Raw genomic sequence first — 57,671 nt, forward strand, 5'->3', positions numbered from 1 at the left:
GAGCGGCCAAAGGGATCAGACTGTAAATCTGACGGCTCAGCCTTCGCTGGTTCGAATCCAGCTCCCTCCACCACTTTCTATTGCTTTATCTCACAATAAGCTTACATATATAAACGAGCTTAAAAACAACCCAAAGCCAAAAATCAAATGTGCTGCCATACTTTTTACCCTTGCCTTAGTCGGCTCTGGTAATTTAGATGCTGCGATCCCTGCACCAAAACAGGGTTGCATAATAAAAAATGGAAAAACACACGTTATGAAGCCAAAAACTAACGCAGTCAAAAGGCTAGGCTCAATCAACCAAGGCTTGCCCACGCTCAGTAGAAACACCAAGGCGAATACAATCCCAATGAAATAATGCATGGACCAGCCAATGACACGTTCACCAGATATTGGTTTACTACGCCCGATACCTTGATGCGTAAGTTGACCTTGACACAAGTGTCCAATCCACCTACCAACTAATGCATAATCTAAGCCCTTTATGGCAAACAAGCGACTGAGCATAAATGCCCACAAATCCATAACAAGCGTTGCACCTACGCCAATCACGACTGCTGGCATTAATATCGAATATAGGTTTTCCACTATTTTTACTCCTCTTTTTTACTGATAGCCGCTATCCTACTAGTTCAAGTTAACTTTAAGTCAAGGGCAAAAATGGATATCAGTGAAGTTGCAAAGAAGTCAGGTTTACCCGCATCCACGCTTAGATATTATGAAGAAAAAGGACTGATCCGATCGATTGGTCGACAAGGGCTCAAACGTGTTTTCCCCCCTTCGATACTTGAACGTCTAGCACTTATTACACTTGGCAGAAACGCAGGCTTTTCGTTAGATGAGATAGCGGACATGTTTACCCCCGAGGGTAAAGCGGATATTGATAGGGTGAAGTTACAATCCAAAGCGGATGAATTAAATGAAACCATTAAGCATTTAACTGCAATGCGAGATGGCCTCTATCACGCTGCAAAATGCCCTGCGCCAAGCCATTTTGAATGTCCGACATTTCAAAAGCTGTTAAAACGAGCGGCAAAGGTGAGGCCCGACAAATAATAGGCATAAACAGGACACTATGCTAATGCTCAATCATCAAGTCACGACCGTGGTCACGTAAGTAACGCCGAGCCATTTTATGGTCGTGGCCATAGTGCTTTGTTACCAAATGCCAAAATGCGCTATTGTGTGCCATGACATGAAAATGGCAAAGTTCGTGCACTACCACATAATCAATTACCCACTGAGGCGCACCAATCAAAAACGTATTAAACGCAAGCACGCCTTTAGATGAAAAACTGCCCCAGCGGCTTTTATAAACGCGTATTTTTAGGGTATCAAAGCGAGCTTGAATATCAGGTTGATAGCGCGCAATAACCATATCTACATAGTCATTTAGCGTTTCGCTTAACAGCGCAACTAATTCACACCATTCATTTTTGACAGCCTTAAGTAAAACCCTTTTGTTATCAAAATCAATTACAGAGGTCGTACTTTCGCCTCTTTGAATGGTAAAGGTCTCGCCGAATACTTGCACAATACCTGTTTCCAGTGGCCGAGGGCTCTTTGGTATGATTTTTAGAGCAAGCTTTGATTTTATCCAATCGGATTTGCTTTCCACCCAATTATGTAACCAGCGCTCGCAAATTTGCTCTGGCGCATACACAAATACTTGGCCAGCTTTTATTTTTATCGCAACGCTCTTACGCTTTCGGCTTTTCTTCAATTGATATTGCAAGATAACAAATTCTTAGTCCCTAAAGCATGCATTATAGTATGAGCAACTTATCAGAGTCACTGCAAACGCCATGTAAGATAATGAATTCGACCAATGATGACAATACACTCATCAATAGTGTGGTTTCTAACACTCTATAAATTAGAAAGATTTTTTCGTTAAATCCCCGTATTTATTATTTTTGCTGCTACGCTTAATGAAAAAGGCATTTTGATTTAGGCAAGCTATGGCTGATAAACCCATTTGCCAATATGTGTCACCTGAGGGAAAAAAATGCAGTGAAATCGATATGGGCTCAGGTTACTGCTTTTGGCATGACAATAAATTCGATAAAGGTGGCTTGGAGCTAAGCCAAAAGCTTGAGCGCTACGCCAAGCGCGGCGGTTTGCTACAAGGCTTAGAGTTGAAGCGAGCCAATTTAGAAGGGCTCAATCTTGTTAACTTTGAAAATCATCATGGTTATGATCTATCTTATAGCAACTTCTATCGTGCCAATTTAAAAGGGGCGCACCTATTTAATAATACCATTAAGCATGCGTCGCTAATGAAGGCTGATTTGAGAGAAGCAAGTCTGCACTGCTGTAATTTAGAAAGCACCAATTTGCTCGGCATAAAGCTGGAAAACACCCGTATCGATAATATGGAACTCGGCGAGCAATTACTGCAAGAGCAGCAAGCTTTTGAAGCTCGTAGAAACCGAGCCAAAGAAGACGCGGAAGACTTGTTCTTACAGTCCGAAGAGATCTATCGTTTACTACGTAAAGGCGCAGAAAACCAAGGACTATTTGAAATGGTTGGGCGCTTTACATACAAAGAGCTGCGCATGCGACATGCCCAGTATCCACGATTTTCAAAACGTCACCTTATTTCCAGCTTTGTCGACTTATTATGTGGGTATGGAGAAAAACCAGAAAATGTCATTCGTTTCAGTCTAGGTATGATAATTACCTGTGCATTTTGCTATTTTCTATTTGGTGTTTCGTTTCAAGATCAGATAATGCAACTGGACTTAGACAACAGTGTATCTGAAAACGTAATGGCGCTGCTGAACAGCTTTTATTTTAGTGTTGTTACCTTCACAACCTTGGGTTACGGGGATATTACGCCTGTGGGGATCTCCCGACTGATCGCAGCGGTAGAGGCTTTTACCGGCAGCTTTTCATTAGCGCTATTTGTGGTGGTCTTTGTGAAGCAAATGACGAGATGATACTCATCTCGTCATTTTTAATCCGCGATTTCTGATTTCAGTTGTTCTAAAAAATCCAGCATATATCGGGTGCGGGTTTGTGCCTGCTCACGGGCTGCGGTGGTATGCATGTTATCTTTAATATGCAGCAGCTTAATGAAGAAATGATCTAAGGTATATTTGGTATCGTCAGCTTTTCTGTGCTCACAAAAAGGGTCTTCTACATTGTAAAGATTACGCGCTATCGCCCCACCTACTTTCATACAGCGGCTAACACCTATCGCCCCTAACGCATCCATTCTGTCTGCATCTTGGACAATTTTGGCTTCTAATGTCGTGGGTGTGACACCGGCGCTAAAGCTGTGTGCAACAATGGCGTGGTGAATAGCCTCGAGTTTATCCGTGTCGTACTTCAACTCTGTTAGGAAGGCAACCGCCTTATCTGCTGCTAATTTCGACGCCAGCGGCCTATCTGGATGATTTTTTGCTACGGCAACACAATCATGTAACCAAGCGGCTGGGATCACCACAGCAGGATCCGCACCCTCAGCTTCGCAAAGTGACTTTGCGACTTTAACTACACGCTTGATATGAGACAAATCATGGGCGGTATCTGCACATGGAGTCGACAGCATAAACTCTTCACATGCTTTTTCTAATTCATGCATTTTTAACGTCATTAAGCTCAACTTTTATTAATATCTGACAAATAAACCCACACAAATTCAGCGGGAAAGGCATTACTGATTGTATGTTGCCACACCCTTCACTAAAATGGCAGCTATCAGGAAAGATTAGAGAAAATATATGACTTGCGCGCTATATCTGCAACCAGGCAGAGAAAAATCCCTTAACAGAAAACACCCTTGGGTGTTCTCAAAAGCCATCAAAAAAGTAAAAGGTAAGCCTGCCCTTGGCGATACCGTTAAGATTTACAGCAATGAGGGTAAATACCTCGCGACAGCCGCTTACAGTCCAGACTCTCAGATCAGAGCCAGAATTTGGACATTTGATGAATCACAACATATCGATCAAGCGTTCTTTGAGCAAAAACTCGCACGGGCACTAGCAGCCAGAGAATATGTTATCGCTGAAGGTGGTTTAACTGGCTTTAGATTGTGTGCCGCAGAGTCCGATGGTCTGCCAGGTGTAACAATTGATAAGTTTGATAATTACTTGGTTTGTCAGTTGCTAAGCGCTGGTGCCGAGCGCCACAAGGGTGAAATAGTAATGGCATTGCAATCACTATTTCCCGATTGTCATGTTTACGAGCGCTCAGATGTTGATGTGCGCAAAAAAGAAGGCCTTGATAAAATTACCGGACCGCTTGCAGGCGACGCACCAACCGCCCCCGTCCTTATAAGCGAAAATGGTTTAAAGATTGAAGTCGATATCATCGGCGGCCATAAAACCGGCTTTTATCTAGATCAACGCGACAGTAGAGCCGCGTTAGAACGCTTTGTAAAAGACAAAGAAGTGCTTAACTGCTTCTGCTACACCGGTACATTTGGTCTTTATGCACTGCGCGGTGGCTGTAGTAAAGTAATCAACGTTGACGTATCGCAGCCTGCACTCGACACAGCTAAACGCAATGTAGAACATAATGAACTAGACTTATCGAAAGCTGAGTTTGTTAAGCAAGACGTATTCAAACTACTTAGACAATATCGTGATGAGGGCCGTCAATTCGATACTATTGTGATGGATCCACCAAAGTTTGCAGAAAGTAAGGCGCAGCTTAATGGTGCCTGTCGTGGTTATAAAGATATCAATATGATTGCCATGCAAATATTAAAGCCTGGAGGCACATTACTCACCTTCTCGTGTTCTGGTCTTATGGAACAAAACCTATTCCAGAAAGTCGTTGCAGACGCTGCGCTCGATGCCGGTAAAGAATTGTTGATCATGGAAAGACTAAATCAAGCAGCCGATCACCCTATTGCGGGCAATTATCCAGAAGGTTTTTACCTGAAAGGCCTTATTTGTAAAGTTTATTGATTTAGCAATTTATAGTGGTATTGGAGGAAGCTTCAATACCACCTTTAGGGCTTAGGTAATCTAATTAAATTTGGTGATTTCAAGCCCTACAATCCACTGCTCATCCTGCTCTTGACTACAACGGATCACGGTTGCATGAGCACTAAGCGGCTGGATCATATCGCCACTGGAATCAATGAAAATGTCAACGGTTGAATTTGCTTCAATTGGGTCGCTCACTGTCACCGACAACCCTGTGGCGCTTAAATCGTGACAAACTCCTTGGTGCACTTTACCCGACTCAAGTTCGGTTAATTTTGCTACTGCATCCACCGACATACGCATAAAACGGCGTTTATCTTCATTGATCATATAATGCTCCTACACCATTGATTTTATTTTTTCTAATAGCGATTGCATTGAAAATGGCTTTACCACATAGGCATCGCAGCCGGCATCGAATCCCGCTTTTTGTTCTTTTTCGGACTCTAAACCAGATACCATTAATACAGGAATGTCCTTCGTCTCTGGTGTATTTTTCAACATTCGACAGGTGTCGTAACCGTCAAGGCCCGGCATACATACATCAAGCAAAATAGCATCTGGAGGATCAGCAATCGCATTAGACAAGCAACTCGTGCCCGAGTTTGCATAGCTCAGCTCAAACGCCCCTGACAGCGCCACTTCGAGCATTTCATAGTTAAAATACTCGTCGTCGACCACTAGCAGATGCGGTGCATTTTTCCTTTTCTCTCGTGTGGACATATTCAATGCCGCTTCCTTCTCACAATCCAAAACTTTACTTCCTCATATAATAAAGTAACTGTCGTACTCTAAAATGCAAGTTTATATTTCGCACTCTTTTATCGAATTCAGAACGCGTTTAGCCGAAATCGGATAAGCCGTTCCTAATGTTTGAGCAAACAAAGACACGCGAAGTTCCTGTTGCATCCAAAAAATATTTATAAGCGACTCTGGTACAGGTAATCCAGAAGGAATTTTTGCCAACTTGTCTTGATAGGCCGCAGCAACTTTTTCCAATTCGAGTACACACAGCCTATCTCTGTTTGGGTCTACCGCAAGTTTTTCAAGCCTTTTTTCAATCGCTTTCATGTAGCGTAAAATATCAGAGATTTTGTCAGCACCATGAGCGGTGACAAAGCCTTTAAAGATAAGACCGGATAACTGAGATTTTATGTCGCCGTGCGCGGTGATCATCGTGAGATCCACTCTGCCTTTCATACGCTTGTTAATACTGTGGGCAATACTAAGCACAGCCTCAACTTGCTTCGCAATTTCAACTACAGTGTCACCTAGCTCAGCTCGAATGTGCTCTTTGGCTTTTTCAAACGCGACGTCATCTCTGATCTCGCCAAATGAACGCAGCAGCTTATCAACCCCAGCTTGCGTACAGTCATCAACTAAATCATGCACTTTACCAAAGGGGTTAAAGTACAATCCTAACTTAGCCTTATTTGGTAAGTGTTGCTGCAGGTATTTAACAGGCGAAGGAACATTGAGTAGCACAAGACGGCGCAATCCTGCTTGATGCGCCGCTTGGGCTTTTATTTCGTTATCAAACAGTTCTATAGCCGCACTTTGTTTTTTATCGACTAATGCAGGGAAAGCCTTAATCTCATAATTTCCTTGCTTTTTAGTATATTGCTCAGGCAGCTCGCCAAAATCCCACTGCTGAATATCCGTTTGCTCTATTCCTTGCTCAGCCACTTGCGACAGCGTCTCGGTCACTTGCCCTTGCAACTTTGCTTTAAGTGCCAATAAATCAAAGCTATGGGCTATCACCTTGCCTTTGTCATCGACTACCTGAAATTGCATTTTTAAGTGCGGCTCAAGTGAACTAACATCCCAATCTGACTCGGCGACTTTGACACCTGTCATTCTGAGTAAACGGTTGGCCACCGCTTCGATAAATGAGCCTTGCATTACCTCAACGGCGGCAAGCACAGCATCGGCATAATTTGGTGCTGGCACAAAATTACGTCTCAAGGTCTTCGGCAGTGACTTAATAAGCCCACAAACCAGCTCATGTCTGAGCGCAGGGATATGCCAATCAAAACCTTCATCTTGAACTTGGTTTAACAATGCCAGAGGAATATTGACCACCACGCCGTCGAGTGCTTGGCCTGGGTCAAAGTGGTAACTGAGAGGCAAAATCAAATTCCCCTGCTGCCACGTATCAGGGTAATGGATATCCGTGATATGTTCAGCGTCATGCTTCATTAATAGATCGCGCGTCATATGCAAAAAGCGTTTGTCTTTTTGCTTTTGTGAACGCCACCATTTACTAAACGCAGCACGATTATTTACGTCTTGTGGAATTCGATCGTTATAAAACGCAACCACATCTTCTTCGTCGACTAGGATATCGCGACGCCTCGCTTTATCTTCAAGCGCTTGCACTTCTTCAACCAATTTTTGGTTTGCGCTTAAAAAACCTTCGCTCTGGCCAAGTTGACCATTTGCTAACGCTTCACGAATAAATATCTCTCGGCTAACCACAGGATCAATATCGCTATACACCGTGCGTTTGCGACCAACGATGATCAAGCCGTATAAGGTTTGTTGTTCAAATGCGATAACCGCTCCAGCCTTTTTCTCCCAATGCGGTTCACTATAGCTGCTATTAACTAAATGCTTGGCGAGCGGCGCAATCCAATTTACATCGATCTTGGCGTTAACCCGAGCATAAAGTTTACTGGTTTCCACAAGCTCTGCAGACATTAGCCACTTAGGGCTTTTCTTAAACAGTGTTGAACCGGGGAAAATATGAAATTGGCTGTTACGTGCGCCTTTAAAGACTTGCTTTTGCTTTTCGTCCTTCACACCAATATGGCTAAGCATACCGCTTAGCAATGATTGATGGACAGCTTCATCGCTTGCAGGACTGCTATTTATTTTAAAGCCAAGCTCCTCACATACCGTGGTCAACTGATATACAATATCTTGCCACTCACGTACGCGCATATAGGCCAAAAAGTCTTTTTGGCATTGCTTTCTAAACTGGTTACGCGTCAGTGCTTGCTGCTGCGCTTCAATATAGTTCCATAGATTTAGATATGCAACAAAGTCAGAGTGTTCGCACTCAAAGCGATTGTGTTTTTCGTCAGCGGCTGCACGTTTGTCTTGAGGACGCTCTCTTGGGTCTTGAATAGACAATGCCGCGGTGATCACTATCGCTTCCCAAAGCGCATTATTTTGTGCCCCTGACATCACCATTTTGGCAAGCCTTGGGTCTATGGGTAAGCGACTTAGTTTACGACCTGATTCTGTGAGCTTGGCCTTTTCTCTGCGCTGTGCAGGAACTATCGCCTCCAGCTCTTCAAGTAACGACATACCATCTTTGATATTACGGCTATCAGGCGCTTGTACAAATGGGAATTGACTTATATCACCAAGTCCAAGTGCAAGCATTTGCAAAATAACCGAAGCTAAATTGGTTCTTAGAATTTCAGGATCGGTAAACTCAGGGCGCCCTAAAAAGTCGTCTTCAGAATATAAACGAATACAAATACCGGATGCCACACGCCCACATCGACCTTTACGCTGGTTTGCACTGGCTTGTGATACCGCTTCAATCGGTAAGCGTTGCACTTTGGTTCGATAACTGTAGCGGCTTATTCTCGCAGTACCCGGGTCGATAACATAGCGAATACCTGGTACGGTCAATGACGTTTCCGCAACGTTTGTAGACAATACGATGCGCCGTTGGCTATGGGGCGCAAAAATGCGATTTTGTTCGGCATTAGACAGGCGCGCATACAAAGGTAAAATCTCAACGCCTTTTAAATTGCGTTTTGCCAGCGCGTCAGCGGTGTCACGAATTTCACGCTCACCGTTCATAAATACCAAAATATCCCCGGGTCCTTCGGCACAAAGCTCATCAACCGCATCAAAAATGCCCTGCAACTGGTCATTTTCTGCTTCGCCATTTTGTGAGTCTACATCTTCAACTGGACGATATCTCACTTCTACTGGATAAGTTCGTCCTGACACCTCAATAATAGGTGCGTCACTAAAATGTTTGGAAAAACGCTCAGGGTCAATGGTTGCTGAGGTAATAATCACTTTAAGATCTGGACGCTTCGGCAACAGCTGCTTTAAATAACCCAGAATAAAATCAATATTCAGGCTACGCTCGTGCGCTTCATCAATGATGATTGTGTCGTACTGGTTGAGGAATCTGTCTTGTTGAATTTCCGAGAGCAAAATACCGTCGGTCATCAGTTTTACGTATGTATTGTCAGAAACTTGATCTGAGAAGCGAATTTTAAATCCAACTTCTTGCCCCATCTCGCAGCCAATTTCCTCTGCGATACGGGTAGATACGCTTCTTGCCGCTAGTCTTCTAGGCTGTGTATGACCAATATAGCCATCCACGCCTCGACCAAGCTCTAAACAAATTTTAGGTAGCTGCGTGGTCTTCCCCGAGCCTGTTTCACCGGCAACAATGACCACTTGGTTATTCGCGATGGCTGCTTTGATGTCGTCTTTTTTCTGGCTGACGGGTAGTTGCTCAGGATACTCTACTGCTGGAATATTGGCACTTCTTGTTACCTTTAATTCTTGGCTTTTTGCAATCGCAGCCGCTACTTTTGCGACTACCTGCTTTTGCTTTTCTTGATCGGTAATTTTTTTCGCACCATGGAGGCGCTTTTTGAGGATGAAGTGATCCTTTTTAAGACATGAATTTAGCTCTTTGAACAGCGAGTCAACCTGCACTACACGACACCTTGTGATTACATAAAACGCCGTGTAGTTTATCAAATCAGATTAGACGAACCCAACTAAATTTGGTTAGGAATTGAGATTTTTGCTGTTATTCTCAAGGCAACTCCTCATGGGTTACCTTAACAGCTCGTAAATTTCATCGCTTTATACGTAACGGTGACCAGAGACATAAGCATCATGTAAATGCTTATCCAACGCTAATAGCACGTTTGCACGACTGATAACCCCAAGTAAGCGACCTTCATCGTCAACTACCGGGTACACTTTGGGCTTGTTGCAAATCATCAAATCTGCCATTTGCACTATGCTGTCTTCGCGTTTTACACACAGAGGCTCTTTTGTCATCACATCGGACACCACACTATGAGACTCATTTTGATAGGTCGCCTCTAGCATTTTTTTGAGGCAATCCTGCTCAGATAAAAACCCAATAACCCGCCTTGCTTCGTCTATAACCGGCCCGCCCGACTGGCCGCTTTGTAGCAGCTTTTCTACCGCTGATTCTACGCGCATGTCCTGTTTGAATGTTACGGGGCGATGATTTAAGTAGTCTGCGACTTTTATTGATTGCATTGCTCATCTCCATTAAAAACGCCAGCTATCATGATAATAATAGCTGGCATTTGAAGAACTTGCTTAGTCTCAACGAAATATTGTTTTACTCGCTATAAATACCAACATAGGTCTGTGTTGTTGACGACTTGCTCGCACGATACATCCCCGCGGTATTAAATGGCATGCTAATATTTCCTTTAGGGTCAACAATGATCACCCCACCCGTGCCACCAATTGGATAAAGCGTATCAAAAATCACTTCTTTTCCCGCTTTTTCAATCGACTTGTTTTGATAAGCGACACGAGCACAAATATCAGCTGCGACATTATATCGAATAAAATACTCACCATGTCCCGTTGCTGACACAGCACAAGAGCGGTTATCCGCAAATGTGCCCGCCCCAATCACTGGTGAGTCACCTATCCGTCCAAAGCGTTTAGCCGTCATCCCACCGGTTGACGTTCCAGCCGCTAAATTCCCCTGTTTATCAAGTGCGACAGCCCCCACAGTTCCCATCTTATATTGGCTCTCTAATTGTTGATGTGCCGCCTGATAGTCTTTGGTCGCCGCTTCTTTTATCTGCAATCGCTTTTTCGCCTTTAAGAGTGATTGATAGCGAGCATCGGTGTCAAAGTAGTTGTTTTCCACTAACGTAAAACCGCGTTTCTTAGCAAAGTCTTCTGCACCTTCACCACTTAGCATGACGTGTACTGAGTGCTGCATTACTTCTTTTGCCAGATCGATTGGGTTTTTAATGTGCTTCACCCCCGCCACAGCGCCCGCTTGGCGATTACGACCATCCATGATTGATGCATCTAGCTCATGCCCTTCATCATAAGTGTACACGGCACCCTTACCAGCATTAAAAAAAGGAGAATCTTCAAGAATGTTAATGGCTGCCGTTACCGCATCAAGGCTTTCTCCACCTTGTTCTAGTACCTTATAACCCGCTTCAACGGCTTCTTTTAGCTTAGCTTTGTATTGTTTTTCTTTTTCTGGTGTGAAGTTACTGCGCTCAATCGTACCAGCTCCTCCATGAATGGCGATCGCAAACGGGGTCGCTTTCTCGTCAGCGACGACAGCTGTCGTCGACAAGGCTAATAATGCTGCTAGCAAAGAGTTTTTTTTCATTTTTATACCTTGGTTCGTTATTAAACTTCAGCATGAGGTGAATTTTAGAACGATGCAAGCTTTCGCGTTAAAATACTCCTTTCAACTCAACAAGAAGAACGCCGAGTAGCGTATAACTGTCGTTGGGAAACACGCTCGGTTTGGATCCCTCGAGGCGGTTCATACTGTCCTATTCCAAACGCTAAGTAATACCAATTTGTCTTAATACTTGCTCAATTTGAAGGTGCAAATTGGTGTAGCACTTATAAAATAGCATCCACAAAAAAGCGCTTCCTCTGGAAGCGCTTCTATCGAATCATTCTATATCTAAACGCGATTAGCTCGCTTCGCGCTGTGCCTTCATTCGAGCAAGGCGCGCTACTTGATGTGTAGAAGTTAAGAATGCGAAGATTGGTGCTAAATAACCACGTTTACGTAGCTCTAGGAAATCTTCGTCACCTAATTCATTTAACTTACGCTCATCCACAAGGTAGATACCGTTGATGTCTTTTTTCTCACCACGGATTTCTACCGTTAGTGTTTGTTGAACTAGAAGCTCTTTGTCAGCAAGATACTGAGTAAACGCTTCAGTTACGCGAGCAAACTCAACATAGCTAACTAACGCTTCTTTACGACGACCTAGATATTCAGTTTCTTTACCGTCTTCGAAAAGCGCATTGCCTTCTTCTTCACTAACTAGCGGGCTTGCTTCATCAATAACAATACCAAACTGATCTTGCTCAGGGTGCTTAACCAAACCAAACGGGTAACGTGCAGCGGCCATTGGCACAAAGCTGCCAGTCCACTTGTCACCGTCTACAAATAAGTTTTCACCTGGCTGAAGACCAAACATAGCAACCGCTTGAAATTGACCTGACTCAGTGTTTTTAACAAACGCCATTGGGAATTCTGTCGCTACACGCGCAAACTCATGCGCCACTACAGGCATTAAGTGCTGAGTTTTAAGGAAATCAACGTTCACGCCATTTTTTACTTTGATGTTAGCGTGCTTTTCGTTGTGTAAAGGCTGCACTTGTTGTTCCGCCATAATACTGCTCCATTATTTTACGTATTTGTTACTTTATTTATTGCCCCTAAGGCTAGCGGTTTTCGGGGCAAATTGGAAGTTAAATATTTATTTAAGCATTACAGATCTTTCATACATTTGAATAGTCTGCTTTATCATTACGATGACATATATTGCCTCAATTGTTTAAGCCACTCTCCATGATCTAAAAGAGCTCCTTTAGCTCGCCTTAGTTGCTCATTGTTCTTATCTAATAATTTAAGCCCAATATCAAACTCTGCTTGAGACGTCGTTTGCGGGTGAGTGTTAAATTTCATTCCATACAGAACATATAAAAAGTTCTTTTCATTAAATAGCTCAAAGCGACTCCAAAAATCCATTTGTTGGGGCGAACGTAGCTTAAATTTTGCAAGCTTCCGCTCTAGAGAGTCTGAGAGCTTTACCTCGCTTCGATACTCTACCCAAAAGTCACTATCAACCCTGTCAGAAAGGATATAATGCAACTGGATGAAATCGATTGTACTTTCCCATGCGCAGTTCACTGCATCATTATAGTGGTCACTGAATACCGATATCTCAGCTCTAGAAAGTGGGAAATTCTTCGACAAGAATTCCGCAGAAAAGTCTGTTAGTAAAATAGATGTTGCTTCCAAAGGCTCGACAAACCCCTGCGCTAGTCCTAGCGCTACACAATTTTTACTCCAGCTTTGATTCCTATAGCCCACTCTCATTTCTATTTTTCTAGGATTCACAGAGTCAACATTCAGCATTCTTGCATACGTTTCTAAAGCCTCTTTATGTGACATATATTTAGACGCATAAACAAAACCAGTTCCAGTACGGGAAGTAAGGGGGATTTCCCACATCCAGCCAGCTTTATGTGCGGTTGCCGTTGTGTAAGGATTCAAGCTGCTTGGATCATCTCTTTCTATCTGCTGTACTAGCGCTGTATCTACCAACAACTGCTCACTTTTATCCTGAAAACTGTCATTAGAAACTGAGCTTATTAGCTTCGCTGAAAAACCAGTACAATCTACGTAAAAGTCAAAATGCAGTATGTCTCCATTTGTCATGCAAAGAGATTCAATATGTCCTGTTTGATCTAGTTTAGATTCATCAACTGTTCCATTTAAAACTCTGACATTAAATCTATCTAGGGCATTGCGTTTGAGTAATTTTGCGAATTTTGCTGCATCGAAATGATATGCGTATGGTAGCACACCTTGATAGTTGCCATCGGTTTTTAGTTTAGGTGCGAGCCCCGATTCACAGACCCTTGATTGTATCCCAACGTAATCAAACGGTATTTTTTTCCCTAAATTTAACCATATATTAGTTATATCCAGTCCTTCGGGATATGGCGCTTCAAATGGGTGATAATAAAAGTTATGTGCTCCATGAACTTTTTCATCAAGCCACGAAACAAATCTTATCCCCTGCTTGAAGGTAGCATCACAGCTCCCCAAAAGCTCCGCTTCAGAAATACCAAATTTTTTTAGGCTTTTAACTATGTAAGGAACTGTACCTTCTCCAACACCAATACTTGGTATATCTAAAGATTCAATTACTGTAATCTCGACATTGCTATTTGAAGAAAGCGCTAAGCCGAGATGATTAGCTGCTAGCCAACCAGCTGTGCCCCCACCAACAATTGCGATCTTGGTTATATTCATCTCGCCCTCTTGAAATAAAAAAGCCCAGTAAAAACTGGGCTATAGCTTACACAATTTATAATTAGAAGTTAAAATTAACACCTAATCTATAAGTTGCTTCGCCACGGAAAGACCATGTTGGGAAACCATCCTGAAGCGCAGGCTTAACATCAGCACCAACCTCTGCCGCACCATACTGAACATCATCTTCCTCGGTAACATTTACGACTTCAAATGTCAACGCTGCGTAGTCTGTAACTTGCCAACCGAAAGTTAAATCAAGTGTACCAAAGTCATCGTGCATACGGTTTCCGTAATAGTTACCGTATTCACGAATCATGTATTCAGATCTCCAGTTATACGCTGCTCTCGCCGAGAATTCATCATTTTCCCAATAGCCAACTAGATTTAGCATATGCTCTGATGACTCGGTAAAACGGGATAGATTATCAGTATAAACCTCTGCTGGTGCACCTGCATCTGTGTATGTGTAGTTAGCGTTTATACCAAACCCATTATCCCAAGCATGATTCCACTGGAATTCAACGCCATCAATCTCGCCGCCACCTGCATTTTTATAGCGATTTACGGTCCAATCATCAGCTGGTGTAGTAAGGTCATTATTAATTACACCAATTTGTTGATTAAAATCAGTCGTCGCAACAATAAAATTACTCACATCCTTTATAAAGTAAGTTACGGCAAATAGGCCATCTTCACCATAATAATACTCTAAACTAACATCGGCTTGAGATGATTTCATTGGTTTCAGGTCAGGATTACCGTAAGTAATCTCCTCATTACCAATACGGTCATCAGGATAACCAGTTACTTTTGAAAGTAGTAAGTTGTCGTAGTTTGGACGAGTAATAGCTTGACCAGCTGAAACGCGAAGAATTAAGTCTTCAGATAGGTCAAAGGTAATATTAGCACTTGGCAACACATCATTGTAATCACCATCAACACCTACTGGAGCTTCGCTCCAACCATTGTTATTTGCAAGAATATCAGCTGGGCTATTATCGATGATATGACCTTTTGAAGTCACATCTGTACTGACATATCTTAGCCCGAAGTTACCTCGGAAACCTTCGCCTTCAAAAGACGCCATAGCATACAATGACAGATTGTCTTCTTCTATTTTTCCGTAGCCCGAACGGTTATAAGCAAACTGATCGATTAGAGACAATGTAGCATTAATCATTGCATCTCGGTTTGCACGAGGAATAGTCCAACCATCATAGCCAATTGGCATTGTACCGCTATATAAATCCTGAACACTAAAATAGTTGGCAAAACCTCCTGCATTTTCACCATCTGCAGGGGCTGTTATTTTTGACTGGTCGTATACAGCCGTATATAGCTTTTTCTCAAATTCATGTTCAGTATATCTTACCCCAAACTCAAGTTTGTTGATCGCGCCAAAGTCAACGTAGTAATCAAAATCAACTTGACCATACACTTCCTCATCTTTATTTGGACCCTTTATACCTGTCCAAGTAGACGTTGTACCATATGCAGGTAGCTGTTCAACGGTAAAGCCAAGATCAGCACCATCAAGTTTTATTTGTTTACCAGTTGCATCTACGACTCCCCACCAGTTTACTTGGTCGAAGTTAGCATCGGACGTTTGCTTTAGTCCATTTCCATCAACATAAGCATTTCCCCACCAACCAAAACCAAAGTTAGCACTCATGTCTGTACCACCTTCCGCTTTCGAGTGACCAAGAACACCTGAGATTTCATAAGTATCAGACTGGTACTTCCAGTTAAATTCTAGAGTGTCTGAAGTCATTTCTCCTTGGCGAGCCCAATTTTGGAAAAATACGTTGCTTCCTCTATCTTTTGGCGTATCGCTATATGTACAGACGCCAGCAGCATTGTACGTTTTACATACTGATTCTTCCGGTGTCCAAGCGCCCCAGTTATTATCAGTACCAAAGTACATATTAGCACCAGTGCTGTCAGCGCCGAGCTCTAATGAAAGTGCGTGAATACCCAATTCAAGTTGTTCTGTTGGACGATATTGAAGCGTTACATCTATAGCTGTGCGCTCTTGATCTTGTAAAAAACTTGAAGGTTGTACTGATGAGTTTCCACCCCAATCAAGATCGGCTTCGGTGCCTTGACGAAGATATTCACGATCGATGTATGCAGCGGCTACAAGTACACCAAAAGTTTCATCTTTGTTTTTCCAACTGTATAGCCCAGAAACTTCAGGAGATATCTCCTCGTTTAGGGTACCATACTCGCCTTTTAGCGAAAGAAACGATGTATTAGATTCTAAGTCAAGAGGCTTGCGTGTTTTTACGATTACTGTACCACCGATACCACCTTCAACCAGGTTCGCCTGTGTCGCTTTATAAACTTCAATTCCGCCAATCAGCTGTGACGGTAACATAGAATAATTAAATGAACGGTCTAAATTCATTTGATCATACCAGCCGGTTGAAGCCACATTCTGGCCGTTTAACGTAGTCAACGTCATAGAAGGATCGGTACCCCTAATGGATACAGAACTACCTTGACCAAAAGCTCGTCCAACGCTAATACCTGGAATACGCCCTAACGCTTGACCTACGTCTGAGTCAGGAAACTTACCGATATCTTCAGCGCTCACTGCGTCAACAACTGCAGTCGCGAATCTTTTTGTATTAATATTTTCTTTGTTTGATGCTCGCAAGCCACGAACTTCAATGACTTCTACGTTTTCTTGTACTTGATTTTGGCTTTGACTTTCTTCTGCAACTACAACGCCTGAAAAGCCCGCACCTAGTGCGATGCTGACGTTAACTGCAAGTAAGCTTTTTTTGAAATTATTAGCTAACACAGGATTCCCCTTGAATCATTTTGTTGGTTTTTTAAATCACTTCTGCCCAGTGATGATGACAACGCTGTCATCTAATAACAAACCATACACCCTAAATTACATATTCGCTACAATTTTTTTGGCCTGTTATTCAAAAAATATTCATATAGATAGATATCTTATTGATAAATATAAACTTAAATATAGCCAAGATATGGTTTGTTACAAAAACGATTGGAGAATAGCACAAAAAATTTTGCTGCTGTAGGGTTTTAAGATGGAATTGTCTCAATAAAGGGACATTTTAATTATCTGAATACACACAAGGGGATGTGTATTCAATTCCCTCATCAAGCTTGGGCAGAAGCTAAAGATGAGAATCAATATCAATGACAACGCTGTCATTATAGATTTATCTGTAAGTACTGTCTAGTTCTTTTAAGAGAATTTTTTATGACAAAGGCTTATAAAATCTACGATCAGCGAGTTAGTTATCACTATCTTTTGCACAAATTTAAATACCCCATTACGGGACTTGTTGATTTTATAATGATCGTATCTTGAATCAGTAAAATTTATTGCTTTTATTCGTAAGAAGTAAGAAGTAAGAAGTAAGAAGTAAGAAGTAAGAAGTAAGAAGTAAGAAGTAAGAAGTAAGAAGTAAGAAGTAAGAAGTAAGAAGTAAGAAGTAAGAAGTAAGAAGTAAGAAGTAAGAAGTAAGAAGTAAGAAGTAAGAAGTAAGAAGTAAGAAGTGTTGTCGCTTCGAGCTTAATGTCCAGAGATATTCAATCAGTTGACTCAAATAATCGAGACAAGGCCAGCTATCACGCCAGCCTTACATTTTACTGTTTCTAGTACATGCACTCGGGTTACGGGCACCAAAATACGGTCAAATTAATATCAGGGTGATTTAATACAGCGCGCAGTGGTACTTCATACTCTGAGCCGGGTTGTTTTGCCGCTTCATACACCGCCTTTTTTTCATCACCAGAGATCAATAAAACAGCCGCCTTAGAGTTAGCTATTCCCGCCAAAGACAAACTCATGCGCTCGGTGATCTCACCTGTCACTTCGCTTTGATGAGCATTAATTGCGCATACGGTGTTTGTGGTCGTTAACGCGTGCTCTAGGCCCTTTGCATTTGGAAATAAACTGGCGGTATGACCATCCGGCCCCATTCCCAAAATAGTAACATCGAACGGTTTTTTCAACGCTGCATAAGCAGACTCACATAGAGCAGCGCCCTCTTCTGCTGACACTGCCGCATTCTTCATTGTTACAAATCGAGCATTTGCCGCTTTGTCTTGCAGTAATGTCGACTTGATAAATGCTTCGTTAGACTTTTCGTGTTCCGGTTCGACCCAACGTTCATCAACCATAGCAACCGTAATTTTGTCCCAGCCTAGTTCAACACCAGAAAGGTAACGATACGCTGGAGCCGGTGATGAACCACCAGATACTAACAGCACAGCTTCACCATCTTGTGCAATCCCTTGGCTAAGCCCTGATTGGAGTAGCTCTGCAAGCGCTGCTGTCATCTCGTCTTTGGAGCTGAAATTTCTTTCTGTTAACTGTGCCATTACGCTTGCTCTCCCGCGTTGAACCAAACATGTTTGTTTTCTTCTAGCAGTTCATCGGCGTCTTCAGGACCCCAAGAGCCAGCACGATAAAGTGACGGAGCCCCTTTACTCTGCCAACGCTCAATGATTGGATCAACCCACTGCCACGCTTGGCGCACTTCGTCACGGTGAATAAATAAAGCAGGGTTATTTGCAGCGGCGTCTAGCATTAAGCGCTTATATGCGTCTGAATGATAGCCATTGTTATACTTTTCACTCAATGAGATATTTAGCGTCACTGGCTCTAGTTGCATTTCAAGGTTATCTAGACGCTTAGACATTAGCGTTAACTGAATACTTTCTTCAGGCTGTAATCTTATCACCAAACGGTTTGGCTGAATTGGACCCGCCGCATCACCATAAACATTGTGAGAAACAGGCTTGTACTCAACCACAATTTCAGCACAACGCTTTTTCATACGCTTCCCTGTTCTTAAATAGAAAGGCACGCCAGACCAACGCCAGTTATCAATGTGAGCACGAATAGCAACAAATGTTTCTGTTTTACTCGACCCTTCACCCAACTCTTCTAGGTAGCCGGGTACCAGCTTACCTTCAAGGTCGCCTGGCACATATTGGCCACGCACAACATTATTATCTACATCTGTGTCAATTAGCGGCCTAAGCGCTTCTAATACTTTAAGCTTTTCAGTGCGAATGCTGTTGGCATTAAGTTTATGTGGTGACTCCATCGCAACCAAGCAAAGTAGTTGCAATAAGTGATTTTGCACCATATCACGAAGCGCACCTGCTTTGTCGTAAAAGCCTGCACGGCTTTCAAGACCGACTGTTTCAGAGATACTGATCTGAATATTATCTATGGCTTTAGCATCCCATAGATTCTCGAAAAGTGCGTTTGAGAATCTAAGCGCCATCAGGTTTTGAACCGTTTCTTTACCTAGATAATGATCGATACGGAATACTTGCTCTTCCGAGAAGAACTCACCGATTTTGGCATTGATTTCTTCTGCAGATTTGCCGCAATAACCAATAGGCTTTTCAACAACTACACGTGATTGCTCAGTGATTAGCCCTTTGATTGACAATAGCTCACAACAACGGCCATAAACCGCTGGAGGAAGTGACAAGTAGAATACACGAGACTTATCTTCCCCATCAGCCAACATATTCTTTAGCGTATCCCAGTGTTCATCTTCTTCAGTAACGTTGACTACCACAGGCACTAAAAACTGTTCAAATGCGGACCAATCTTTCTTGTTGTATTCGCCTTTGCCAAGGTGAGTTTGTAATGCGATATGTGCCGTTTCGATAAATTCTTGTTGTTTGTTTTGTTCACGAACGGTCGGTAAGATGCGAGTGCCTTCAGGTAAGTTACCTTCTTGATATGCACGATACAAGGCAGGTAGGAGTTTGCGAAGTGCTAAATCGCCTCCCCCACCAAAAATTACGATGTCAAAAGGATTAAGCATAATTCACTCTCATTAGGTTAGGCGTGCACTACAAGCACGCAGTGTTTATTCGATTTGGAGCCACTCCAAAGCCTACCAAACTCATTGTGTAACGGGTGATGATTTCGATTGCAATGCGCTAGTAATATCAATTTGACTTAAGACCTGCTCAATTTGAGGGATTAAGTAAGTTGGTATAAATGAGTCTTAGAAACCTGTATTTCCTCTCACAAAAATACAGGTTCTAAGTACTCCAGCGCTACCCGTTCAAAGGTATTCTGTTTACTTCAAGTTCCACTCGAAGTACTAATTTGTTCTCTTTTGCTTGTAATAAGCGATTAGACCCGCCGTTGAGCTATCATGAGGGTTAGAAACGCCTTCTTGTGTTAACTCGGCTTCAATATTTGATGCCAGTCCTTTACCAAGCTCAACACCCCACTGGTCAAATGAACACACATCCAAAATGATGCCTTGGCAGAAAATTTTGTGTTCATACAAGGCAATTAGTCGGCCCACAGCTTTTGCATCTACCTTATCTAAGATAAATGAAGAGGTTGGACGGTTACCTTGGTGTATTTTATGCGGGATCAACTTATCAATTTCCGCATCCGACTTACCTTTAGCCGTTAAATCTTCACGTACCTGCTGTGCATCTACACCCGTCATCATTGCTTCCGTTTGCGCGAAGAAGTTAGACAGTAAAATATCGTGATGCTGGCCTACTTTGTTTTGCGGTTCAATCGAAGCGATGAAATCGGCCGGTACAATCACATTACCTTGGTGTAAACACTGATAAAAAGCGTGCTGGCCATTTATCCCTGTCATGCCCCAAATAATTGGCACAGTCGTATAGTTTACCTGCTCTCCTGCAAAAGTAACATGCTTACCATTACTTTCCATTTCACCTTGTTGTAAATACGCAGGCAGCATATGAAGCGCCTGATCATAAGGCAAAATCGCTTGTGCTTGATACCCTAAGAAGCTGGTATTCCAAACGCTGAGTAACGCCATCAACAGTGGAATATTGTCTTCGTTGTTTGCCGTTTTAAAGTGCTCATCAATTTCAAACGCACCTTCCAGCACTTCGATAAACTTATCGAAGCCTAAATAAAGTGCGATTGGTAATCCTATCGCGCTCCAAAGCGAGAAACGACCGCCAACCCAGTCCCACATCGTAAACACGTTGTCATCGCTAATACCAAACGCTCTGGTCTTCTCAAGGTTGGTGCTCACCGCAACAAAATGCTTGGCGATTGCCGCTCTATCATTTGCAGCATTCAAAAACCACTCAACGGCAGTCTTTGCATTGGTCATAGTTTCAGAGGTTGTGAAGGTTTTTGATGACACAACAAACAGGGTTGTTTCTGCGTCCAAACCTTTTAGTACTGAAGCAATCTGTACACCGTCAACATTCGAAACATAATGCACGTTTAGCTTGTCATCTGCATACGCAGCAAGCGCATCAGTTACCATTTGCGGGCCTAAGTTAGATCCGCCAACGCCAATCGCAACCACATCTTTTACAGCTTTGCCTGTATACCCTTGCCACTCACCTGAACGAACTCGGTTACTAAATGCTTGTAGTTTTTCTAATTCTGCATTGACTTGTTCAGTAACGTTCACACCATCCACATAAATAGGTGTATTAGCTCGGTTACGCAGTGCTGTATGTAAAACCGCTCGGTCTTCGGTGATATTTATTTTTTCACCAGAAAACATCTTTTCTCGCCAAAGCGCGATATCGCTCTCTTTTGCGAGCTGCATCATCTCAGAGAATGTTTGGTCATCAATGCGTTGCTTGGAAAAGTCGAACAATACACCTGAGATTTGACGAGAGAACTTTTCAAACCTATGTGCATCGTTTTCAAACATCGTTTTTAAATGCTGTTGCTCTACTCGCTGCGCAGAACTACTGAGCTTTTGCCAACTATCCAAATCTACACGACCACCCATTACACATTCCCCTAAGACGTAAGTGATTGTTAGTTACCTTACTTTTCAGGTAGTAACAACAAAGAAACATTATTAAACAAGCACATTATGCCAAAATGACAACGCTGTCAAATTGCTTCTTTTCAATTTTACATTGCGAATAATAACCTAAAATAAAATTTTTGACACCGGTATCATTCATTTATTTCTGCGAATTGTAGTGCTAAATTCTGTACTTATTAGATAGACTAAGAAAAACAGATGATCCTTTTATTAAGCCGATGCTCGTCTTAACGGCTTAATATCACAGAAATTGGGCGCTAGCTTCTGCATACATAAAGCGCTACTATTCCTCTGTGCTTAATAATGATCGATACAGACCTGTAAATAGAAGAACAACTACATGAAAGTCACTATTAATGATGTTGCCAAGCTAGCTGGCGTATCTATGAAAACCGTATCGCGGGTAATCAATAAAGAACCTTCGGTTAGAAAAAAAACCTACGATCAAGTAATGCAGGCTGTAAAAGAGCTTAATTATCAGCCTAATATCGCTGCGAGAAACTTAGCTGGTACTTCTTCATTTGCAATTGGCTTGGTCTACGACAATCCCAATGCGTATTATGTAATTGATATGCAAAACGGGGTGTTATCTCGCTGTAGAGATGAAGGATATGAGCTCGTCATCCACCCCTGTGAATCCAATTCGGAAAATATGGCCGAAGAATTCGTCACTATGATCAAACGCTCACGTCTTGCAGGTTTGGTCTTGACTCCTCCTCTATCCGAGCAACAAACCATTATTGATATGCTAGATGAGCTGGGCATTCATTACGTTCGTCTACTTTCAGGTCGAGCGCAAGAAGCGGAAAATAGCGCAAATAACTGTATCTTTGTTGACGACTACGCTGCAGCCTATGAAATTACTGAGCATTTGATCCAACTTGGACATAAAAAAATTGCGTTTGTACTTGGCGATGAAGAGCACAAATCAACGACGGAACGGTTAGCCGGATATCGCGATGCCCTGAAAGCACACGATATAAAACAAGACGATACACTGCTCTATCACGGTACTTACTCATTTGAATCAGGGGTAAAAGGCGCTAAAGCGCTGCTGGCCGATGGCAATCCAAACCAAATCTCTGCAATTTTAGGTGGTAACGATGAGGTAGCCGCTGGAGCTTTATTTGCTGCGCGGCTGATGAATATAGAGATCCCGGGTCAATTGTCTATCAGTGGCTTCGAAGACTCTCCATTCTCCCGCCAAACTTGGCCAAAGCTTACGACTGCACATCAGGCTAACAACATTATTTCTGAACATGCTGCGCGTTTATTGTTTTCTAAAACACGGGGACATCGAAAAAATGATAAAGAAGTCTCACATGTTTTCACACCGAGTATGGTGGTTCGTGAAAGCACGGGTAGGATCACACAATAGCTATTTAACCTGAGGTTTGGATAAGGAATGAGCTAACTCATTGTTTTTAAGCCCACATTAAATTATACCCTTATCTAGCCAGACAGTTTTGGGGATAACAAGGCGAATTTACACACCAATAGCTGGCTATTGGAAGTGAATTCAACGCAGTTAGCGCTAAAATTGGCTGCTAGAAAGGCATTAATTATCTGAAGCTCAGGTTATTTATTTAGTCGGCTCTTGAGCCGACTAACATCAAAAACTCTCACTATTTCGCCAACAGTTCTTCACTCTTACTCGACCATGCATTGATCAGCGCCTTGACCAGAGATGCAAGTGGAATCGCAAAGAATACCCCCCAAAATCCCCATAAACCACCAAAAAATAACACTGCAACAATGATATAAACAGGGTTGAGATCCACAGCTTCTGAAAACAATAACGGCACTAAAACATTACCATCTAATGCTTGAATAATGCCGTACGCGATGAGAATAGTCCAAAATTCTGGCGCTAGCCCAAATTGAAACAAAGCAACTGCGGCAACGGGTAAGGTAACGAGTGCAGCACCAATAAATGGGATAAGTACAGAGAGCCCAACCAACGTCCCCAGTAGTGCAGCATAACGTAAATCCAAAATAGAAAAGGTCACAAAGCTCACTACACCAACGATGACAATCTCAAAAACTTTACCACGAATATAATTCATGATTTGTTGGTCCATCTCGTGCCACACTTGTGAAATGAGCTTTCTGTCCTTGGGTATAATTTTTGAAATTCCAGATGTAAGCTCTGATTTGTCTTTCAACATGAAAAAAGCAAGCAGCGGCACTAAGACTAAATAAATCATCCAAGCGACAACGTCTTTTAATGAAGTTAATGAGGCTGAGACAATAACTTCGCCAAGCTCTAGCAGTTTGCTTTCCACAGAGCTCACAATTGCCTGTACCTGAGTTGTAGAGATCAGCGTCGGATAGTATTCAGGTAAATGTAACAGGAAGTCCTTACCCTCTTCTACCATAGTTGGACTTTCTTGGAGCAGGTTACTTAACTGTTGCCACAGAACGGGAACGATACCAAATACCAGCCCCAAAGCGACCCCCACAAATACCGCCATTACCACTACTGCTGATAACATCCTACTGCCAGTCACTCGGGTAAGCTTGTTCACTGGCCATTCTAGTAAATAAGCAATGACAATTGCGACCAGTACCGGCATGACATAACTGCCAAAAAAGTACAGCAAAGCAACCGTAGCAACTAGCATCAGCAATAGAGTAACGGAATGTGGATCTGAAAACTTTTTGATATACCACGCTTTTACTAACTCAAACATCCATGATCTCCAAACACACTTCACCACTTTCAATTTCAATAATTTGGTAACTCACTGAGTTACCATCCAAATATTTTTTTATGTCTAACAAGCTTTGATCCTGACTCATCAGCAACTTTAGTTTGCCTAGAGTATAGTCATGACGCTTTAACCGCCACTTAAACTGAACAAATAATGCGGGACAGGTAAATTCTCGCAAATCATGTACAAATTTTGTTGTCTTGTCTCCACACAAATCACTCAATGCGGTAGCCCTCAAGGCGTTGATGGTTTATTCTTAATAGCATACTCTACTTCTTGGGAATCTTAATGCCAGGCGTTAATAATAAGGCCCGATTGCCAGCCAATCCAACACTAAAAGAAATAAATTGGTACAAAAAGCAAATTAATTGGGGTGAACTTCCGCCTTTTTATCACCTTGTCGCTTCTGCGGTAAGCGAATGCGAAGGTCTGCTCCATCACGGCTTTGATAATGCAGTAAAACGTTTGCTAGATAAGCGAAACTGGAATATAGAACTGTTAGGTGGTTATGAAGACGACAGTGGCATAATCCACTGTGACAATAAACCTCAAATAGCATTACATCAAGCATTTACTGATAGAGGCTTTGAGCTTTGGGCTTACCCAATAGCCAAAGGCACCAAGATTGATGCCTATGTTAAAGATAATCGTTTTTTAGAATTCCGAGTGTGGGATCCGCACACGATGAAAAACTTACTGCGCATCAACCAGCTCCATAAATTCATTGCGTTTTACTTTGAACGTGGTGATATAGCCGACAAAGCTTTAATACTTCATGCGCACAAAGTGCTACATATGACAGTGACGTTTTTGCAAAAAGAATTGAACATCACCAGCGTTGGCGGGGTCTCAATAAAAGATTTTTACCAACTTTGCGAAAAAGATGCTCGAGCATGCAATGATGAAGTCGACTTAGCTAGGATCATGCTCGGAGAAGACCTTAAAAGGGATTAAAATGCGGTTAAAGCCCCTATTAAATTCAATCGTTTTAACATTTGCGCTCGCTGCATCAAGCAGCGCTATTGCACAAACAGAGCTGAAATTACCAGATTTAGGCACTTCAGCTCTCCAAGTACTACCTATTGAAAAAGAGCAAGCGATCGGCGAAGTCATGATGATGCAGCTACGCTCGCGCTCCCCTGTGGTTGGCGATCCGGTACTTGAAGAGTACTTAACTAGCCTGGGCAATCGCCTCGTCGCCAATGCTAATGACGTACGCTTTCCATTTACTTTTTTTTGGATAAATAACAAAGATATTAATGCCTTCGCTTTTTACGGGGGCCACGTTGGTGTACATACGGGACTCATTGCGCAATCCGATAACGAGAGTCAATTAGCATCCGTTATTGGCCACGAAATTGCGCACGTTACCCAACGTCATTTAGCACGCCGCGTACAAAACGCAAAAGACAACAGCGCCTTGACCATAGCGGGGCTTATTACTGGTATTTTGGCAACCGTTGTTGCCCCAGATGCGGGTATCGCCATTTTATCCGCAAGCCAAACGCAATCATCGTTGAACCAACTAACGCATAGCCGAAAAGCGGAGCAAGAAGCCGACCGATTTGGTATGAATACACTACATAAAGCAGGCTTTGACCCCTATGCGGCCAGTGAATTTTTAACTAAGCTCTCGGATCAAATTCGCTTTAAAAATAAGCCACCCGCATTTTTGCTTACGCACCCGTTACCCGACAGTCGAGTATCGGACGTTAGACTTAGAGCACAACAATTCGAGAAAAAGCATTACCCCTCAAGCCTTTCCTACGCGTTGGCTAAAAGCCGTGTGCTTGCTCGATACTATTATTCCGAAGATGCTGGGGAAGCCTTTTTTAGAAACTCTTTAAAGCGCTCAGCAGAGCTCGACAAACGCGCCCTACAATACGGATTAGCAATTACGTTACTCGATCAAAAAAAATACGAGGAAGCTGGCAAATTATTGGATGAGTTGTTAGAAAAAGATCCAAATAACCTGTTTTATCTTGATGTGTATACCGATTATTTAATTGCGACAGAGCACTCAGACAAAGCCGTTGAGATGCTTCAAGCTCAACATCAACTTAGGCCCAATAACCAAGTTATCACACTGAATTATGCTAATGCCGCCATAAAAGCAAAACAGTATGAAGTTGCAGAGCAATTGCTTAAGATCTTTTTGCTTGAGAAACCAGATCATATCCTCGCTCGTGATTTACTCACACAAGCCTACGAAGCCCAAGAAAACAAGGCGGCTTACCATGAGTCAAAAGCGAGTGTCTATGCCCAGTACGGTGCATTTAATAAGGCAGCAGACGAAGTACAACGTGCACTCAATCATGTTGAAGACAAAGAAGATATCAAGCGTACAAGGTTAAAGGCACTACTTAGCCAATATCGTAATATGCAAAAAGAAATCGCTAAGCTGTAATGCTTAGCGATTGCTTACAGCGATAGTAGAAACCTATTTAAGCCAATTTTCTTGCACATCGCTTTTCGTCATCTCTACATTAAGCTATGATCCGTTTACATTACGACTTAGAGCAAAATAGAGCGAAATCATGTCAGTAGAAATCTATCACAACCCGCGTTGTTCAAAATCACGTGAAACCCTAGCTTTACTAGAGTCCAATGGCGTTAATCCTACCGTTATTGAATACCTAAAGACGCCAATTGATAGTGACACTTTGGCTAATTTACTTTCTAAACTTGGATTTAGTTCTGCTCACCAGCTCGTCCGCAGCAAAGAGACGCTCTACAAAGAGCTTGGACTATCGAAAGACTCGGACGAAGCGACACTGCGCACAGCCATGCTTGAAAACCCTAAACTGATTGAACGTCCTATCGTTGTCAAAGGTGACAAGGCAGCGATTGGTAGACCCCCAGAGTCAGTGCTTGATATCCTGTAATGAGTAAAATTCTTATTTTATACCACTCCAGTCATGGCTCTGTGGCGAATATGGCGCACGAATTTGCAGACACCATAGTGTCACAAGGCGGTGAATCCATAGTACGCGTTTTTGAGAAACGTCAAGACCATGATGTGGTCGTAACAAAGCAAGATTTAGTAGCGTGCGACGGTTTGGCGTTTGGCACTCCTACACGCTTTGGTATGATGGCAGCTCAAGCGAAAGCGTTTTGGGAAACCACCAGCGATTTGTGGCTTAAAGGCGCGCTCATCGATAAACCAGCCTGCGTATTTTCTTCTTCAAGCAGTATGCACGGTGGCAATGAGGCTACTCTACTCAACCTCTCTTTACCGTTATTACACCACGGCATGATGTTGTTAGGTATCCCCTATGATGTTCCAGAGCTTTTGGCGACCGAAATGGGTGGGACGCCTTACGGTGCAACACATGTTGCAGGCAGCCAAAACAATACCTCTCTCACTCAAACAGAAATCAAAATTTGTCGTGCAGCAGCGAGTCGACTGCTACGCGTCGCGGAAAAGTTAACATGAATGAAATTGCAAAAAAGCCCATCACTAGACGCTTTCAACTCTGTGCGCTAGTCGGGTATTTTGGTCTGTTGATCCTGATGCCACTGTGGCTCTTTGTGCTTGCACCAAGAGAAGGTTACAGCTTGGGCTTTGTCTTTGTGGTGTACGTTTTACCTTTATTACTCCCGCTTAAAGGTATTTTACAGGATAAGCCATACACTTATGCGTGGGCAAACTTTGTCGTGATGTTTTATTTTATCCACGGCTTTACCCTGTTGTGGACATCTCCTGACGAGCTAGTGTTAGTCCTGCTTGAGATTGGCTTTGCAACCTCCATGTTTATTGGTTGCACTTACTACGCAAGACACAGAGGCCAAGAGTTAGGATTGAAGATCCGCAAGTTAAAAGAAGACCTTGCTGACGAAAAAGCTGCTCACGAACATAAAGAGTCATAATCTCGCTTGCGTAACTCCATTAAAAAAGCGCAGTCTTCAATGAAGTAACTGCGCTTTTTTCGTATTCATGCCTTGGTATTATTTGATATGGTAAGCTACTGCAACGAGAGTACGGCTATCAACACCAATACTGAAAACAATACCTGCACACCAATACTAAGCCAAGCTAACGCATTTACCCCGATGAGTGACCAAGGTGTTGAGCTATTCGGGTATAGAGGGTTACTGCGTTTTCGTCTCGCAAAAACAAAAATTGCGATAGAAGCAGCCGTAGTGACAAGTGTTGCAATGGTTTTTTCATCAACCTCATCAGTAAAAAATAAAAATAACTGAAGTGGTAGCAAAATAGCAGCAAAGGCATAAAGAATATGGACGGTTTTAATTTTTTGATACTTTGCCTCGTTAGAAAGCTCGATAATACCGTGCTGTTCAAATGTTTGCTTAGAAGTAAGCCCCTGATTTTTCATAGCTACACGGTAAGGAGTGTCGCCATGAATATCCGCAAGCGTCGGGTCATCACCATGTTCAAAAATCATTTCGATCATAGCAGCAGAGTTCGATGCCGCCGCATAGTGCATTAAGTTCCTGCCCGACTCGTCCAATTCATTTACTTTATGGTGCGGCAACATAGTTTCAACCGCACTCACAAAACCATTTTCAACCGCCAACATAATGGCAGAGCGCCCGCTGCTATCTCTTGCCGTTCCTTTCGCGCCCTGCGTTACTAGCGTAATAATCGCTGATTGCTTCACCTGTTGCTGGGTTAGCTGGAACAATAGCGCTTGTTCCAAAAGACCCGTCACTTCATCTTTGTCACACATAGCGCAAAGGAGCTCAAAAGTCTGCTGTCCATCCAGCAAACTATCCGTTGCTAGTTTAGCAGTAGCTGCTCGGTCAAGCAGACAAGTATCAATATGCGTCAATAGTGCCGTATGTGTTGCCTCCGAGCTGTTGCACCACAGAGCAACAATTTCTTTCGCGCTAAATTTAAGCCCTTTCTCCAATAGCCATATCAGCGTTTTTTCATAATGTTTGTCATAGAGCAGCTCTACAAACGATAAACTTTGCTCTTGTGCCTGAGCTTGAATGTTAGAGTACTGACCAAGACGCTGAATAAGTGTTTTTATTAGCTCATCCTGATCAGTATCATTTTCCTCAATGTGTTGAATTACGCTATTAACGTATTGACGCTGTTTATCGTCATAGTCATCAATATGCTGAAAATAACAGGCTTCGAACGGCTCTAGCGGTCGTAACCAAGCGAGATAAAATAAAGGAGGTAGAACAGTGGTCGTTACGCCCTGCTCATCTTTCATTTGTTGGCAATTCGGCCATGCCTCTATGGCATCTAGAATGTAAGCACCGTTTTGTTCGATTAACCCCTTTAACAGCATGGGATACTGGGCAGGCCAAATTAACACTTGTTCCATGAATGCGCTATTATCCTCAGAATGTAAATATATGCAGCATAATTATCGCGAAATGACTAGGTGGTGAATAATATCAACAGTCGCGCTAAAATGCTCACCTATTTCAGGACAAATTTAAAAAATAGGGCTTTTTTAAGGAGCTAGAATGGGCAATCAATTAGAGACATGGCAAGTGATCTTGATCATTGTTGGCGTGTTAGGGGTGATTTGGAGCAATATTGCGTTGTTAAAGTATTCCGCCAAATTTGAAATGAAAAAGAAAATCGACGAGCAGACGGCGCCTTTTGACAAAGATAAGGCAACGCCCAAAAACAACACGCCTCAAAACAATCCAAAAAAGGATGAAGATTGAAGCATGTTGCGACGTTAGACGTGCTGACTAATCATTCATCCACATTTGAAGTTTAATCGCACATCATAAGGCTTACCGAGCGCACCATCGGCTATTCCTCCACCTATGGTCATTGCAGCCCCTGCATCATCGACACTATTTCGACCAAAAATCCACATCGCCATACCGGCAGCCTCAACGGCGTTAGCTACGCCTTTTTGCGTGATATAAGTACTCTCAGGCGTATCACTGTTATAAATGATATCTAGATTCACAACATACGCGACCATATCGGCTTGTTTGCAATAGTGTCTGGCCTGCTTTAATGCCTCTTTACTCCCCGCATCACGACTGTCGGAAAATAACATAATATTATGCACACCATCAGACGATGGACGCACATCATCATGATGAGCACACCCGGATAACCAAACCGCTAAACCAACACTTAATAGAATTCTTTTCATCACACTCTCCTATTCATTAAGCGCAAGCTTAAGGGTTATTTCGGTTTAGTTCCGTTAGTCATTGTTTAAATTTGTAATAAGCGACACAATTGATCAATCGTTGAGGTCACTTAACTTCCACGTCTACCCAAACTAAACGGTGATCGGAGCTGGCATGACGACTTTCCACTAAACGGAATAATTCGTCTTCTTTGCTTGGCCAGAAAACCCCGCTGCTAAGTACTTGAAAGCCGAACTTGGATGGCAATACGTAATCTACACGCGCTCCCCAATGGGCGGTATAACTACGACTCTCACTTTCCTTGCTATGTTCACTTCCCCCTTTGCTTTTTGGCGTAAAGTTCGAGAATACTTTAGGGTTATCTAATAATTCTTCTATCACACCGGGTCTATGTTTATCCCCTGTATCGGCAGCATTTAAATCACCGACAATGACAAATCGTGTATCATTTTTAAGGCCACCTTTAACGCCATTATCATCATAAATGTACTGGCTACGTTTAGGGTCAATATAATCGGCCATTAAGCGGATCTCATCGTGATTTCTGTTACCATTCCTATCCTCTTCACCATCAAAGACAGGGGGCGTTGGGTGCATCGCCAACAGGTGAAACAATTTACCATTCACTTCAATTGGCAGATCCCAGTGAGATTTTGAGCTTAGTCTCAAGCTTTGCCACTCTTGCTCACTATACCAAGGCTGCCTCGTCGTCGGATCTATTGTCACCATATGGTTTGGCATATCTTTCCAAAGAAATGTCTGCATAGTTCGGGCCTGTTCTTTTTTAATCGGGTACTTTGACAGTATAACCATCCCATATTGCCCCTCATATAAACCAAACCCTTGGGCATCACCGCCATAGCTAGATTGCTTACCGTCATTATCTAAATCATACGGTGTTGGTAATCCAGTATTGACTGGCGCGATGTAGAAATAAGGGTACGATATAGGCTGCTGATCCGCTTGAGGTTGCGCTAGATAGTTATTTACGAATGCCAGTACACCTTTATTTGGTTCAGCGATGTAATCAAATTCATTGAGTAGAATCACATCTGGACGAACACGCTGAATGATTTCTGCAATATTTTTGATTTGTTGATGTTGACCATTCTGTAGTAATTTACTGAGCTTTTGAGAGTCCAGCGCTTGCCCTTTTTGTTGATAGTTCGTTGCTTCCATACTGACATTAAAGGTAGCAACACGAAGTGTTTGTGCACTTACGACCGTTGTCATTAATAAAAAAAGTAGACCTAGGTATTTCATAGACTTGCCTTAAAAAATTGTGATAAATCCCGCGTCGACTATTTTATTCATAATCCTTTGAAAAACGGAAATTATCTCGACAGATTCAAACGATTTAATGTTGGCAAGTTAGCAAAGAGCAGTTAAAGTTAAGTGATTAACTGCCTTGTACTGCCAATGTGAAATTTGTGAGTATTTTAAAACGATTACACCTCATCACCACAAACCAAGACACCACATTTGAAGAAAAAGTGACGGCGCTGCTTACACTTGGCCTTGATGTATTTGAGCTTGATATTGCAATCGTCAGTGAAATCCAAGCTGATGTATACACAGTAAGGCATGTGATCACTCCAGATAATTCTTTGTTAGCAGGTACGGATTTTGAACTGGCAAACACCTATTGCTGGCACACTTTACAAGCTGACAGCGCACTGTCTTTTCATCACGCTGGTACCAGTGAAATTGCCACTCACCCTTGCTACGCAAACTTTGGCCTAGAGAGCTACATTGGTGCGCCGATCATTGTTGATGGTAAACGCTATGGGACCGTCAACTTTTCCGCATCCAGTGCCAAAGCTCAGGCATTCAGTCAAGAACACTTAGATTATGTGAGTTTATTAGGTCAATGGATTGGTGTTGAAATTTCTCGGCAAAAGGCGTTAAAAAAAATACAACACCGCTCACAAGCATTAGCAGCGATGAGCCGCCTTGCTGATATTGGCTCATGGGAAGTCGATTTTAGAAAGAACAAAGTGTATTGGAGCCAACAAACGCGACTCATTCATGGCGTTGATGATAACTTTACACCAACACTCGACAATGCCATCAGCTTCTATAAACCCGGCGTTCACCAAGGAAACATTAAACAAGCAATAGACGACGCCATCACCTCCAAAACCAAATGGGACATAGAATCCATTATTATTGATGCCAACGGCAACGAAAAGTGGGTCGCCTCTCACGGTCAAGGTGAATATGAAAATGGCGAATGCGTTCGGGTTTTTGGAGCAATTCAAGATATTGATGAACAAGTCAAAATGCGTATTGCATTAGAGCAAAAGCGCGAAGAAGCGGAGCAACTTCTTAAGACCCGAAGTGAATTTATCGCCAAAATCAGCCATGAATTAAGAACCCCGCTGAATGGCTTAGTCGGCATGCTGCAAGCGTGCCGAAAAGAAACCGACATAAAAGAAATCAAGAGTAACCTGAGCGTCGCAGTCAACAGTGCAGATATGTTGATCACATTGATAAACGACGTATTAGACTTCAGTAAGTTAAATAGTAACAACCTGAAGCTAGACAATACCGCGTTTGATCTTCATCAACTAATCGAACAAGTTGTAGGCCTGTATAGCCCAGCCTGTCGCGAAAAAGGGCTTTCAATCAATTTCCATATTCATAACCAAGGCACAAATTGGCTCTATTCAGATCCGACTCGAGTTAAACAAATTATTGCAAACCTCGTGAGTAACGCCATCAAATTTACACCAACGGGTAGTATCGATATTTATGCCGACGTACTGGGTAGTGAAACTTCACCAGTTCTACAATTAAGCGTCTCAGACACAGGCATTGGGATTGCCAAGACCAATCAAGTACATCTTTTTCAGCCATTTAGCCAAGGCGATGCCAGTGTAAGTCGGCATTTTGGTGGTACTGGTCTTGGCCTTTCAATCGTATTTGAGCTTTGTAATTTGTTGCAAGGCGAAGTACAGGTAGAAAGTGAGTTGGGTAAAGGAAGTTCCTTTATCGTTACCTTCCCTATAGAGTTTGCAGACGAAGCCGACGACGTACAAGAGCAAAAGACTGAAGAGCAGCATATTTCCTTATCAGAATGTAAAATCCTGCTTGTAGATGATAATCAAATCAACGTACTGGTGATGGAAAAGTTACTAAATCAGTTTGGTGCAACGCACATTGACAAAGTTTATAACGGTGAGCAAGCCGTAAAATCATGCCAAGACAAAACCTTTGATATTGTGTTTATGGATTGCGTCATGCCGATTATGGATGGCTTTGAAGCCACTCGCAGTATTCGTAGGCTTGCAAAAGATAAACGCCAAGGGCCGCATATTATTGCGTTGACTGCCAATACTTCTGAGTCCGATAAGGCAGCCTGTTATGAAGCCGGCATGAATAACTTTCTGTCTAAGCCAATTCAGCTTGACGCACTAAGAGGCGCGCTTGAGCCCTTCACGCAATAAAAAAGGAGCTTGACCTCGCTCCTTTCGTGTTGTGACGTAGCGGTATTATTCCGCTGCTTTTTCTTTGCTCGCTTTAGTGCCGTTACTGCTCTTCTTCGATTGACCAGTGCGGTTAAAGATCCCTAAGCGAATTCGAATAAAGTGTAAAATCTCTCTCGCCACATCAATGTCTACAGCCTGTTCAAGCCCTTCAAAACCTGGACTTGAGTTTGCTTCACAAATTTTAAAATGCTCTTCATCGAATAATAAGTCGATGCCAGCAACATCTAGATTCAGGATATTAGCGGTTTGTGTTGCTAGCCATTCGATTTCAGGGGTGATCGGGTGTGGGCTACCTTTTGCACCTAAACTGACGTTGGCCTTAAAGTTCTTACCGCCAGAATTGCGCTCCATACAAGCGACAGCACGGCCACCGATGGTCAATACACGTAAGTCTCGACCATGACTCGACTTCACAAAACGCTGCAAAATGATATTCGCTTTTGGATTTGTCGCTTCAATGAGTTGCATCAAATCATCAAATTCACCGCGTGATTTAGACAAAAATACGCCGCTGCCCTGCGAGCCTGATAGCGTTTTAATCACGACCGGGAAGCCTATTTGCTTCTCTACCAGTTCAATATTTACAGGGAACTTAACCAACATAGTTTTTGGTGTTGGTAAATTTTGCTCTGCAAGGATCTGCTGAGCATACAGCTTATCTTTTACGGTTTCGATAGACTGTGAAGAGTTAAAACAATGTACGCCTAAACGTTCAAGGTGACGGATAATCGCAAGCGTAAAGTAAGTCGTGCCTGCACCCATACGCGGCAGTACAAAGTCAGGTAACGCAACCGGCTGACCATCAATCAGAATACTTTCTTCATCTTCTCTGGTTACCAATAGATCGAATTGATCAGGTGAGTAAACTTGAAGATCAATACCTTCTTCCTTTGCCACCGCCATCAATCTATCTATTTCATAAATTTCAGGTTTTAACAAACTGGCAGAGTCTTTGTAAATGATCCAACCGCGCATACGAATTGCCCCTTGAGTAGCGGAATAAGAGGAACGCTGTCGACACGAATCGTTAAGTGAAAACACCTAAGTAGGCTCGTGTATCACCGCCCCCCAAACAAAAGCGCGATTATGTGGACTCACCCGAAAACAGTACAGCAAAAAAAATTTATCGACACAATCTAAAAAACTACTCACGATTTTCAAAGTAAGATTGTGTCCCGTGAGCTTCCAAGGCGCTCTCAATACGTTTTAACGCCAGTTTGTATACAGCATCTCGCATCTCAAGCCCTTCATCACTTCGCAGCTGCCACGCCGCTTCGAACGCACTCGATAAATATTGCGCCAATTTATCTTGCACAGTTTGCTCGTCCCAAGCCTCTCCTTGGCGATTCTGACACCACTCAAAATAGCTTACGATGACACCGCCAGCATTAGCTAAAATATCAGGGATCACTATCACGCCCTGCTGATGCAAGATTTCGTCGGCGTCCGCCTCAATGGGTCCATTGGCAATTTCGACAATATACTTTGCCGATACTGCTTTGGCGTTATCTCGAGTGATTGCGCCGGATAGCGCTGCGGGCACCAAAATGTCCACATCCAGCGCAAGCAGCTCTTCATTACTCAGCACTTTGTGTTCAACGCTTTCACATACTGAATCATTACAGTACACGGCTTTAAGCGCCTTGTTGCGTTGCTTTTCTTGATAAATGCTTTCTATATCTAAGCCATCTTTACAGTAAATCCCGCCTTTTGAATCGCTTACTGCAACAACTTTATAGCCCGCTTGCTGCAACAGCCTTGCACAGTGATAGCCACCATTACCAAAGCCTTGAATAGCTACCGTTTGTTCGACTTTATTCCAATTATTTTTTTCACTAAGCCGCTCTATCATTAAAAATGCACCACGACCCGTGGCGGACTCTCGCCCTTCACTCCCTCCAAAAATAAGCGGTTTACCAGTGATCACTGCAGGACTTTTTTTACGGACGATTTTCTCGTATTCATCCATCATCCAACCCATGATCCTGGCATTGGTGTACACATCCGGTGCGGGAATATCTTGATCGGGTCCAATAAAATCAGCATTAGCTCTAATATATGCTCGAGCAAGGCGCTCAAGCTCCATGGGACTCAGTGATTTAGGGTCAACGGTTACGGCACCTTTGCCACCACCAAATGGTACGCCAACCGCGGCACACTTTAGCGTCATCCAAAGGGCTAAAGCTTGCACCTCACTCATATCAGATTCTTGGTGAAAGCGTATTCCGCCTTTTGTTGGACCTAGCAAATCATTGTATTGACAACGATATGCCTTAAAATAGTCAAGCTTACCGTCATCACGACGAATTGAGATATTGCTCGACAGCGTTCTTTGCGGCTGGGCTAACGCTTGATAGGTAGACTCGTTAATTCCTGTTTTTTCGACTATATGATTTAATCTTTTCAACGCGTCTTTTAGTAGATCCGTACTCATCCTTTCCTCGCTTATTTTTTAATTCAACAAGTAATTGTATGAGTGCACAGCGCAAAAAGATCAAGTCAGCCTATCGGGATTAATGATTATGCAATTTCCTCTAAAAAGTAGGAAGGTGCATCGTTTGGCGCTAATAAAAAGCATTGTTTCTTCGCTCTGGTTAATGCCACATAGAATAAGCGCCGCTCTTCTGCGTCAGGAAATGCCCCTTGTGCTGGTAAAAGCGCATCGACAAATGCTGGCGTTTTTACCTGTGACGGAAAGTTTCTATGCTTGAGACCAAATACTATCGTAAAGTCTGCTTCAGTCCCTTTAGCACCGTGAAAGGTGTTATGTGAAATAATAAGCTCGGGATAGAGCTGCTGCCACTGCGCAATCTTTGATTTATCAGGTAATGCTCTGTGATTTCTCGCCAGTAGGGCAACGGAAGCTTTTCCTTCGTTGCGCTGCTCGATAAGATTGAGCAGTTGTTGCGCCTGTGACAATTCGTCATCCACCATAACTTTTACCACACCCTGCCCTGCCACGCCGGTGGTGTGAGAAGTGATATGCTTGGTTATTTGTTCTGGATTGCGGCAAATAAACTCACTCGCCGTGTCTAAAATGGTTTGAGGATAACGGAATGTTTTATCCAAGTATGTGGTCGTCGACTTACCAAAATACCGAGTAAATTCGGTAGTTAGGCGCATATCTCCACCACTAAAGCGATAAATAGCTTGCCAATCATCACCAACGGCGAACAATTGCGATCCGGCTTTTTTATCCAGCAGCACCTGAATGAGCTTTGCCCGCACACGGGAGATGTCTTGAAATTCGTCGACCAAGATGAATTTCCATGGTGGAATAAACTGACCAGACTCGACGTAATAAATAGCCCGCTCCAGCATGTCATCGAAATCGATGCTAGATTCATTGCTTAAATACAACTGATATTCCGCAAGAACAGGCATGACCACACTCATTTGATTGCTAAATTGCGTCAGCAGTTGCTCAACCTCCCCCATGATTTGAGCATGCTTCATCAATGGTAATACCTGACTTATCAGGTCTATCGCCTGTGACGCTTGCTGTGTACTCGAACTTTTCAGAAATAGCGCAAAGTCTCGCTCAAAGTGGCTTTCTTGTCGCAACGACAGCACTGTGTCTGCAATAAATTGTTTAAATAGTTTTTTATCCGTTGCTAGATTTGAAATTGTCGGCTTTGCCCCGGTAACCGCTTCGATGATCTGCATGCCAAGCGAATGAAAGGTAGAGCAATTTAAAGTATTACAGAGAGGCTGACAGCGCTGACGCATCTCCGTCGCAGCATCATTACCATACGCAAGCAATAACAGCTCATTCGCCTGAGCTAATTTGCGATGCAAGAGATACCCAACTTTGGCCTTGATAACGCTTGTCTTACCCGTACCTGCGCCAGCAAGCAGTAATTGCCTGTCATCCTGGATCACACAAGCCTTACGCTGAGCTATTGTAAGGGGATTTGATTCAATGCTGTCAAAATAGTTAGCGTCTTTTGCCAAGTAGTATTCGACAAAAGCAGACTGAAACTCCGAAACCTCACGCTCATTCCAAAGTGCAATTTCTCGCACTGTTGCTAATTGAGGCTTTAACGAACTTGGCACGATATTGTCATCTAGGTGCTGCCAGCTGGACCATAAGGCACTGCAAACATGACACACTAGACTTTGATTATGATGACTAAGATATCGACGCGTTAATAACTGCTCAATTTTACGAGCTTTGACTTGCAAGTGCTTGCCATGGTGTAAAATCCACAGTCGTTGCAATTGTTGCACTAACTCATCTGCACCTTGATTTTTAACACTTAACACATAGGTCTCGTGACCCTGTTTAAACAGGACTTTTTGAGCAAGCCAACCACGCAGAGGTGCTGGCGGGACTGTCATAGCGCTAAAGGGAATGAAACTGTCAGCTGTTTTCGACTTAAGGTGAAGGCCTTCTTTCGTACACTTGGCACCACGTACCCCATAAAACAGCCGACTAAAGAGATGTAATGCTATCAATTGGTAAATCAGACAAAGTAATTCCGTTGCGACCATGCTAGCACGAAACCCAAAAACGCGCTTAATGAAATTTTGTCATCGCTATTTATTTTTTATTAATTTCAATGAACTAATCTAATACCTAGCTAACAGATTGTGCGACTCAATATTTGAGAAGGCAGGCGAATGAAGCCTGCACATTAACATATCACGCAGCTGTTATTGTAGTTAGCTTTGTCTTAGCCGCTAACGTTGCTTTACCAACCAGCACGAGCACCACTGCACCAATAATCACAGGCGTAAATAAAAAGCTCCAGCCCTCTAGTGCCAACATGATCAGTATTGGATTCGCGCCAGCCGGTGGGTGGGTGGTTTTTGTTACTAACATACTGAATACGCCAAGCCCCGTTGCTAATGCCAAAGTGAATTCGTTAACACCGATATACTGCGCAAAAATAATCCCGATTGTAGCGGTAATGATATGTCCAAAGATGACATTTTTAGGCTGCGCAAGTGGACTTTCAGGCACACCAAATACCAGCACCGCCGTTGCGCCCAAAGGTGCCATTAAAAAAATATGCTCAGCACTTATCGTTTGACTAAACGCCAATATTGCAATTGCGATAAACGCCCCCGCTCCAGCAATTAAAGCAAGTTGTATTTCTCTCATTGTATTCTTTCCCTTTCCAAAAAGTAGACCAATCTGTCTACCCCGCAAATGGTAGACAAATTGGTCTACTTCTGTCAACCTATAATCACGCTAATAAACATGGCTGGCTGATGAGTACAAAAAGACAACAACTGATCGATTGCGCAATGAGACTGTTCTATCAACATGGCATTCATGCCATTGGTATTAATGAAGTATTAAAGTCATCTGGTATTGCTAAAAAAACCCTGTACAACCATTTTGAGAGTAAAGAGGCGCTGGTGCTTGCAACACTTGAGCAGCGCCATCACCTATTTATATCTTGGTTATCTCGTTGCCTCGAAAATGCTCAAACGAATGAACAGCTCACAGAGCAGCTATTTTCAGCACTAGATCACTGGATTAATAATAAAGTGGAGGTGCTAGGCGATTTCCGTGGTTGTTACTTTATCAACACGGCGGCAGAATTTGGTGAGCTCACCAGTCCAATTAATCAACTATGCCAGAGGCACAAACTTGCGGTAAAAGCGTTACTTAAACAATCGCTCAACGACGCTGATGATGCCGCTGTCGAGCGCCTGTTTCTATTGAGCGAAGGGATTATTTCAACGGCCTATACCTGTCACGATACGGGCGTGGCCAAGCGGGCACTCAAGAATTAAGATATTTTTCCACCTCTGTAAAGCAAGATGCAAACTTGCTTGGCACAAACTCGATAATGTCATACCGAGCCACTTCGGCGACATAAAAGGGATCTTGACGAACAATGTCAAGTAGCTCAGCTTCACTACTCGCCTTTGCCAAAATAACCCCACCAGTTCGTGGGATTTTTCTGCCAGAAGCGATAAAAGTGCCATTGGCATAAAAACGTTCTAAAAACGCAATGTGAGGGGCAAGCAGCGGCTCTACCTGTTCAATTTCGGTAACATAAGTAAGATTAACAATAAATATTGAAGCTGACATTAAGCTATTTTCCTGTGTGATTATGGTTCTGATTTGGGTGCTTTTTTACGTTGTTCTTGTTTGGCTTTCGCGACATTTTTAAAAACGGGTGGTGGAATAGGAAAAAGAGAAATGAGCGGCATTAAAGCCAAAAATAGATAGGCGCCTTTTGGCATTTTTTTGGCCCATAGCACGACCTTAAAAAGTAAAAAGGACGCGATAAAAATCGCCGCAAATAACAACAATACTTCTGTGATCCCTATATCCATTATTATCTTCTCATCTATTTAACCTGAGGTTTGGATAACGAATGTTCTAACTCATTACTGCTAAAACACAACTTAGTTCTTCTCCTTGTCTAGCCAGAGAGTTTTAGGGGAAACAAGGCGAATTTACGCACCAATAGCTGGCTATTGGAAGTGGATTCAACGCAGTTAGCGCTAAAACTGGCTGCTAGAAAGGCATTGATTATCCACAGCTCAGGTTACTCAATAAGCTTGATATGGAGATAAAATGGGTAAAAAGCAAGCGACGTAAAATAATACCAACTTGCTTAATTAAGTGGTCTATTTTGAGGCGAGAAAATCTTGTCGATAACTAGGCAAAAATTTTGCTATTTAGTTGTTCTAAATGAGGAATTTTTAACGCTGTTAGCGTCAGATTTACTCCTTCAAATTGAGCAAGTATTAAGTCAAATTGGTATAAACTAAGATACGAACGAAAAAAGGCCCTGTGGGCCTTTGGATTTTAGTTACTTTGGGATAATCTGCGATCAGTACAGCATCGCAGAAACTGTGCTGTGATTATCAATCGCCATCGCGATACTTAGGACTGTGATATTGACTATTGAGAATGCAAATACTTGCCTCGCCCAACCATGTAAATCTAAGTCTCTTTGGTATCCTTTTAGCGCCATCAATAACCACCAAAAACTGGTTGTACAGGCCACCGCCATAAATGCTATGCCGGTATAACCGCTAAGCGGCAGTAACATCACCACGAGTGCATAAATGGCAATATACAAAACAATATGATGCTTAGCCTTTTCAACACCTTGCGCAACTGGCAACACTGGAATATTCGCGACCCGGTAATCTTCAAAACGGAAAATCGCAATGGCGTAAGAATGTGGCATTTGCCAAAGACAAAACATCAATAATAAAATGGCAGCGCCAGAGTCAAACACCCCGCTAACCGCGCAGTAACCAACCACAGGAGGCACTGCCCCTGATAGGCTACCAACCACCGTGCCATACACTGAGTTTCGTTTCATGTATAAGCTGTAAACACCGACATAAATAAAAAAACCAAATGCGGCAAAACTCAGCGCAATCCAATTGGTGAAATAGGCTAAGAGCCCAAAGCCAGATAATCCGAGTACCAGACTATGTGACAGTGCAGCAACTGAGGAAATTTCCCCAGTTACTGTCACGCGAGTTTTAGTGCGAGCCATTGCCGCATCGATATCCCTGTCGATGACATTGTTAACTACACAACCTGACGCAACGACCAAAGATAGCCCTAGTAGAGTCAAGGCAAATAGCAGCCAATCAACTTCACCTCGAGAGGCCAATAAAAAGCCTCCTGCGACTGAAATCAAGTTTCCCATAATGATCCCAGGTTTTGTCACCTGAAAATAACGACGCAGCATGACTACTCTCCTGTTAATACATCATCATGGCGTTCGATTCGTAGATGATCCAGACCGACAGCCCCACTACCATCACAATAATCAACGCACTAAAGATAAAGGAAAGCGTGCTTGCCTTGCCTTCTTCCGTAACAAAATTCAGGTGTAAAAAGTACTTTAGGTGCACCCAAATTTGCACTAACGCCGTTGTCACTAACGTCCAGAATGTCGTGCTAGATGACAAGCTGCCACTCATCACGGCAGCAAAAGGAATGGCTGTCAAAATGACGGATAACACAAAACCAATTAGATACGACTTCACACTACCGTGGCTGTCGTGTTCATGCTCATGAACATCCATCTGTGCTAACGCTTGAGATTCACTATGGCTCATTACATTGCCCCCATTAAATAAACAACGGTAAATACACAGATCCACACGATATCTAAAAAGTGCCAGAACAAGCTTAAGCAGCTCAAACGCGTTACCGTTTGTGGCTTAAGACCACGACGTGTCACTTCAATCATCATCACTGTCATCCAAATCAAGCCTGCCGTCACGTGCATGCCGTGCAGACCCACCAATGAGAAGAAAGAAGTCAAAAAAGCACTGTTTTGCGGTCCATGGCCATGCACTATTAAGTGATGAAATTCATACACTTCCATACCAATAAACACCGCACCAAAGATAAATGTCACCGCAAGCCAGGATAAGGTTTGCGACTTTTGCTGTTTGTTTGCCGCTATCATGGCAAAACCAAAGGTAATACTACTTAACAGTAGCGCTGCGGTTTCAACCGCAACAAAACCCAGCTCGAATATGTCTTTACCAGACACGCCACCTGCCGTATTCATGTACAACACAGCATAAGTGGCAAAGAAGGAAGCAAACAACAAGCAGTCCGTCATCAGGTATAGCCAAAAACCGAAAACAGTATTTGAACCTGTGTCATGATCAGCATGCTCATGAGCATCTTCTAACGCATGCAGCGTAGCGGGAGTAATAGCACTCATGAATTAACCCTCCTGTAATGCACGAGAAAGGTGGGCAGACTCAATCTGCTCAATCTCGTCAACCTGAACATAATAATCAACGTCGCTGGTGTAACAACGCTTAATAAATACCGCGATAGCACTGACAAAACCCACCGCTGCTAACCACCAAATATGCCAAATCATGGCAAAGCAAAACACGGTCAATGACGCGCTGATAAGCACTCCAGCCGGGGTATTTTTTGGCATGTGAATAGGCTGATACTGTGCAGGCTTTTGATATGCCTGTCCCTGCTCTTTCATTTCTGTCCAAGCATCAATATCGTCAACCACAGGGGTTTTCGCGAAGTTGTAGTACTGCGGTGGAGAGTCCGTTGACCATTCTAGCGTATGCCCATTCCACGGATCGCCTGTGGTATCTTGCAATTGCTCGCGGTTTTTGTAACTCACCACTAGCTGTACCACTTGGAAGATGATCCCAAACATAATGATAAACGCACCAATACACGCGATGTATAGCCAAATGTTCCACTCTGGCGTGTTGGTATGATTTAGGCGACGTGTCATGCCTAAGAAGCCAAGCACATAAAGCGGCATAAAGGCCACAAAAAAACCAACTAGCCAGCACCAGAACGAGGCTTTACCCCAACGCTCATCAAGCTTGTAACCCATTACTTTAGGGAACCAGTAAGCAAAACCCGCTAGATAACCAAACACTGCGCCACCGATAATGGTGTTATGAAAGTGTGCGATCAGAAAAAGACTGTTGTGCAGCACGTAGTCCGCGCCAGGAATTGCAAGCAGTACGCCGGTCATCCCACCAACGGTAAAGGTCACCATAAACCCTAATGTCCAAAGGACCGGCACCGTGATCCGCAAACGACCGCGATACATGGTAAATAACCAGTTGAAGAGTTTTACTCCCGTCGGCACCGCAATGACCATCGTCATGACCCCAAAGAAAGCATTAACATTGGCGCTTGAACCCATAGTAAAGAAGTGATGTAGCCAAACAATAAAGCCCAAAATAGAAATCGCACCGCTGGCGTACACCATCGACTTATAGCCAAACAGGCGTTTGCCTGTAAAGGTTGAAATAATTTCTGAGAAAATCCCAAACGCAGGCAAGATCAAAATATAAACTTCAGGGTGACCCCATGCCCAGAACAGATTGATATACATCATGGCATTACCACCGGCTTCATTGGTGAAGAAGTGGAAGTCCATATAACGGTCAAGCGTTAGCATCGCTAGCACCGCAGTAAGAATCGGGAAAGACGCCGCAACTAGGATATTTGCCCAAGTACAAGTCCAAGTAAAAATAGGCATTTTCATTAGCGTCATGCCAGGCGCACGCATCTTAAATACGGTTACCAGGAAATTCACGGCAGTGAGCAATGTCCCAAGTCCGGATATTTGCAGTGCCCAAATATAGTAATCAACCCCAACACCCGGACTAAACGACAACTCCGACAATGGCGGGTACGCCACCCAACCAGTTTTTGCAAACTCACCAAATGCCAAGGATAAGTTGATCAGAATTGCCCCGCCCGCCGTCAGCCAAAAACTGAGGTTATTCAAAAACGGAAAAGCAACATCTCTAGCACCAATTTGCAGTGGCAAGATGATATTCATCAAACCAATCATAAATGGCATCGCCATAAAGATGATCATGATCACCCCGTGTGCGGTGAAGATCTGGTCATAGTGCTCAGGAGGTAAGTAACCAGCAGCGCCGCTTGTGGCCATCGCCAACTGTGTACGCATCATGACGGCGTCGGCAAAACCACGCATTAACATAATTAATGCCAAGATAATGTACATCACGCCTAGGCGTTTATGATCGATTGAAGTGATCCAATCATGCCACAGCACGCCCCATTTTTTATGTTTTGTGACCATTGCCGCCACAATTAGACCAACAATCGCCACCACAGCTAACGTCACCATAATGATGGGTTCGTGATAGGGGATTGCCTCGATGGATAATTTACCAAACAACGACATAATTACTCCTCAGCCTTGCCGTGATGTGGATGCGCAGCATGCTCTGGTTTAGCGTAATAACTCATTTCGCCATGGCCCTGCATGTACTTCATAACTATGGTGTGGAATAAGCCCTGCTCTACCGAGCCAAAATATTCAATGGGGTGATATTCAGAAGGCTCAGCCAGTTTCGCATAACGACCTGCGGTTAAGGCTTCGCCGTTTGCTTTGATGTCGGCAACCCAGTTATCAAAACTTGCTTTGTCTTTGGTCGCAATGGCATCGAACTTCATACCCGTAAAGCCCGCTCCGCTGTAGTTAGCAGAAAAGCCTTTGAACGTCCCCGGCTCGTTGGCAATCAGGTGAAGCTGCGTTTCCATCCCTGCCATCGAGTAGATTTGGCTACCAAGCTGTGGAATAAAGAAAGAGTTCATGGTGCTTTCGGAAGTGATTTTGTACTCCACAGGTACATTCGCTGGAAACACCAGCTCATTCACTGTAGCAATGCCTTGCTCAGGATAAATAAATAACCACTTCCAGTTTAGCGATACCACCTGAACTGTGAGGTGTTCACCTTTACCTTCCAACGGCTTATACGGATCAAGCGATTGCGTAGAGCGCCAAGTGATCACCCCAAGTACAATAATAATCACAATCGGAATGGTCCAAACCACGGCTTCTATTTTGTTAGAGTGAGCCCATTTAGGTGCATAGATCTCGTGGTCACGACCGTCTCGGTACTTCCACGCAAAATATAAGGTAAGAATAATAACTGGTACTACAACGAGTAACATCAGTACAGTGGCAATGATGATCAAGGACTTCTCATCCATGCCAATTTGCCCCTTGGGATCTAAAATGCCACCACTACAGCCGGTGAGCATAAGCCCCAATGAAGCGAACGCATAATTCACAACACTACGTTTATTCAATTGATTACCCTTCAACGATAAGCTGCGGCTTATTTATCAAGCACGCTGAGTATCTATTTGTGCAAGCTATGCTGCACAAGTTCGAATTGCACTGTATCCACCAGGGAAAATGCATTAGTGAAGGGAAACGCTCCTTTGATACCAGTCACTAACCATTTACCAAATAATCGATACAGTAAACGGACAATCACATTTGCTAAGCTTACAATTCGCCCTAAAAGGACTGTAAGTAGCCGATTAATGTAATTGAAACTGAATTGCTGACTGCTGATCCAAATCGCGTAAATCAAACGCACTGGACTCAAATATTGCGATTACGCAAACAGACAGCGGTACCCAAAAGGAGGAGCACGACAACCATGTGCGCTAGGCACCGGTTGAGGTTGAATAGCCTCAGTAGAGGCGAATGCCGTTTTACGCAGCACGATGCCCGCGCGTGTAGGCAAAATAGTATGGAAAACTAACCAATAAAGACCTATCAATAATTGTATTGACAAGATAGGCTGAGCCCAAAACTCTCCGAGCATCACCAAAACAGAGTCAGGTAGTGAATTATCTGCAAAAAGTGCTTCTAATTCAGCTACATCACCTAGCATGCCAGTGAATAATAATGCCGCGTTAAACATCATCAATGCGCTTAGCACACTGAAAATACGACCGAATAACTGCGCACGCGTCATCGCACAACCTTGATAGGTTGTGTCGTTAGTAGTAGCGGTTTGTCGAGCATAGCTTAACAGTGGCACAGATTATCCTGATGTTTTTATCTTAATAGAATTGATTAGTTCAGAACTTTCAGTCTAAACTGAAAATTCGCAGCGAGTATAACAAAGTCGTTATTCGATTCAAGCGATATCTACAATGATCTATATCAAATTATCTTAATCTACCTCTAACTTTCTTCCTTCCCTAAGACAAAATTCTTAAACGCACTTATTAGCAATAGTTCTCATTCACAATAATTTACAAAATGTGAATATTAACATTTTTATTAACTATCAATTGTATAGCCGTCTACACGGCCTAATGTTTTATTCACCTCTTGTTCATGCTATTTATTTTTGGTTCGTTCTAAGTATGATCCACGCCAACTGACATCGCTGTCATTTTAGCTAATTCTTTGTTATTAGAGGAACTCATGAAGCAGCTGAATAAACTCCTAGGTTTAATGAAAGTGCCCAATAAACTCAGACTTAGTCTGCTTTTGTCTGTCGTGATCATTGCCCTTGTGCAACTCTCATCAGCACTCGTTTTACGAGACAGCTTAACGCAAGAAAGACGTATTAATGCAAAAAACCTAATGGAAACCACAGTTGCACAACTTAATATGGTTGCCACCGAGGCCTCACTCTCCCCACAACAAAGACAAGAAAAAATAAAAAAACTCATTGATGCTGCACGCTATGGTGATGCTGGCTACTTCTTCTTATTTGACTTAAACGGGAATATGGTAACACATCCCATTAAGCCACTACTCAATGGCACCTCAATGACTCACCATCATGAACGCTTTATTCGCGAGGCATTCAGCCAGTTCGTCGTCATTGCTAATCAAAATCAACAAGGCTTTGCTCGATATGAATGGCCAAAACCGGGGACAAAGGAGCTTGAGGGCAAGCTTTCTTATATTGTTAACTTAGGGCACTATAACTGGGCAATTGGGACAGGCATTTACCTTCAAGACGTTGAAGAACAGTTTTATGACCGACTCATGTTGATGACTGCTGAAACGCTCGGCTATGCGATATTACTTATTTTCCTCTCGAGCTTGATCAGCAAAAATATTACCAAGCCACTGGATAAGCTCACCCGTACTATGGAACTCATTTCAGCGCAAAAAGACCTCACCATTGCACTGAAAAGCCACGGTAAAGACGAGCTTGCCCAAATGGCTATCGCATTTAATAAAATGAACTCGCATTTTCGTGATGTACTGCATGATATCAACGAAAACACCCATTCTTTGGCTTCCCAAGCAGAGGAGTTATCCTGTATTACCGAGCAGATCCAAGCTGGTATTGGACAACAAAACAGTGAAACAGAATCAGTGCAAAACCGCATGCAATCGCTTAATCAAGTGGCACAAGCTGTCAATAATGAGTCAAAGCGTGCGCTTGATAAAGTGACAGAGACAACCACATTGACGACCCAAGGGCTGACGCATGTAGACGAAAATGTAGCAGTCATAGCGCATGCCTCTCGTAGCGTCGACTCAGCGCAACAAGCTGTGCTCGAACTACAACGCTCATCAACCGAGATTGGTGCAGTACTTGACGTCATTAAAAAAGTGGCAGATCAAACTAATTTATTAGCATTGAATGCGGCCATCGAGGCTGCCAGAGCAGGAGAACAAGGTCGCGGTTTTGCCGTGGTGGCCGATGAGGTAAGAACACTAGCTCAGCGGACGCAACAATCTACCGATGATATTCAAGCGATCATTGATAAACTGCACAATGGCGTCGCCACAACCGTTGAAGAAATGGAGAGTTGCCGCGCAGCATCCGAGCAAAGCCTCAAAGTGAGCCAAGAATGTAAGCATGCACTGGAGCAAATCAACCTCTCCATCGCAACTGTGAATGATATTAACGTTAATATCGCCACCTGGAGTGAAAAGCAATCCGAAGATCTTAATGAGATGACTGACAACATCAGTGGTATCGCAACAGTGGCAAACCAAACCGCTCTTGGCGCTGAACACACCAAAGCGTCGAGTCAGCAATTAAGCGAAATGTCACAACGACTCTCGCAAATGGTAAGTGAATTCAAGGTGTGACCTTGCACCTATTCGCATAGGCGGAAGTGCGTACTTCCGCTGAGAAATGTCGGGTAGCAAGGGGTTTAGCGCGCCAGTCACAACCTGCTCGGCGGGTAAACCACCGTTATATCAGACTGGTTTTACTCCAGAGCAGGAGCTGCTTCATGCAGCGATCTTTAAAGCCCTTTCCCACCTCTAAATACACACCAGTTACAAAGCTTCTCAGCGGATAAACCACCCACCAAACTGATTTTACTTCGGAGTGGGAGCTGCTTTACGCAGCGATCTTTAAAAGCCATCGTCACACAACCCCACCCAACAAAATCCACAGCGATTAATCAGCATAAGGATAATGGACGTGACGCTGCTCTTGTAATTTCATACCCAAATATTCAAAGGTCCCCACCAGCATCTCAGTAAATGGTGCCGGTGCTTTTTCTTGGCATGAGGTCGACAAGATAGAAAACTGCTTTTCACGTAGTGTTCTAAGCTCAGGCTTTAACGCTTCGATGTCCATAAAGTCGGTTATTCTGTCGATAAATGCCTTCATTCTTGGTGTCACTGCATACCAATAAACGGGGGATGCAAAAATGATGTGCTCAAAACCAAGTACCCATCTAAAAAGGTTAACAAAGTCATCATCACTGTGAGAGTGTTTGTAGCAATACTCACCAATTTTATAACGGTCTAAATAGATGAGCTCAGCTCTTTTTTCTTCTGCTAGTACCTTTGCAGATTGGTAGGTATTTCCATTGGGGTTTGAGCTTGAGTAAATAACGACTGTTTTCATAATCTTCAATTCCAGTTGCACTAATAATAAATTGGGTGCTACCTTAAAACCTCACCTTAAGTTAAGGTAAAGTACTAATTTATGAAAACTGAAAAATTATTAAGAGACGAGCCAAACCTCAGCGTCGGTAAGGTTGCCCAAAGAGCTGACGTTGCGGTGTCTGCACTGCATTTCTATGAGAACAAAGGGCTTATTCGCAGTTGGCGTAATAACGGTAATCAGCGCCGTTATAAAAAGGATGTGTTGCGCCGAATTGCCATTATTAAAGCTGGTCAAAAAATGGGGATAACCCTAGGGGAGATAAAAGAAACCCTTGATACCCTACCCGATTCAAGAACACCAACCAAAGCGGACTGGGCGAAACTCTCTACAGCCTGGCAAGCAAAGCTGGACGAAAAAATCGCTTACATGCAGCGCTTAAGAGACTATGTCGATGGTTGCATTGGCTGTGGCTGTTTGTCGATGAAATCATGCCCTATCTACAACCCCGATGACATCGTTGCCAAAGAGGCTTACGGTGCGGTGTGGTTGGATGAGCCAGACAAAGCAAATAAAGCAAAATCTTGTTATGATAGCGAAAACCATTAAATAGGACACAATAATGAAAAAGACTGCCTTGTGTATGGCGCTAGCCATGGCAATGGGCCTGACTGGCTGCTCACTTTCTCCTTCGTCTGTCGAGACGACGCCTTCAGCTTCACAGCAAACAGTAGCAACAAATGCACAATTCGCTGACTTTTCTCAGCAATTTATCAATGACTTATGGAAACAGTACCCAGAAGCGTCGCTCTGGGCAGGCTTTGGCAAGTACGACGATATTATCACGGTACCAACCCAAGCGACTCGTGATGCAAGTGTTGCCTTCTCTCAGGCGCAACAGGCTAAGTTACAACAGTTCGACCTTGCTAACTTAAGCAATAGTCAAAAAATCGATTATCACTTGATTGAAAATCGCCTAAAACGCGATATCTGGCATATTGAAACCTTCAAAAGCTGGCAGTGGAATCCGTCAAACTACAATGTTTCTTATGGCTTTGCGACGATACTCAATAGCCGCTTTAAAACGGATGACGAAAAGCTCAAGCTCGTTTTGGCACGTCTTCAATATGTGCCAGCCTATTATGAAGCTGCACAAAACAATATTAACAATCCAACGCTTGAATATACTCAGCTTGCGATTGCACAAAACCAAGGCGCATTTAGTGTATTAAACGACGAGTTGCTTGATAAACTTGCGACTTCATTATTAACAGCCGAGGAAAAAGCCCTATTCAAGCAGCGCTTCGCTGCCGCGAAATCTGCCATCAATGGATATGTATCTTACCTTAGCAACCTTGAAAAAGAGTTAAGCGAAAACGGTAATGCGCGCTCATTTAGAATTGGTGAGAAGCTGTACGAAGAAAAATTTGCCTTTGATATTCAGTCTGGCTACACCGCCAAGCAAATGTATGAAAAGGCAATGGCCGACAAAGCCCGTGTTACTAATGAAATGGTTAAGATTGTTGATCAACTCTGGCCAAAGTACTTTGCTGACAAGCCACGCCCTGAATCTGACATTGATGCGATTGCCACGCTTATCAAGCACCTTTCAGTCAAACACGTAAAGCGTGAAAACTTTGTAAGCGAAATCAAGGCGCAAATACCAGAACTTGAAAAGTTTGTGATGGAAAAAGATCTCATCACGCTAGACCCAGAAAAGCCGTTGGTTGTTCGCGAGACGCCTGAATATATGCGTGGCTTTGCTGGCGCTTCAATCAGTGCTCCGGGCCCATACGACAAAAAGGAGAACACCTATTATAACGTGTCTCCGCTGGACTCAATGAGCGACGAGCAAGCTGAATCGTATCTACGTGAATACAACCATTGGATCCTGCAGATCCTAAATATTCATGAAGCCGTGCCAGGCCATTACACGCAGTTAGTTTACTCTAACGAATCTCCGTCTTTGGTGAAGAGTATCTTAAGTAATGGCGCGATGATTGAAGGATGGGCAGTATACACTGAGCGCATGATGCTAGAAGAAGGCTATGGTAACTTTGAGCCTGAAATGTGGTTAATGTACTACAAGTGGAATCTACGTGTGATCTGTAACACCATCCTAGATTACGGTATCCAAGTAAAAGGAATAAGCAAAGAAGAAGGCTTAGATCTGCTGATGAATGGGGCTTTCCAAGAGCGTGCAGAAGCCGAAGGTAAATGGCGCCGTGCAACCTTGAGCCAAGTACAATTAACCAGCTATTACTCTGGTTATCGCGAAATTTACGACTTCCGTGAAACACAAAAACAAAAGCTTGGAAAGGAATTTGACTTAAAAGCATTCCATGAAGAATTCTTAAGCTTTGGTAGTGCTCCGGTAAAATATATCCGCCAGTTAATGACGAAGTAATATAATAATGCCAGCCTCATGGCCGGCATTATTTTTCGAAAAATTGACATCACCTGTAGGTCGGCCTTTAGGCCGACTAACGTTTTAATTTAGAGGGTACCCTATAAACCTAAAGGCTACCCTTTAAACCTAAAGTCTACCCTTTAAACGTTGGGGGATTGTCGACCTAAAGGTCGACCTACTTTACTATCTTCATTTCATCTAGCAGGTTTTGCGCATTATCAACCTTATCCATTACCCATAACATGTAACGCGAATCAACATGGATTGAGCGGTTTAGGTTTTTATCGTAATCCCAGTCACCAATAATGCTTTCATATACACCGTCAAACAGTAAACCTACTAACTCCGCTTTCCCGTTTAAAGTTGGCGAGCCTGAGTTACCACCTGTGGTATCCACGTTAGAAAGGAAATTCACCGGTACGGTATTCATGCCCCCTGTATATTGACCATATACTTTTTCGCGGATCAACTGCTGTTGCTTTTTCGGCGCGTTAAATGGTTCTACATCGGTATTTTTAGCCAGCAATCCTTCAAGCGAGGTAAATGGCGTTGCCACTAAACCATCTTGCGGTGAGTAGCCACCTACCGTACCGTAAGTGACACGGAGTGTGCTGTTAGCATCCGCATAAACTGGCTTATTTTGTGACTTGTTGTAAGCAATAATGGCTTCCATCAAGGCAGGACGAGCAGATTGCTGCTTACCAGCCAATTCTTTTTCTTCATCTTCGATTTGCTTCATCACTGCAAAAATCGCTTTTGCATATTGAATGAATGGATCAGAGCTTTGATTTAACTGCTCAAGCTCTAAATCTAACATCCAAAGACGGGCTTTTTCATCAGCAAGCTTAGAGTTAGCATACATCTCATCTAGCAGCGCTTGGTGTTTTGCTTTATTGAAGCCGTTTTCAAGTTGAAGCTGCTTATCGACTTCAGCTAAACGCGCTTCTTTTGGCAAGGCTGCATAAAGCTCCATGAAGTAAAGCATAATCGCTTTATCAACTGTTTCATCATAGCGGCGCGTCATACGCTGAAGCCCCGCTTTGATTTTTGGCATATCACGTTCTTGATAGCCACTCTCACGCTCAGCATCAGGCTTTTGTTTTTCAACCGCCAAGCGATAAAGCTTACGCGCAGTAGACATCATTTGTGAGCGATGGATATAGCCAACCATCATATCACGCTCATAATGAGCTTGAGATTGAGCAACCAACTCGCTCAATTCGTTTAGCACAGCACCATACTTTGCTTTACGGTCTGCATCGGCATTGATCCAAGTGCTAAGATCGCGCTCAAATTGCTGCTTGCGGCTGTACATACTGCCTTTTTTGAAGCTCTCAATCATAGAGCCAAAGTTTTTGATGTAGTTGTTGTAACCTGCAATGGTGCTTTCATAAGCGATACGAGCTTGCGAACCTTCTGGTGCATTTTCTTCAATCAGTGCCACATACTTTGAGTTATGTTTACGTACCATGGGGTAAACCGTGTTAAACACATAATCTACTTCAGAAGCAATACGATAACGGTTGGTACGACCTGGATAACCCGTCACCATTACAAAGTCGCCCTCTTGCACGCCTTTTGCACTCACACTCAAGAATGACTCTGGGTTGTAGGGTACGTTATCTTTAGAAAACTCAGCGGGTTTACCATCTTTACCCACATATGCACGGTAAAAAGCAAAGTCGCCAGTGTGACGAGGCCACATCCAGTTATCAATATCGCCGCCATATTTGCCCACGCCCATCGCTGGCGTGTATGCCAGACGGACATCTTTTATCTCAAGCGATTTAATGAGGTAATATTCCAATCCACCATGAAAGGTGTAAACATTACAGCGATAGCTTTCATCTTGCTCACACTCGGCAACAAGTTGTTTGCGCTTACTGTCAATAGCATCAAAACGTGCTTTACCGGTAAGCGAATCCGTACCGGCATTAACTTTATCCGTTACGTTCGACACTTCTTTTGTCACATAAACGCGTGAGCCCGGTGCCGCCGGCAAGTCTTCACTTGGCTGTTTTGCTAAAAAGCCATTCTCAAGAATATTGTTATCTGTTGTTGAATTGTATTGAATAGAGCCGTATGCACAGTGATGGTTTGTCACCACCAGACCTTTAGGAGAGACAAATGACGCCGTACAACCACCTAAGCTAATCACCGCATTCATCGGGAACTCTGTGAGTTTAGAAATTGACTTAGCATCAATCTCTAGTCCTTTAGACTTTAAAATAGATTCAAGTTCAGGTAGTTGATGTGGTTGCCACATGCCTTCATCGGCAGCAACGTACTGAGAAAAGGCCAACACCATGGCCGCGGAGATAGCTTTAATACGCATATTCCAATCCTAAATGTTATATTATTTTAATTGCGGTCAGTAATGTGACCCAAGATAGCGCCAAATAGCAATTTATTTCGGTGGAATTCGATAAACCGATGTAAACAACCGTACAGAAAATACCATGATAAAACGCCTAGTTTTCACTTTTTTAGCGAAACATCTCATCGGTTAATTCAAAGGCCTCCCAAGTCGCCTGTGCTGAACCAATTTCTTCTAAAATGCGCCCTTTAACTCCTGCAAATGCTGAATTAGAAATCCACATTTTTACTTCACCCTTTTCACCAAACCCAAAAATGATGAATGGATTCACATCATCATCAACACGTCCTGATGCAAATGTAACAGGAGTCAATTCGTCAATTATATGGTAGGCTTTCTTCCGCTGAACTTTGAATGAAGCTCTGTAGAGTTTTGCTTGCTTGTAGTCTCGCCATTCAACATCCACTTTATGTGGGATTTCAGCACCCCAAAACGATCCTTTTTTCTGAGCATTTCCCCAACAACAGCCTATCGCTCCTGCAGGTGGAGAAAATTTATCATCAAACACTATTTTGACCATCAAGTCACTATTTTCATAAGCTGAAATACCTATATCCAACTGTGCTAGCTCGGTATGTGAAGAGCAACTGCAAAGCAGTATTAATGCCAGTAAAACGGTAGAGAGCTTATTGAACATCCTTTTCTCCAATTCGAACATCCCAGTCTCATTCGTTTTAGATATTAACTTTGGATTGTGGGCACTTATCTAATTAAACATTTCATCGGTTAATTCAAAGGGTTCCCAAGTCGCTTGTGCCGAACCAATTTCTTCTAAAATTCGTCCTTCGACGCCATCAAACGGTGCATTAGAAATCCACATTTTTACTTCTCCCTTTTCACCAAACCCAAAGATGATATAAGGATTAACATCGGTCTCCGTTTTGCCTGTGTAATAAGTCACACTCGGTAAATTACCCGCGATTTCGTATGCCTTGTCTCGCTGTACTATAAACACAGCACGATAATGCCTACCTTGCTTATAATCCCACCATTCTGCTTGAACTTTATGTGGGATCTCAGCTCCCCAAAACACACCTTTCTTTTGAGCGTTCCCCCAGCAACAGCCTATAGCACCTGCGGGAGGGGAAAATCTATCGTCAAATATAAGCTTTACCATCAGGTCACTTTTTTCATAAGCGGAAATACCTATATGTAATTTTTCGAGCTCTGTGCGTGAAGAACAACTGCAAAGCAGTATTACTAGCAACAAAATGATGTAGAGTTTATTTGTCATCCTTTTCTCCAAGTCGAACATCCCTAGTCTTATTTGCTTTTGACTTTAACTTTGGATTGTGGGCGCTTATCTAATTAAACATCTCATCGGTTAATTCAAAATGTTCCCAAGTCGCTTGCGCCGAGCCAATTTCCTCTAAAATTCGTCCTTCGACGCCATCAAACGGTGCATTAGAAATCCACATTTTTACTTCACCCTTTTCACCAAAACCAAAGATAATATAGGGCTCAAGATCGGTTTCTGTTTCACCTGTGTAATGGGTAATGCTAGGTAAATTACCCGCGATTTTGTATGCCTTGTCACGCTGCACAGATAGCGTTGCACGATAGTGTTTTCCCTGCTTGTAGTCCCACCACTGCGCTTCTACTTTATGTGGAATCTCAGCTCCCCAAAACGTACTATTTGCATTAGCATTTCCCCAACAACAACCTATTGAGCCAGCTGGGGGTGAAAACCTATCATCAAATATCAGTTTCACCATCAAATCGCTTTTTTCATACGCAGATATAGCTATATTTAATTTTTCTAGCTCGGTATGTGAAGAGCAACTGCACAGCAGTATTACTGCCACTAAAACGGTATAGAGCCTATTAATCATCCTTTTCTCCAAATTGATTTATTTCCATTTTTATACGCTTTCCACACTCGCACCTGCGGTAGCGCTTTTGCATTATTGTAAAACATTTCCCTTTGTCCATTTTCAGTCACGTCCTTTGCTTTTGTTTCCTCACCGTGAGCCAGTTTATCCATAGTTCCCGTAAACCGAGAACTAATATGAATATAATGCTCATATAACTTCTGCCAAGCTTGGCTTGTTGGCCCAGCTTTAAGCGCTTTTGGCACCAAAGTTGCGACCTCGTTGCTAAGTTCATAGGGATAGATACTTTGAAGACGCGCCATTTCGTTTAGTGGAACGCCATGTTGCACCGCCTCGTTATACATTTGGTGCAGTCCAAAATGGGCAAGGGTATTATCTATTTTACGTCTCCAAACAGGTCGGTATGTGGTGTAAAAATCCCTGTCTCTTCCCGAGCGACTAGCACCGTATCTTAGTCTTTTAAAGCGATAGGCCATATCTACGTTAATACCTGGCCACTGATATTTATGTTCAATTGCTAACTTTGCCTGTTGTACTTTTGCTTCATGCTCTGGATTTCCGGGAATACCACGAATGCGCTTTAAAGGATATTCAATATCAATACTGATAGGGGCATACCCGCCCCCAATATCAGAATGAACGCCTGGCAGATAATCTTCTTTATGGTTAACAAACAAGCTACCATCTTTATTTTTTAACGAGCTTAGTGGGAACTTATCACGCCGCTCATCCCAAGCCGTTAAGTGATACACAGCCCCTGCGCTGGCCTGATTGAGATCGAGTCTAGCTGCCTTCTCTAACTCATCTCTAGCATACAGCTCACTATGATCATTATCTCCATCCCCCCCTATCGAAGCGACAGTATCGAAAATTCCAACAAAGCGAAATACCACCTCTTTATTCGCTAATTTAGTATCTTGCTTTTCTCTCATTTCATTGATCAGATTAACAAATGCTCTTGCTGCCGCTGCGCCACGGCTAAAACCAAAACAGTCGAGTAACACAGTGCTACATAACTCAATATATTTACCTTTTAAGAAAAAGCTAAATTTAACAAGAGTGTTTACCAATCTCTCATCAAAAGAGTAGGCAACGGCTAAATCAATTGTACTATTACCTTCTCCTGCCTTAGTGCCTACGCCTTCGACATAGTGTTTAAAATGAAATTTATCATCCATTTCATACAACTCATGAAGCTTAGCGATATTCGTCGGCTCTTTATCATCAAAGGGGTCCAAAATATCGTTGTATTTATTGTTGCCTGTACCATCAAAGAAGATCCCGATGCTCGGAGGCTCGCTAATAAAATATAGGTGTACATTACCCTCGCCTGAAACATTGTGTTTAATCAGCTGCACTCCGCCCTCAGCGCCAATCTTAAGTGCTTTTACTTTTTCTATATCAAGTAAGTCAGCATATGGCACATTGTTAAAAAGCACCTGCTCCGGCACACCTAAGATTTTTGCTTTTAGACTATAGCGACCATCTTCACTCAACTTGCCGAATATCAAAGGCGTTTGTGTTGTCCCTTCAGAGGCTCTGGACAATGTGGGAGTATTAGCACCTTGGATCACAAAACTCACCGCTAACTCCCCTTCCAGCGACACCAATATGCGCTTCTCAGCCACCTCAGGTGATTTATCGACGTTAATCGAGGCCAATACCTGTTCAACCGGTGTTAACGGGTCTAATTGGCTTGCGCCAATGGGCTGATTAGGATCAACCCCACCATTGCCTGCAAAGGCATTGTTTCTAATTTCGGCTTTGAAATAGGGCTTGCGTTTAACGATGACTAGCTGCTCTCTAGAACCGGCAGCACTGCCAGACCTTA

51 protein-coding genes (1 of these 51 running past the window's edge) are annotated in these 57,671 nt (G+C 43.0%); 15 read left to right on the plus strand and 36 right to left on the minus strand.

The features are described from left to right. Positions 1-90 precede the first annotated feature (90 nt). On the minus strand, positions 91-588 hold the full coding sequence (locus NO992_RS17975) for a DUF2938 domain-containing protein (protein WP_010375555.1): 498 nt from the start codon (positions 586-588) through the stop codon (positions 91-93). A gap of 72 nt (positions 589-660) precedes the next feature. Here NO992_RS17975 and NO992_RS17980 point away from each other — a divergent pair, with 72 nt between their 5' ends. Next, positions 661-1,056 (plus strand): helix-turn-helix domain-containing protein, encoded by a 396-nt coding sequence (locus NO992_RS17980; RefSeq protein WP_010375554.1) that lies wholly within the window; start codon positions 661-663, stop codon positions 1,054-1,056. Positions 1,057-1,078: 22 nt separating this feature from the next. Here the strand turns inward: NO992_RS17980 and NO992_RS17985 are convergent, their stop codons facing one another. Beyond that, positions 1,079-1,735: a M48 family metallopeptidase gene (locus NO992_RS17985; RefSeq protein WP_371379581.1), complete on the minus strand. Its 657-nt coding sequence runs from the start codon at positions 1,733-1,735 to the stop codon at positions 1,079-1,081. Positions 1,736-1,961: 226 nt separating this feature from the next. Here NO992_RS17985 and NO992_RS17990 point away from each other — a divergent pair, with 226 nt between their 5' ends. Next, positions 1,962-2,942, plus strand: coding sequence for an ion channel (locus NO992_RS17990; protein ID WP_010606522.1), 981 nt, complete (start codon positions 1,962-1,964; stop codon positions 2,940-2,942). Positions 2,943-2,959: 17 nt separating this feature from the next. Here the strand turns inward: NO992_RS17990 and NO992_RS17995 are convergent, their stop codons facing one another. Next, positions 2,960-3,601 (minus strand): HD domain-containing protein, encoded by a 642-nt coding sequence (locus NO992_RS17995; RefSeq protein ID WP_371379584.1) that lies wholly within the window; start codon positions 3,599-3,601, stop codon positions 2,960-2,962. 127 nt (positions 3,602-3,728) lie between these two features. On the opposite strand from NO992_RS17995, the gene NO992_RS18000 reads away from it, so the two are divergent. Further along, on the plus strand, positions 3,729-4,919 hold the full coding sequence (locus NO992_RS18000) for a class I SAM-dependent methyltransferase (RefSeq protein WP_010375545.1): 1,191 nt from the start codon (positions 3,729-3,731) through the stop codon (positions 4,917-4,919). Positions 4,920-4,979: 60 nt separating this feature from the next. Here NO992_RS18000 and NO992_RS18005 read toward each other — a convergent pair whose 3' ends face one another. From NO992_RS18005 to pgi, 11 genes are all read right to left on the minus strand, one after another. After that, complete coding sequence (locus NO992_RS18005) at positions 4,980-5,270, minus strand: PilZ domain-containing protein (RefSeq protein WP_010375543.1); 291 nt, start codon at positions 5,268-5,270, stop codon at positions 4,980-4,982. A gap of 9 nt (positions 5,271-5,279) precedes the next feature. Then, positions 5,280-5,663: a PleD family two-component system response regulator gene (locus NO992_RS18010; protein ID WP_010375541.1), complete on the minus strand. Its 384-nt coding sequence runs from the start codon at positions 5,661-5,663 to the stop codon at positions 5,280-5,282. 81 nt (positions 5,664-5,744) lie between these two features. After that, on the minus strand, positions 5,745-9,638 hold the full coding sequence (gene hrpA, locus NO992_RS18015) for an ATP-dependent RNA helicase HrpA (RefSeq protein ID WP_371379588.1): 3,894 nt from the start codon (positions 9,636-9,638) through the stop codon (positions 5,745-5,747). Positions 9,639-9,791: 153 nt separating this feature from the next. Beyond that, entirely contained in the window at positions 9,792-10,220 is a 429-nt protein-coding gene (locus NO992_RS18020; protein WP_010375537.1) for a CBS domain-containing protein, read from the minus strand. Positions 10,221-10,305: 85 nt separating this feature from the next. Beyond that, positions 10,306-11,334 (minus strand): isoaspartyl peptidase/L-asparaginase family protein, encoded by a 1,029-nt coding sequence (locus NO992_RS18025; protein WP_010375535.1) that lies wholly within the window; start codon positions 11,332-11,334, stop codon positions 10,306-10,308. Between the two features lie 316 nt (positions 11,335-11,650). Next, positions 11,651-12,361, minus strand: a complete 711-nt coding sequence (locus NO992_RS18030; protein ID WP_371379592.1) for a SapC family protein — start codon at positions 12,359-12,361, stop codon at positions 11,651-11,653. Between the two features lie 137 nt (positions 12,362-12,498). Continuing rightward, positions 12,499-14,013, minus strand: coding sequence for a tryptophan halogenase family protein (locus tag NO992_RS18035; RefSeq protein ID WP_371379594.1), 1,515 nt, complete (start codon positions 14,011-14,013; stop codon positions 12,499-12,501). A gap of 61 nt (positions 14,014-14,074) precedes the next feature. Beyond that, positions 14,075-16,822: a TonB-dependent receptor gene (locus NO992_RS18040; protein WP_045989073.1), complete on the minus strand. Its 2,748-nt coding sequence runs from the start codon at positions 16,820-16,822 to the stop codon at positions 14,075-14,077. Positions 16,823-17,670: 848 nt separating this feature from the next. Beyond that, a complete protein-coding gene (gene pgl, locus NO992_RS18045; RefSeq protein ID WP_010375525.1) occupies positions 17,671-18,381 on the minus strand; it encodes a 6-phosphogluconolactonase in 711 nt (236 codons plus the stop codon). After that, positions 18,381-19,850: a glucose-6-phosphate dehydrogenase gene (zwf, locus tag NO992_RS18050; RefSeq protein WP_253107026.1), complete on the minus strand. Its 1,470-nt coding sequence runs from the start codon at positions 19,848-19,850 to the stop codon at positions 18,381-18,383. Before zwf ends, pgl begins: the two co-directional genes overlap by 1 nt. A 285-nt stretch (positions 19,851-20,135) precedes the next feature. Then, complete coding sequence (pgi, locus tag NO992_RS18055) at positions 20,136-21,782, minus strand: glucose-6-phosphate isomerase (protein WP_371379598.1); 1,647 nt, start codon at positions 21,780-21,782, stop codon at positions 20,136-20,138. A gap of 382 nt (positions 21,783-22,164) precedes the next feature. Between pgi and NO992_RS18060 the strand changes: the two genes are divergently transcribed. Then, positions 22,165-23,202: a LacI family DNA-binding transcriptional regulator gene (locus NO992_RS18060; RefSeq protein WP_371379601.1), complete on the plus strand. Its 1,038-nt coding sequence runs from the start codon at positions 22,165-22,167 to the stop codon at positions 23,200-23,202. 247 nt (positions 23,203-23,449) lie between these two features. On the opposite strand, the gene NO992_RS18065 is transcribed toward NO992_RS18060, so the two are convergent. After that, the gene (locus NO992_RS18065; RefSeq protein ID WP_253107024.1) at positions 23,450-24,517 is read right to left on the minus strand and encodes an AI-2E family transporter; all 1,068 of its coding nucleotides are present in this window, start codon (positions 24,515-24,517) and stop codon (positions 23,450-23,452) included. 309 nt (positions 24,518-24,826) lie between these two features. Here NO992_RS18065 and NO992_RS18070 point away from each other — a divergent pair, with 309 nt between their 5' ends. From NO992_RS18070 to NO992_RS18090, 5 genes are all read left to right on the plus strand, one after another. Continuing rightward, positions 24,827-25,492 carry a hypothetical protein gene (locus tag NO992_RS18070; RefSeq protein ID WP_010375513.1) on the plus strand — a complete coding sequence of 222 codons (666 nt, stop codon included), beginning with the start codon at positions 24,827-24,829 and terminating at the stop codon, positions 25,490-25,492. Position 25,493: 1 nt separating this feature from the next. Then, positions 25,494-26,945 carry a M48 family metalloprotease gene (locus NO992_RS18075; RefSeq protein WP_371379606.1) on the plus strand — a complete coding sequence of 484 codons (1,452 nt, stop codon included), beginning with the start codon at positions 25,494-25,496 and terminating at the stop codon, positions 26,943-26,945. Between the two features lie 130 nt (positions 26,946-27,075). Beyond that, complete coding sequence (arsC, locus tag NO992_RS18080; RefSeq protein WP_010375508.1) at positions 27,076-27,423, plus strand: arsenate reductase (glutaredoxin); 348 nt, start codon at positions 27,076-27,078, stop codon at positions 27,421-27,423. After that, positions 27,423-27,974, plus strand: coding sequence for an NAD(P)H:quinone oxidoreductase (wrbA, locus tag NO992_RS18085; RefSeq protein ID WP_253107021.1), 552 nt, complete (start codon positions 27,423-27,425; stop codon positions 27,972-27,974). Before arsC ends, wrbA begins: the two co-directional genes overlap by 1 nt. Continuing rightward, on the plus strand, positions 27,971-28,408 hold the full coding sequence (locus NO992_RS18090) for a DUF2069 domain-containing protein (protein ID WP_010375505.1): 438 nt from the start codon (positions 27,971-27,973) through the stop codon (positions 28,406-28,408). The genes wrbA and NO992_RS18090 overlap by 4 nt, the downstream gene beginning before the upstream one ends. A 95-nt stretch (positions 28,409-28,503) precedes the next feature. Here the strand turns inward: NO992_RS18090 and NO992_RS18095 are convergent, their stop codons facing one another. Continuing rightward, on the minus strand, positions 28,504-29,838 hold the full coding sequence (locus NO992_RS18095; protein ID WP_371379610.1) for an ankyrin repeat domain-containing protein: 1,335 nt from the start codon (positions 29,836-29,838) through the stop codon (positions 28,504-28,506). Positions 29,839-29,983: 145 nt separating this feature from the next. Here NO992_RS18095 and NO992_RS18100 point away from each other — a divergent pair, with 145 nt between their 5' ends. Beyond that, entirely contained in the window at positions 29,984-30,190 is a 207-nt protein-coding gene (locus tag NO992_RS18100) for a DUF2897 family protein (RefSeq protein WP_017218874.1), read from the plus strand. A 35-nt stretch (positions 30,191-30,225) separates the two neighbouring features. On the opposite strand, the gene NO992_RS18105 is transcribed toward NO992_RS18100, so the two are convergent. After that, entirely contained in the window at positions 30,226-30,636 is a 411-nt protein-coding gene (locus NO992_RS18105) for a hypothetical protein (RefSeq protein ID WP_017218873.1), read from the minus strand. A 106-nt stretch (positions 30,637-30,742) separates the two neighbouring features. Continuing rightward, the gene (locus NO992_RS18110; protein ID WP_371379614.1) at positions 30,743-31,900 is read right to left on the minus strand and encodes an endonuclease/exonuclease/phosphatase family protein; all 1,158 of its coding nucleotides are present in this window, start codon (positions 31,898-31,900) and stop codon (positions 30,743-30,745) included. Between the two features lie 167 nt (positions 31,901-32,067). Between NO992_RS18110 and NO992_RS18115 the strand changes: the two genes are divergently transcribed. Then, entirely contained in the window at positions 32,068-34,086 is a 2,019-nt protein-coding gene (locus NO992_RS18115; RefSeq protein WP_371379617.1) for an ATP-binding protein, read from the plus strand. Between the two features lie 45 nt (positions 34,087-34,131). Here NO992_RS18115 and NO992_RS18120 read toward each other — a convergent pair whose 3' ends face one another. From NO992_RS18120 to NO992_RS18135, 4 genes are all read right to left on the minus strand, one after another. Next, on the minus strand, positions 34,132-35,103 hold the full coding sequence (locus NO992_RS18120; protein ID WP_010375495.1) for a RimK family alpha-L-glutamate ligase: 972 nt from the start codon (positions 35,101-35,103) through the stop codon (positions 34,132-34,134). 169 nt (positions 35,104-35,272) lie between these two features. Then, positions 35,273-36,562, minus strand: a complete 1,290-nt coding sequence (locus NO992_RS18125; RefSeq protein WP_371379620.1) for a Glu/Leu/Phe/Val dehydrogenase — start codon at positions 36,560-36,562, stop codon at positions 35,273-35,275. 86 nt (positions 36,563-36,648) lie between these two features. Further along, positions 36,649-38,622, minus strand: a complete 1,974-nt coding sequence (locus NO992_RS18130; RefSeq protein WP_371379623.1) for a UvrD-helicase domain-containing protein — start codon at positions 38,620-38,622, stop codon at positions 36,649-36,651. A gap of 151 nt (positions 38,623-38,773) precedes the next feature. Beyond that, positions 38,774-39,235 (minus strand): HPP family protein, encoded by a 462-nt coding sequence (locus NO992_RS18135; RefSeq protein WP_010375489.1) that lies wholly within the window; start codon positions 39,233-39,235, stop codon positions 38,774-38,776. A gap of 110 nt (positions 39,236-39,345) precedes the next feature. Between NO992_RS18135 and NO992_RS18140 the strand changes: the two genes are divergently transcribed. After that, the gene (locus NO992_RS18140; RefSeq protein ID WP_371379627.1) at positions 39,346-39,876 is read left to right on the plus strand and encodes a TetR/AcrR family transcriptional regulator; all 531 of its coding nucleotides are present in this window, start codon (positions 39,346-39,348) and stop codon (positions 39,874-39,876) included. On the opposite strand, the gene NO992_RS18145 is transcribed toward NO992_RS18140, so the two are convergent. The 8 genes from NO992_RS18145 to NO992_RS18180 all read right to left on the minus strand — a co-directional run bounded on the left by NO992_RS18145 (position 39,866) and on the right by NO992_RS18180 (position 46,443). Further along, entirely contained in the window at positions 39,866-40,177 is a 312-nt protein-coding gene (locus tag NO992_RS18145) for a YciI family protein (protein WP_017218864.1), read from the minus strand. The genes NO992_RS18140 and NO992_RS18145 overlap by 11 nt on opposite strands. Positions 40,178-40,197: 20 nt before the next feature. Continuing rightward, entirely contained in the window at positions 40,198-40,425 is a 228-nt protein-coding gene (locus tag NO992_RS18150) for a hypothetical protein (protein ID WP_045965424.1), read from the minus strand. 503 nt (positions 40,426-40,928) lie between these two features. Next, positions 40,929-41,807: a heme o synthase gene (gene cyoE, locus NO992_RS18155; protein WP_045965423.1), complete on the minus strand. Its 879-nt coding sequence runs from the start codon at positions 41,805-41,807 to the stop codon at positions 40,929-40,931. A 13-nt stretch (positions 41,808-41,820) separates the two neighbouring features. Continuing rightward, positions 41,821-42,180, minus strand: coding sequence for a cytochrome o ubiquinol oxidase subunit IV (cyoD, locus tag NO992_RS18160; protein WP_017218861.1), 360 nt, complete (start codon positions 42,178-42,180; stop codon positions 41,821-41,823). Continuing rightward, positions 42,180-42,800 (minus strand): cytochrome o ubiquinol oxidase subunit III, encoded by a 621-nt coding sequence (gene cyoC / locus NO992_RS18165; protein ID WP_371379631.1) that lies wholly within the window; start codon positions 42,798-42,800, stop codon positions 42,180-42,182. Before cyoC ends, cyoD begins: the two co-directional genes overlap by 1 nt. A gap of 3 nt (positions 42,801-42,803) precedes the next feature. Continuing rightward, complete coding sequence (gene cyoB / locus NO992_RS18170) at positions 42,804-44,786, minus strand: cytochrome o ubiquinol oxidase subunit I (RefSeq protein ID WP_371379633.1); 1,983 nt, start codon at positions 44,784-44,786, stop codon at positions 42,804-42,806. A gap of 2 nt (positions 44,787-44,788) precedes the next feature. Beyond that, entirely contained in the window at positions 44,789-45,649 is an 861-nt protein-coding gene (gene cyoA, locus NO992_RS18175; protein ID WP_253107029.1) for a ubiquinol oxidase subunit II, read from the minus strand. Positions 45,650-46,011: 362 nt separating this feature from the next. After that, positions 46,012-46,443 (minus strand): hypothetical protein, encoded by a 432-nt coding sequence (locus NO992_RS18180; protein ID WP_371379636.1) that lies wholly within the window; start codon positions 46,441-46,443, stop codon positions 46,012-46,014. 392 nt (positions 46,444-46,835) lie between these two features. On the opposite strand from NO992_RS18180, the gene NO992_RS18185 reads away from it, so the two are divergent. Next, positions 46,836-48,470, plus strand: coding sequence for a methyl-accepting chemotaxis protein (locus NO992_RS18185; protein ID WP_371379640.1), 1,635 nt, complete (start codon positions 46,836-46,838; stop codon positions 48,468-48,470). Positions 48,471-48,786: 316 nt separating this feature from the next. On the opposite strand, the gene NO992_RS18190 is transcribed toward NO992_RS18185, so the two are convergent. Continuing rightward, positions 48,787-49,242, minus strand: a complete 456-nt coding sequence (locus NO992_RS18190; RefSeq protein WP_371379643.1) for a flavodoxin family protein — start codon at positions 49,240-49,242, stop codon at positions 48,787-48,789. Positions 49,243-49,323: 81 nt separating this feature from the next. Here NO992_RS18190 and soxR point away from each other — a divergent pair, with 81 nt between their 5' ends. Together soxR and NO992_RS18200 are read left to right on the plus strand one after the other, a co-directional pair. Then, complete coding sequence (gene soxR / locus NO992_RS18195) at positions 49,324-49,830, plus strand: redox-sensitive transcriptional activator SoxR (RefSeq protein ID WP_371379646.1); 507 nt, start codon at positions 49,324-49,326, stop codon at positions 49,828-49,830. Between the two features lie 13 nt (positions 49,831-49,843). Beyond that, the gene (locus NO992_RS18200; RefSeq protein ID WP_371379648.1) at positions 49,844-51,628 is read left to right on the plus strand and encodes a DUF885 domain-containing protein; all 1,785 of its coding nucleotides are present in this window, start codon (positions 49,844-49,846) and stop codon (positions 51,626-51,628) included. A gap of 178 nt (positions 51,629-51,806) precedes the next feature. Here NO992_RS18200 and NO992_RS18205 read toward each other — a convergent pair whose 3' ends face one another. The 5 genes from NO992_RS18205 to NO992_RS18225 all read right to left on the minus strand — a co-directional run. After that, positions 51,807-53,966, minus strand: a complete 2,160-nt coding sequence (locus NO992_RS18205; protein WP_371379651.1) for a S46 family peptidase — start codon at positions 53,964-53,966, stop codon at positions 51,807-51,809. Positions 53,967-54,117: 151 nt separating this feature from the next. After that, positions 54,118-54,645 carry a hypothetical protein gene (locus NO992_RS18210; RefSeq protein ID WP_371379653.1) on the minus strand — a complete coding sequence of 176 codons (528 nt, stop codon included), beginning with the start codon at positions 54,643-54,645 and terminating at the stop codon, positions 54,118-54,120. Between the two features lie 69 nt (positions 54,646-54,714). Then, positions 54,715-55,242 (minus strand): hypothetical protein, encoded by a 528-nt coding sequence (locus NO992_RS18215; RefSeq protein ID WP_010375460.1) that lies wholly within the window; start codon positions 55,240-55,242, stop codon positions 54,715-54,717. 70 nt (positions 55,243-55,312) lie between these two features. Then, entirely contained in the window at positions 55,313-55,840 is a 528-nt protein-coding gene (locus NO992_RS18220) for a hypothetical protein (protein ID WP_253106996.1), read from the minus strand. Then, positions 55,837-57,671 carry the 3' portion of a DUF2235 domain-containing protein gene (locus NO992_RS18225; protein WP_371379656.1) on the minus strand. 229 nt of this gene lie beyond the right edge of the window, so only the last 1,835 of its 2,064 coding nucleotides appear in the window; its start codon lies off the right edge, out of view; it ends in the stop codon at positions 55,837-55,839. The genes NO992_RS18220 and NO992_RS18225 overlap by 4 nt, the downstream gene beginning before the upstream one ends.

The organism is Pseudoalteromonas sp. DY56-GL79 (genome assembly GCF_041414765.1).
In the GTDB taxonomy this organism is placed as follows: domain Bacteria; phylum Pseudomonadota; class Gammaproteobacteria; order Enterobacterales; family Alteromonadaceae; genus Pseudoalteromonas; species Pseudoalteromonas piscicida.

What these genes read in the sequence shown, in the direction of transcription:
- NO992_RS17980 (WP_010375554.1), top strand. Translation starts at nt 661, where the DNA reads ATGGATATCAGTGAAGTTGCAAAGAAGTCAGGTTTACCCGCATCCACG.
- NO992_RS17990 (WP_010606522.1), top strand. Translation starts at nt 1,962, where the DNA reads ATGGCTGATAAACCCATTTGCCAATATGTGTCACCTGAGGGAAAAAAA.
- NO992_RS17995 (WP_371379584.1), bottom strand. Translation starts at nt 3,601, where the DNA reads ATGACGTTAAAAATGCATGAATTAGAAAAAGCATGTGAAGAGTTTATG.
- NO992_RS18000 (WP_010375545.1), top strand. Translation starts at nt 3,729, where the DNA reads ATGACTTGCGCGCTATATCTGCAACCAGGCAGAGAAAAATCCCTTAAC.
- NO992_RS18005 (WP_010375543.1), bottom strand. Translation starts at nt 5,270, where the DNA reads ATGATCAATGAAGATAAACGCCGTTTTATGCGTATGTCGGTGGATGCA.
- NO992_RS18010 (WP_010375541.1), bottom strand. Translation starts at nt 5,663, where the DNA reads ATGTCCACACGAGAGAAAAGGAAAAATGCACCGCATCTGCTAGTGGTC.
- NO992_RS18020 (WP_010375537.1), bottom strand. Translation starts at nt 10,220, where the DNA reads ATGCAATCAATAAAAGTCGCAGACTACTTAAATCATCGCCCCGTAACA.
- NO992_RS18025 (WP_010375535.1), bottom strand. Translation starts at nt 11,334, where the DNA reads ATGAAAAAAAACTCTTTGCTAGCAGCATTATTAGCCTTGTCGACGACA.
- NO992_RS18030 (WP_371379592.1), bottom strand. Translation starts at nt 12,361, where the DNA reads ATGGCGGAACAACAAGTGCAGCCTTTACACAACGAAAAGCACGCTAAC.
- NO992_RS18035 (WP_371379594.1), bottom strand. Translation starts at nt 14,013, where the DNA reads ATGAATATAACCAAGATCGCAATTGTTGGTGGGGGCACAGCTGGTTGG.
- pgl (WP_010375525.1), bottom strand. Translation starts at nt 18,381, where the DNA reads ATGGCACAGTTAACAGAAAGAAATTTCAGCTCCAAAGACGAGATGACA.
- zwf (WP_253107026.1), bottom strand. Translation starts at nt 19,850, where the DNA reads ATGCTTAATCCTTTTGACATCGTAATTTTTGGTGGGGGAGGCGATTTA.
- pgi (WP_371379598.1), bottom strand. Translation starts at nt 21,782, where the DNA reads ATGGGTGGTCGTGTAGATTTGGATAGTTGGCAAAAGCTCAGTAGTTCT.
- NO992_RS18060 (WP_371379601.1), top strand. Translation starts at nt 22,165, where the DNA reads ATGAAAGTCACTATTAATGATGTTGCCAAGCTAGCTGGCGTATCTATG.
- NO992_RS18065 (WP_253107024.1), bottom strand. Translation starts at nt 24,517, where the DNA reads ATGTTTGAGTTAGTAAAAGCGTGGTATATCAAAAAGTTTTCAGATCCA.
- NO992_RS18070 (WP_010375513.1), top strand. Translation starts at nt 24,827, where the DNA reads ATGCCAGGCGTTAATAATAAGGCCCGATTGCCAGCCAATCCAACACTA.
- NO992_RS18075 (WP_371379606.1), top strand. Translation starts at nt 25,494, where the DNA reads ATGCGGTTAAAGCCCCTATTAAATTCAATCGTTTTAACATTTGCGCTC.
- arsC (WP_010375508.1), top strand. Translation starts at nt 27,076, where the DNA reads ATGTCAGTAGAAATCTATCACAACCCGCGTTGTTCAAAATCACGTGAA.
- wrbA (WP_253107021.1), top strand. Translation starts at nt 27,423, where the DNA reads ATGAGTAAAATTCTTATTTTATACCACTCCAGTCATGGCTCTGTGGCG.
- NO992_RS18090 (WP_010375505.1), top strand. Translation starts at nt 27,971, where the DNA reads ATGAATGAAATTGCAAAAAAGCCCATCACTAGACGCTTTCAACTCTGT.
- NO992_RS18095 (WP_371379610.1), bottom strand. Translation starts at nt 29,838, where the DNA reads ATGGAACAAGTGTTAATTTGGCCTGCCCAGTATCCCATGCTGTTAAAG.
- NO992_RS18100 (WP_017218874.1), top strand. Translation starts at nt 29,984, where the DNA reads ATGGGCAATCAATTAGAGACATGGCAAGTGATCTTGATCATTGTTGGC.
- NO992_RS18105 (WP_017218873.1), bottom strand. Translation starts at nt 30,636, where the DNA reads ATGAAAAGAATTCTATTAAGTGTTGGTTTAGCGGTTTGGTTATCCGGG.
- NO992_RS18110 (WP_371379614.1), bottom strand. Translation starts at nt 31,900, where the DNA reads ATGAAATACCTAGGTCTACTTTTTTTATTAATGACAACGGTCGTAAGT.
- NO992_RS18120 (WP_010375495.1), bottom strand. Translation starts at nt 35,103, where the DNA reads ATGCGCGGTTGGATCATTTACAAAGACTCTGCCAGTTTGTTAAAACCT.
- NO992_RS18125 (WP_371379620.1), bottom strand. Translation starts at nt 36,562, where the DNA reads ATGAGTACGGATCTACTAAAAGACGCGTTGAAAAGATTAAATCATATA.
- NO992_RS18130 (WP_371379623.1), bottom strand. Translation starts at nt 38,622, where the DNA reads ATGGTCGCAACGGAATTACTTTGTCTGATTTACCAATTGATAGCATTA.
- NO992_RS18135 (WP_010375489.1), bottom strand. Translation starts at nt 39,235, where the DNA reads ATGAGAGAAATACAACTTGCTTTAATTGCTGGAGCGGGGGCGTTTATC.
- NO992_RS18140 (WP_371379627.1), top strand. Translation starts at nt 39,346, where the DNA reads ATGAGTACAAAAAGACAACAACTGATCGATTGCGCAATGAGACTGTTC.
- NO992_RS18145 (WP_017218864.1), bottom strand. Translation starts at nt 40,177, where the DNA reads ATGTCAGCTTCAATATTTATTGTTAATCTTACTTATGTTACCGAAATT.
- NO992_RS18150 (WP_045965424.1), bottom strand. Translation starts at nt 40,425, where the DNA reads ATGGATATAGGGATCACAGAAGTATTGTTGTTATTTGCGGCGATTTTT.
- cyoE (WP_045965423.1), bottom strand. Translation starts at nt 41,807, where the DNA reads ATGCTGCGTCGTTATTTTCAGGTGACAAAACCTGGGATCATTATGGGA.
- cyoD (WP_017218861.1), bottom strand. Translation starts at nt 42,180, where the DNA reads ATGAGCCATAGTGAATCTCAAGCGTTAGCACAGATGGATGTTCATGAG.
- cyoC (WP_371379631.1), bottom strand. Translation starts at nt 42,800, where the DNA reads ATGAGTGCTATTACTCCCGCTACGCTGCATGCGTTAGAAGATGCTCAT.
- cyoB (WP_371379633.1), bottom strand. Translation starts at nt 44,786, where the DNA reads ATGTCGTTGTTTGGTAAATTATCCATCGAGGCAATCCCCTATCACGAA.
- cyoA (WP_253107029.1), bottom strand. Translation starts at nt 45,649, where the DNA reads ATGCTCACCGGCTGTAGTGGTGGCATTTTAGATCCCAAGGGGCAAATT.
- NO992_RS18185 (WP_371379640.1), top strand. Translation starts at nt 46,836, where the DNA reads ATGAAGCAGCTGAATAAACTCCTAGGTTTAATGAAAGTGCCCAATAAA.
- NO992_RS18190 (WP_371379643.1), bottom strand. Translation starts at nt 49,242, where the DNA reads ATGAAAACAGTCGTTATTTACTCAAGCTCAAACCCCAATGGAAATACC.
- soxR (WP_371379646.1), top strand. Translation starts at nt 49,324, where the DNA reads ATGAAAACTGAAAAATTATTAAGAGACGAGCCAAACCTCAGCGTCGGT.
- NO992_RS18200 (WP_371379648.1), top strand. Translation starts at nt 49,844, where the DNA reads ATGAAAAAGACTGCCTTGTGTATGGCGCTAGCCATGGCAATGGGCCTG.
- NO992_RS18205 (WP_371379651.1), bottom strand. Translation starts at nt 53,966, where the DNA reads ATGCGTATTAAAGCTATCTCCGCGGCCATGGTGTTGGCCTTTTCTCAG.
- NO992_RS18210 (WP_371379653.1), bottom strand. Translation starts at nt 54,645, where the DNA reads ATGTTCAATAAGCTCTCTACCGTTTTACTGGCATTAATACTGCTTTGC.
- NO992_RS18215 (WP_010375460.1), bottom strand. Translation starts at nt 55,242, where the DNA reads ATGACAAATAAACTCTACATCATTTTGTTGCTAGTAATACTGCTTTGC.
- NO992_RS18220 (WP_253106996.1), bottom strand. Translation starts at nt 55,840, where the DNA reads ATGATTAATAGGCTCTATACCGTTTTAGTGGCAGTAATACTGCTGTGC.